Genomic DNA, 57671 nt, shown 5'->3' on the forward strand with positions numbered 1-57671 from the left:
TCTCGTCGAACGACTGGCCGAAGACGTCGTGCAGCACGAGAGCGATGCGTTCGGCAGGGCTCAGCGTCTCCAGCAGGACGAGCAGAGCGGTGCTGATGCGGTCGCCTCGTTCCACCAGGTCGGCAGGGTCGAGGTCGGCGGACACAGGCTCGTCCCGCTCCGTCTCGAAGCGTCTCGCCAAGAATGTCTGGTCGGTCATGTCACATCTCCTCGTTCATGATCGTCGGAATGTCGACGAGGGAACACCCTCGAATGTGACAGGGAAGGCGACCACTCATGAATGCTCCACTTCTGGTGACGGGCGGCACAGGCACCATCGGCAGCCGCGTCGTGCCGCTGCTGCGCGCGGCGGGCCGCGACCTCCGCATCCTCTCCCGGCACCCACTCCAGGACGAACCAGGCATCCAGCATGTCGAAGGGAATACCGTGACCGGCGCCGGACTCGCCGCAGCGCTCGACGGGGTCGAGGTCGTGCTGCACCTGGCAGGAGGGGCGAAAGGGGACGACGTCGCCGCGCGGGCCATCTCCGCGGCGGCGCGGACCGCCGGGGTGCGCCACCTCGTGCTGATCTCGGTGGTCGGTGCGGACCGGATGCCGATCGGGTACTTCCGCGCCAAGGCGGAGGCCGAGCGGGTCATCGCGGACTCTGGTGTGCCGTGGACCGTGCTGCGCGCCGCTCAGCTCCACGATTTCGTGCTCCCGATCGTGGCGGGGATGGCGAAGCTGCCGCTGCTGCCGACACCGGGCGGCCTGCGGTTCGAGCCCGTGCACGGCGACGAAGTCGCTGCCAGACTCGCCGAACTCGCGCTCGGCGACCCCGCGGGGCGCGTCGCCGACATCGCGGGGCCGGAGGTGCTCGGCATCCGGGAGCTCGCGGCCGCGTACGCAGAGGCGAACGGACGGCGACGGCGCCCGGGCCTGCCCGTGCGCATCCCAGGAGGCGTCGGCCGCGCGTACCGCGCAGGCGAGAACCTGGCGGCGGATGGCGCGCTGCGGGGCGAGCGGACGTGGGAGGGGTTCCTGCGACAGCAGCTCGCGGCGAACCGGTCGCCGGTGCGATCATGAGCGCATGGCCGGATACGTCGCCCTGCTGCGTGGGATCAACGTGGGAGGGGCGAACCTGATCGGGATGGACGCGCTCGCGGAGGACTTCCGCGCAGCGGGGTACGAGAGCGTGCGCACCCACAGCCAGAGCGGCAACGTGCTGTTCACCGCGGAGCCGCAGACCGCACCCGACCTCGAGGCCGCGCTGGAGTCGATGCTGCGACACCGGCTGGATGCGCCGCTCACCGTGATCGCCCGGTCGAGGGACGAGCTGGCGGCGACGGTCGCAGCAGCCCCTGCCGACCACGGCTCCGACGAGTTCCGCAGCGAGGTGTTCTTCCTGAAGCACCCACTGGCCGCCGACGAGGTGATGGCGCAGCTCCCCGAGCTGCGCGACGGCGTCGACCGCATGGCTCCGGGGCCAGGCGCGCTCTACTTCTCGCGCACCAAGGCGCTCGCGACGAAGACCCGCATCCAGCGCCTGATGGCGATGCCGGTCTTCAAGCGGATGACCGTGCGCACCTGGCGCACCACCACCCGTCTCCTGGAACTCCTCGACGCCTAGCCCAGCCGGAAGGTGGAGCGGGGGATGTCGTCGACGAGGCGGTGCGCGATGGCGAACGCGTCCTCCTCCGCGAGCTGGTGGGTGACGACGAGGGAGGAGAGGAACGACGCATCCACCCGGCGGGACATGTCGTGCCTGGCCGGGATGGAGCAGAACGCCCTGGTGTCGTCGATGAAGCCGCTGGTCTTCGTGAAACCGGCGCTGTCCGTGATCGCCTGGCGGTAGCGCAGGATCGCGGCTGGGGTGTCGATGAACCACCACGGCGCACCCGCGTACACGCTCGGGTAGAAGCCGGCGAGCGGCGCGATCTCGCGCGAGAACGTCGTCTCGTCCACCGTGAACAGCACGATCCTGAACGTCGAGCTCGTGCCGAAGTCGCGCAGGATGGGCGTGAGCGGCACAGTGAAACCGCCCACCGCCGGAAGGTCGTGGCCGGTGTCCGGCCCGAACGCGTCGAACGTCGGACGGTGGTGGTTGCGGATGACCCCGGGGTGCAGCTGCATCACCAGGCCGTCGTCCGCCGCCATCTCTGCCAGCCGGTAGAGCATGTTGCGCCGGTAGGCGACGGCCTCCGCCGCGGTCAGGCTGCCGTCGATGGCGGCCAGGTGGATGCGCGACGCCTCCGCCTCGGAGAGCGGATCGCTTCCCGCGTCGATCACACCAGTGTCCGTCGCGGTGCCTCCCGCGGCGATGAACGCCTGGCGGCGCGCGCGCAGGGCGGAGAGGAGGCCGGGGTAGGTGGAGGTGTCGATGTCGGCGCGGGCGGCCAGCGCGTCCAGCTTGCCCCGCCAGGTGGGCTCGTCCGGGTGCATGTACCTGTCGGCGCGGAAGGTGGGGACGACGCGGCCGGTGAAGGTCGGGTCGTCGCGGAGGCGCTGGTGGGCGGACAGGTCGTCCGCCGGGTCGTCCGTGGTCGCGAGCACCGAGATGCGGAACCGGTCGAACAGCGCGCGCGGACGGAACTCCGGGCGGGTCAGCGTCTCGGCGAGCTGGTCGTAGAGGGCGTCCGCGCTCGCGGCGGACGGCTGCTCGGTGAGCCCGAACACCTCGCTGAACTCCGATTCGAACCAGAAGCGCACCGGGGTGCCGAGGAAGACGTCCCAGTTCTCGCACAGGCGACGCCAGATCTCCCTGCCGGAGGCGGTCGGTGCCGCGCCGTCGCGGGAGAGGCCCAGCTCGTCCAAGGGGACGCCGACCGCGTGCAGCATCCGCGTCACGTAGTGGTCCGGCGTGATGAGGAGCGCCGACGGGTCTCCGAACGGCTCGTCGTCGGCGAGCATCGCGGCAGGCACGTGGCCGTGCGGCGACACGATCGGAGCGTCTGCGACCGCCGCGTGCAGGCGCCTGGCCAGGTCGCGCTCCGCCGGGTCGGCGGGGAACAGGCGGTCTGGATGCGGGGCGAGCGTGGTCATCGGCGTCCTTTCAGTTCCGCGCGGGCCCGGTGGAGGACCGCACGGTGAGGTGGGTGGGGAGGGTGGCGCCCTGGCGCATCCCGAGCGTGCTCTGGTCGTCGAGCCTGGCGAGCAGCATCGACACGGCCGTGCGCCCCGCCTGCTCGATCGGAGCGGTGAGGGTGGTGAGCGGCGGGTTGCAGAAGTCGGCGCCGAAGATGTCGTCGCAGCCGACGATGCTCACGTCGCCCGGCACATCGACGCCGCGCTCGCGGAAGCGGGCGAGCATCCCGATGGCCAGGAGGTCGTTGAAGGCGATGCAGGCGGTGACGCCCGCGTGCAGCACGGCGTCCGCAGCAGCGGCGCCAGCGTACTGACGGGGCGAGAACGGGCCGAGTCTGGTGGCCGTGACGCCGTAGCGCTCCGCCGCCCGCACCATCGCCCGCCAGCGGCCCTCGTTCGACCACGACGTCTCCGGGCCGGAGGCGTAGCAGAGCTGGGTGTGGCCGAGGGAGACGAGGTGGCCGACGGCCTGCTCGATGCCGCTCGGGGTGTCGATGAAGATGTGCGGGACGCCGCGGGTCTGCCGGTTGATGGCGACCAGCGGGATCTCCTGAGCCAGCGTGGTCAGCCGTCGGTCGGTGAGTCGGGAAGCGGCGAGGATGGCGCCGTCGAAGGAGCGCCGGAGCTTGTGCAGCATCCCGTCCTCCAGCTCGTCGGACTCCTCGGTGTCGACCAGGATCTGGGTGTAGCCGGCGGCCTTCAGCTGCTGCTGGGTGCCGCGGATGATGCCGAAGTAGAACGGGTTGGTCACGTCGGAGACGAGCACGGCGATGGCGCGCGTCTTTCCGCTGGTGAGCGCCCTGGCCTGCGAGTTGGGAACGTAGTTGAGTTCGCGGGCTGCCTGCTCGATGCGCTCGCGGGTGATGGCGTTCACCCGGCCGGGATTCGAGAGGGCGCGCGAGACCGTCGAGGTGGCGACGCCGCTGGCCGCCGCCACGTCTGCGAGGGTGGCTGGGCGATCCGACCCCGCTCCGGCGAGAGGTTGCATGACGACATCTCAGCACACGATGGCAAATTATGGCAATCGGTTGCACCATCCTTGCCGCGCTGCTTAGAGTCCTCAGCAACCATCCTCCATGCACCAGCTGAGGGTGCTGACACTCACGTCCCTGTCTCAAAGGAGAGTCACGAATGAGATCTCGCATCGCGCTCGGCGCGGTCGCCGGCCTGGCCGTCATCGGCCTGGCATTGAGCGGCTGCTCCTCGTCGGGGAGCACCGGCTCCTCCACCTCCGGGAAGGTCGACGGCAAGGGCAAGACCCTCGACGTCATGATCGCGGCCAACTCGCTCTACCCCACCGAACAGCAGCAGTGGTTCAAGGATGTGTCCGCCCAGTTCCAGAAGGAGACGGGCGCGACGGTCAAGTTCGAGACCTTCGCATCCGCCAACGACGAGCTGACCAAGATCCAAACCTCGGTGCTCAGCGGCCAGGGTCCGGACATCTACGACCTCGGCACCACCTTCACCCCCACCGCGTACTCCACCGGAGCGTTCGTGAAGCTCACGGACGACGACTGGAAGAAGGTCGGCGGCCGTGACAGGTTCGTACCCGCGACGCTCGGCATCTCCGGGCCGGACGAGAAGAACGAGGTGGGCATCCCCTTCCTCAGCCGTCCGTTCGTGATGGCGTACAACAAGGACCTGCTGAAGGCCGCAGGCATCGACAAGCCGGCCGACACCTGGGATGGGCTCGCCGACCAGGCGAAGAAGCTCACCTCCGGAGACGTGCACGGAATGGCCGTCGCGTACGCGGACAGCTTCGACCCCTGGAAGTTCGTCTGGGCGATGGCGATGCAGCAGGGCAACACCATCCTGGATCTGAAGAGCAAGAAGGCCACGATCGACGACGACGCCGTGAAGAAGGCGTATGAGACGTACTTCGGCTGGCTCACCGACGACAAGGTGGTCGACCCCGCCGCGATCGGCTGGAAGAACGCCAACGCCGTCGCCGCCTTCGCGGACGGCAAGGCAGCGTTCCTGCCGATGGTGTCCTCGTCGTCGCAGGTCTCGCTCGACAAGTCCAGCGTGGCAGGCAAGTACGGCTACGCCGTGATGCCGACCATCCCGCCGGGGGAGACCAAGCTCCCGAGCGACGGCAAGGCCGCCGCGACGATCATCTCCGGCGACAACATGGTCGTGGCGAAGTACTCCAAGAACCAGGACCTCGCCTTCGCCCTCGTCAAGATGCTCACCAGCACCGACAACCAGGTGAAGTACACCAAGACGTTCGGCGACCTGCCGACCAACGCCGATGCCGCCAAGCAGATCGAGAGCGGCAACGAGCTCATCGCTCCGATCCTCGACGCGGGCACGAAGGCGTACGGCACCCCGTTCAGCGGCGCGTGGGGTGACACGCAGCTCGCCCTGGTGAACGTGGTGGTGCAGTCCATCCCGTCGCTGTCGAACGGGTCGGTGTCGTCCTCCGATCTCGAGGCCAAGCTCAAGACGGCGCAGGACACCGCGCAGAGCTCGCTGAACAAGGCCAAGTAGCCGGAACCGATCATGTCCAACCCCACCCTGGCCGCGCCGGAAGGCGCGACCGGCCACGAGAGCGGCTCSCCCGCGGGGAACACCCCCGCGGGCGGCCGCCCCGGCCGGAACGAGCAGCACGCCACGCCGCGTCGCAAGCGGAAGTACGAGCGCAACCGGCCGCTCTGGATGCTGCTGCCCGGCGGCATCCTCATGCTGGTCATCATCGTGGTGCCGCTCGTCGTCGCGGCGATCATGTCGACGCTCGACCTCGACCAGTACACGCTGCAGAGCTGGCTGCAGGCCCCGTTCATCGGCCTGCAGAACTACGTCGAGGCGATCGTCTCGTCGTCGCTGCTGCGCTCCATCGGGATCAGCGTCTCCTTCGCGCTGATCGCGGCGGTCGTCACGATGCCGATCGGCCTCGCCGCCGCCCTCGCCACGCAGAACAAGTTCCGCGGGCGGGCACTCGTGCGCTCGCTGTTCCTCATCCCGTACGTGCTCCCCGCGTTCGTGGTCGGCACGCTCTGGCGCACCATGCTGCAGCCGGGCGGTGTCGTCGACTCGACGCTCGGCGCGATGGGCATCCACACCGGGCTGTTCCTCAACGGCCCGCTCAGCTACTGGTCGCTCATCGTCGTGCAGATCTGGACGTCGTGGCCGTTCTTCTACCTGCTCGTCCTCGCCGGTCTGCAGTCCGTCGACCACGAGGTGCACGAGGCAGCCGCCATCGACGGCGCCACCTGGTGGATCAAGCTGCGCTCGGTGATCCTGCCGTACCTGCGCGGCCCGATCCTGCTGGCGCTGATCATCGCGTTCCTGCACAACATCAACGCGTTCACGCTGCCGTTCGTGCTGTTCGGGGTGCCTGCTCCGCAGGACGTGGACGTGCTGCCGGTGCTCACCTACGTCACGAGCTTCCAGAGCTTCCGCTTCGGGCTGAGCGCCGCGATGGCGATCTGCTCGCTGGTGCTCATCGCCATCCCGCTGTTCATCTACTTGCGGGCCGTGAAACTCGACTCAGGAGAGGAGGAGCAGCGATGACCGCCGTCAAGCCGTCCTCGGCCGACATCACCCGGCTGCTGCCCCGGCCGCTGCTCGTCGCGGTCATCGTGGTGCTGCTGGTGATCGTGCTCGGGCCCGTGCTCTACATGCTGTTCGCGTCGATCAACTCGGACGTCGCCGTCGCCGGCGGCGCGTTCTTCCCGACAGAGCTGCACCTCGACAACTACCTCAAGGTGTGGACGACGGTCGACCTCGGCACCGGGCTGATGAACAGCGTGATCGTCTGCGTGGCCGTCGCCATCGTCTGCGCGTTCCTCGCTGTCGCGACGGCGTACGTGCTGGTCCGCTACGACTTCCGCGGTCGCCTGTCCTTCCTCCGCGGGCTGCTCGGCCTGCAGTCGATCCCCGGCACGCTCATGCTGCTTCCGGTGTTCGTGCTGTTCTCGTCGACCGCGAGCCTGCTCGGGGTGCAGATCATCGGGACGCGCTGGGCGGTGTTCATCACCTACCTCACGTTCGCGCTCCCGTTCTCGACCTGGGTGATGGTCACCTACCTGCGCGGCCTGCCCAAGGCGCTCGAGGAGGCGGCGCGCATCGACGGTGCGTCGTCGTGGCGCATCCTGACCCGCATCGTGGTGCCGCTCAGCTGGCCGGGCATCGTCGTCTCCGGCATCTTCGCGTTCCTGCTCGGCTGGAACGACGTGCTGTTCGCATCCGTGCTGACCAACCCCGAGACCCGCACCGCCGCCGTGGCGCTGCAGGTGTTCGGGGCGACGCAAGAGGGTGGCGCGATCCCGCTCTACGGGCAGATGATGGCGGCGTCCCTCATCTGCGCCGTGCCCGTGGTCGCTCTGTACCTCGTGTTCCAGCGCTACCTCGTCGGTGGCCTGACCTCTGGAGGAGTGAAGTGAGCCAGAACGCTCAAGAATCGGTGAGCTGGGCCCTGTCGGGCTTCGGCGACGAGATCGACCAGGACCCTGTGGTCCAGGTCGCGGTGCTGCAGGCCCTCGGTGCGAACCACATCGAGGTGCGCAGCGCCTGGGGCGTGAACATCGTCGACCTCGACGACGAACAGCTCGCCCGGCTGGCCGGGATCCTCACCGAGCGGGGGATGGGCGTCTCGGCCATCGCATCGCCGATCGGCAAAGTGGATGTGTCCCTCCCCGTCGAGCACGAGGTCGAGCGTCTCGGCCGCGCCATCGCGGCGGCGCAACGCCTCGGCACCCGCTACATCCGGCTGTTCTCCTTCTATCGCGGAGACGACGTCGCGGTCGAGAGCATCCGCGACGACGTGATGCTCCGGATGCGCGCCCTCGCGGACGCGGCGGAGGCCGCGGACGTCGTGCTGCTGCACGAGAACGAGAAGGACATCTACGGAGACACCCCGGAGCGCTGCCTCGACATCGTCGAGACGGTCGGCTCTCCGAATCTCCGGCTCGCCTGGGACAGCGCCAACTTCGTGCAGGTCGGCGTCGCCTTCCCGTTCGACGACGGCTATGCCGCCCTCCGCCCGCACCTGGAATACCTGCAGGTGAAGGACGCCGTCGCCGCCACCGGCGACGTCACCCCGGCCGGGGAGGGGGACGGGCAGCTGCTCGCCACCCTCACCGCGCTCCGCGACGACGGATACACCGGCTTCGCCTCCCTGGAACCCCACCTCGCAGACGTGAACAACATGGGCGGCTTCTCCGGGCCGGAGGCGTTCGGCCGCGCAGGCCGCGCGCTCCGCCGCCTCACCGACCAGATTGGAGTGCAGCTCGTATGAGCTCTCGCCTGAACGTGGCCATCGTCGGCTGCGGCATCATCGGCCTCAACCACGCCAGGGCCATCGCCCGGCACCCCGACCTCGCGATCACCGCCCTGGTGGATGCGGTCCCCGCCGCCGCCAGCGCCCTCGCCGACCAGATCGTGTCCGAGTTCGGCGGGGAGCGCCCCGCGGAGTTCGAGACCCTCCCAGCCGCGGTCGCCGCCGCGGCTGTCGACATCGTCGTCATCTGCACGCCGAGCGGACTGCACGTGCAGCTCGCGGAGGAGGCGCTCGCCGCTGGCAAGCACGTGGTGATCGAGAAACCGCTCGACGTCTCGATGGCGCGAGCCAGGCGCATCCTGGAGCTGTCCACGCAGGCGGAGGGCCGCGGTCTCGTCGTCTCCGTGATCAGTCAGCACCGGTTCGACCCCGCCTCCGTCGTCGTCGCCGACGCAGCCCACAGCGGCGCGTTCGGCCGGGTGACCAGCGGGATCGCCTCCGTCGCCTGGTGGCGCAGCCAGGACTACTACGACTCCGGCCAGTGGAGAGGCACCTGGGAGCTGGACGGCGGTGGCGCCGTGATGAACCAGGGCGTGCACACGGTCGACCTGCTCGTCTGGTTCCTCGGCCGGCCCGTCGAGGTCGTCGCGCAGACGGCGCTGCTCGCGCACGAGCGCGTCGAGGTGGAGGACATCGCGGTCGCGACCGTGCGGTTCGAGTCCGGCGCGCTGGCCGTGGTGCACGCCACGACCGCCGCGTACCCGGGAGGGTCGGTGCGCATCCACGTGCACGGCGACCGCGGCTCGGCGATCATCGAGGACGACCAGCTCGAATACTTCGGCACAGCGGATCCAGCGGCGTTCGACGCGAGTGGCGCCAGCGTCGTGAACCGCGCGGCCGAGCTCGTCGAGGCGGGGGAGGTGCGCGGGGGAGAGCGTGGAGCGGACCGCTTCATCGTCGGCCACCTGCGCCAGTACGAGGACGTGGTGGATGCGATCCAGCAGCACCGCGCACCCGGGGTGACGGTCGAGGACGCGTTCGTGTCCCTCGCCGTCGTCCGCGCCATCTACCTGTCGGCCACTCTCGGCCGACCGATCGCGTTCGACGAGGTGCTCTCCGGAGCCCTCGACGACATCACCGTCACGACAGGAGCCTGACCGATGAAGTTCTCGGTGTTCACCGCATCCACCCCCGACTGGACCCCAGCGGAGGCGGCTCAGACGCTCGCCGCCCAGGGCTGGGACGGCATCGAGTGGCGCGTCATCGACCAGGACGACGCCACCCCGCCCGGCTTCTGGGCAGGCAACCGTGCCACCTGGCCGCTGACAGGGATCGAAGAGTCCGTGCCGGAGATCGCACGGCTGACCGCCGAGTCCGGCCTGGAGTTCTCCGGCATCGGCGGCTACGCCCGCTGCGACGACCACGAGAACGTCGACAGGATGCTCGCAGCGACCGCGGCTCTCGGCGCACGGCAGGTGCGCGTCACCGTGCCGCGCACCGACTCAGGCGACGATTACCGCGAGCTGTTCGCGTCCGCCCGCCGCGACATCGAGCGGGCAGCGGCCCGCGCCGGCGAGCTCGGCGTGAAGGCGCTGATCGAGCTGCACCACGAGACCATCACGCCGTCGGCGTCCGCCGCGTTCCGGATGGTCGACGGCATCGACCCGCAGACGGTCGGCGTGATCCACGACCTCGGGAACCTGGTGATCGAAGGGCAGGAGGCGACCCTCGCCGCGTTCCAGCTGCTCGGCCCGTATTTGGCACACGTGCACGTGAAGAACGTCGCCTGGCTGCCCGGCGAGCCGGAGGCGGACGGCACGGTGCGCTGGCATCACGAGTGGGCTCCACTGCGCACGGGCGCCGGGGACGTGGAGGCGTACTTCGAGGCGCTGCACGCCTTCGGCTACGACGGCTGGGTCACGGCGGAGGACTTCTCCACCGAGCTCCCGCTCGCCGAGCGCACGCGCGACAACCTGGCGTACCTGCGCGAGGTCGATGCCAGCACGCGTTCGCTGGCCGCGGCCCGCGCATGACGACGCCGCCGCGCTCCGAGCGTCACCCCGTCCGCATCGTGCACCTCGGCCTCGGCGCGTTCCACCGTGCCCACCAGGCCTGGTACACCCAGCGGGCGAACGAGCGCGGCGACCGTGCGGGCGAGGCTGGCTGGGGGATCGCGGCGTTCACGGGGCGGAGCCCGGAGGCCGCGCGCGTGCTCGCAGCACAGGATGCGGTGTACACGCTGATCGAGCGCGGCCCCGACACCGACGCGGCGATCATCGTGGATGCGCTGAGTACCGTGGCAGACGGAGGCGACACCGCGCGCTGGCGTGCGGCCGTCGCCGACCCTGCCGTCGCGGTGCTGACGCTCACCGTCACGGAGGCAGGCTACCGGCCGTCAGCGGCTGCGCTCGACGCGGACCGGGCGTCGCTCGCCACGGGGGATGGCGCATCCACCGCCCCCGGCCGGCTGGTGGACGGGCTGCGCGCTCGCCGCGCCGCTGGGGTCGGCGCCATCGCCGTGGTGAGCTGCGACAACCTGCCGGACAACGGCAGGGTGGCGCGGGACGCGGTGCTCGGCCTCGCGCAAGACGTCGACGCCGAGCTGGCCGAGTGGATCGAGAGCTCGGTCTCGTTCGTGTCGTCGATGGTCGACAGGATCACCCCGGCCACCACCGCTGCCGACCGCGCGACGGCAGCGCGCCTGACCGGCTACGACGATGCCGCTCCCGTGGTCACGGAGCCGTTCAGCGAGTGGGTGCTGAGCGGCGCCTTCCCCGCCGGCCGGCCCGCCTGGGAGACGGTCGGCGCGCAGTTCGTCGACGACATCGAGCCGTACGAGCGCCGCAAGCTCTGGCTGCTCAACGCCGGTCACTCGCTGCTCGCATACCGCGGGCTGCTGCGCGGATACGCCACCATCGCGGAGGCGATGGGCGACGACGCGATCGTGGCCGACCTCGAAGCGCTCTGGGCGGAGGCACGAACAGAGCTCCCGTTCGACGCAGACACCGTGGACGCGGCCATCGCCGCCCTCCGCGACCGCTTCGGCAACGCGCGCATCGAGCACCGGCTGGCGCAGATCGCGACCGATGGCTCGCAGAAGCTCGGGCCGCGCATCCTCGACCCGCTTCGGTCGCGGCTGGCGGCAGGGCGCGCGCCAGGCGACGCTCAGGCAGGGGTGCTCGCCGCCTGGGCACTGCACCTGCTCGGCGACGACGTGCGCGACCCTGCCGCTGCGCCGCTCGCCGAGCGGCTTCGCGCACACCCGGACGACGACGCGGCGCTCGCCACCGCCGTCGTCACCGAGCTGGCTCCCGACCTTGCGGGAGACGCGTCGCTCACCGACCTCATCCAGAGCCGGATCGCGCACCTGCGCACCGGCGTCACCACCGAACCACCGCTACCGACAGGAGCACACTGACATGCGCATCACCTCCGCCGAGGTTCTCGTCTCGAGCCCCGGCCGCAACTTCGTGACACTGAGGATCACCACCGACGACGGGTTCACCGGCCTCGGCGACGCCACCCTCAACGGCCGCGAGCTCGCGGTCGCCGCCTACCTGAGCGAGCACGTCGTGCCGCTGCTGATCGGCAGGGACGCGCACCAGATCGAGGACACCTGGCAGTACCTCTACCGCGGCGCTTACTGGCGTCGCGGCCCGGTGACGATGGCGTCGATCGCCGCGGTCGACACCGCGCTCTGGGACATCAAGGCGAAGGCGGCTGGGCTTCCGCTGTACCAGCTGCTCGGCGGTCGCAGCAGGGAGGGCCTGCTGGTCTACGGTCACGCATCCGGCGCTGAGCTGCCCGAGCTGTTCGACTCGATCAACGAGCACCTGGAGGAGGGCTACCGCGCTGTCCGCGTGCAGACGGGCATCCCAGGGTTGCCGTCGGTGTACGGCGTCGCGTCGAGCAAGAACGCGGCGGCCGGCGCCGGATCCGGCTCGGACGCACGCTACGACTACGAGCCCGCTCGGCGCAGCGCCGTGCCCGTGGAGGAGTCGTGGGACACCCGCGCGTACCTGCGGCACGCGCCGACGGTGTTCGAGGCCGTCCGCAACGAGTTCGGCCCTGAGCTGCCGCTGCTGCACGACGCGCACCACCGGCTCACGCCCATCCAGGCTGCCAAGCTCGGCAAGTCGCTCGAGCCGTACGACCTGTTCTGGCTCGAAGACGTGACGCCGGCGGAGAACCAGGCGGTGCTGCGGCGGGTGCGCGAGCACACCACGACGCCGCTCGCCATCGGAGAGGTGTTCAACACGATCTGGGACTACCGCGAACTGTTCGAGGAGCAGCTCATCGACTACGTTCGCTCGCCCATCACGCACGCGGGCGGCGTCACCGGGCTGCGCCGGATCTTCGATTACGCTTCGGTGTACCAGATCAAGTCAGGGGTCCACGGCCCCACCGACGTCTCGCCGGTCGGCCTGGCCGCCGCCATCCACCTCGGCATCGCCATCCCGAACTTCGGCATCCAGGAGTACATGAAGCACAGTCCGACCACCCACGAGGTCTTCCGCACCACGTACAGCTTCGAGAACGGGATGCTGAAACCGTCCGACGCGCCAGGCATCGGCGTCGACTACGACGACGTGATCGCGCAGTCGTTCCCGTACGAGGCGGCGTACCTGCCGGTGAACCGTCTGCTCGACGGTTCCATGCACGACTGGTGACCGGCGAGGGCGCGGCGCCGATCCGGGTCGTCGTGATGGGGGTGTCCGGGTCTGGCAAGAGCACGATCGGTGCCCTCATCGCGCACGAGCTGGGGGTGCCGTTCGTAGACGGGGACGCCCTGCATCCGATCGAGAACGTGCGGAAGATGGCAGGGGGCACCCCGCTGGACGACGCCGACCGCGCGCCGTGGCTTCGCGCCGTCGGCCGCGCGCTGGCCGAGGCGGACGGCGGACTGGTGATCGCGTGCTCCGCCCTCAAGCGTGCGTACCGCGACCTGATCGCGAGCGAGGCGCCCGGCGCGGTGTTCATCCATCTCGCCGGGTCGCGCGCCGTGCTCGCGGCCCGCATGGAGGGCCGCACCGACCACTTCATGCCGGCCGCGCTCCTCGACTCGCAGCTCGCGACGCTCGAACCACTCGCCGCCGACGAGCGCGGCGCGACGATCGACATCGACGCTCCCGTCGACGACGTGCTCGCGCGCGCCGTGCTCGCCGCGCGCGAGCGCTAGATCGGCAGGTTGAAGAGGCGCTTGGCGTTGCCGGAGAGCACCAGCTCGCGGTCGGCGTCGCTGAGCTCGAGCTCGTTCTGGACGAACTCGACGCCCTGGTTCATCCAGGAGCGGAAGACGGGGAACGACGAGCCGAACAGGTAGTGGTCTGCCCCGCTGACCTCGATGGCCGCCTCGACCTGCGTCTTGCCCCAGGAGTGCGGGTGGGTGAGGTCGAAGAAGATGTTCTCGTCCAGGTACTGCTTGATCTTCTCGCCGCCTGTCGGGTCGAGGCGGGCCATCGCCTCGGCCTTGTTGGGGGCGTGCGGGGTGAGCAGCGCTGCGTTCGCGAACCAGTTGCCGCCGAGCATCGTGTGGATGAAGCGCAGGTTGGGGTACTTGTCGAACATCCCGCTGAACAGCTCCCGGCCGACGGCGGTTGCCTGGTCGACGATGCGGCCGTACTCACGGCGGAGGTTGGTGTAGTCGATGACCGACTTCCACTCGACGGGAAGCGGGGTGTGGTGCACGATGACCGGGATGTCGAGGTCGTTGAGCACCGTGAGGTACGGGTCGAACGCCTCGTCGTCGAGGTAGAGCTGTCCGTAGTGGCAGGCGAGCTGCACGCCCACGACGCCGAGCTCCTTGATGCAGCGCTCCAGCTCGTAGATGTTCTCCTTGCCGCCCCACGGCGGAACGCAGGCGGTGGCGAACAGGCGCCCGTTCGACTTCTTCACGATCTCGGCGGCGTTGTCGTTGACCGCCTTGCAGGTCTCCAGGCCGAGCCATTCCTGCCACACCGGGACGCGCATGATGCCGTAGTCGACGCCAGCCTCATCCATCGCTGCGAGTTTGGCCTCCGCCGAGTAGTCGCCCTCGACGTAGTTGAGGTTCTGGTATCCCTTCGGCTTCTCCAGGATCAGCTGCTTCTGGCCGCTCTCCATCGTGATGACCCGGGCGATCTCGCCGAAGCCGCGCGGCGCTGAATCGAGGAAGCCGTTGAGGATCTTCTCGTTCGTGAAGAGGTCCTCCGGCAGATGGTGGATGTTGATGTCGACGACCGTCATGGCCTGAACTCCTTTGTTTCGTACACCGTTGTGACGTCAGCATACGTGATCCTGACAGGATCGTGCTGGAAATCGTGTGCGATCCTGTGTACGATCACACTGCGCCTCACGGTCGAGCGACGTCGCCGACCACCGCGCGGAAAGGCAGTGCAGTGAGCGAGCTCATCGAGCGGGACGTCGAGTACACGGCGGGTGGCGTTGCCATGACCGGGTACTTCTGCGTACCGGAGACGGCCGGCCGGCTCCCCGGCGTCGTCCTCCTACACGACGCCTTCGGCCTCGACCAGGCGTTCCGCGCCACGGCACGCCGGCACGCCCACTCCGGAAGGGCGGTCTTCGCGGCCGACCTCTGGGGCGGACGCCGCAGCCCGAGCACCGGCGACGAGATCGGGCAGCTGATCGGCTCGATGGTGTCCGATCGCGACACCTGGATGGCCAGAGTCCACGCGGCGCACGAAGCCGCATCCGGTCAGCCGGAACTCGACTGGGACGCCGTCGCGACCGTCGGATACTGCTTCGGCGGTTCGTCGGCCCTCGAATACCTCCGCACCGGAGGGCGCACGCGCGGCGTCGCGAGCATCCACGCCGGGCTCGACCTGCTCATCCCAGGATGGGAGTCGTCCGACCGGGATGCGCGCGTGCTCGTCTGCACCGGCGCCGACGACCCGATGGCCACCCCTGCCCAGTGGCAGGCGCTCAAGGCGGCGCTCACCGGACGCGGCATCCACTGGGAGCTCGACCTCTACAGCGGTGCCAAGCACGCTTTCACCGACCCACGGGCCGACAGCCTCGGGATGCCGGGGGCCGCGTACGACGCGCGAGCCGCTGCCAGAGCGCTGGGGTCCACCGACCGATTCCTCGACGAACTCCTCGCACAGTAAGGGACACGAATGCTCGACATCGCCATCATCGGGGCAGGGCCAGCCGGGCTGCTCACGGCGCTCCGCCTGCACAAGGCGGGCTACAGCCCGACGATCTACGAATCGGTTCCAGAGCTGAAACCGCTCGGCGTCGGCGTGGACATCAAGGTTTACGGGACCAAAGAGATCGAGGAGATCGGCCTGCTCGACGAATTTCGCGCCATCTCGGTGGATGCGGAGGACTCGATCTTCTTCAACGCCCACGGCCAGGAGATCTACGCCGAGAAGTGCGGTGTGCACATGGGCTACCTGAACGAGCAGCGATTCGTGCATCGCGGGAGGCTGCAGATGCTCTTCCACAGCACGGTCGTCGAACGGCTCGGCGCCGGGGCGGTGAAGTCCGACACCCGCGTCACCGGATACCGCCAGGACGGCGACCTGGTCACCCTCGACGTCGTGCACAGCGACGGAACCACCGGCCAGGTCGGTCATGACGCCGTGATCGCCGCAGACGGGATCAACTCCGCCGTGCGCAAGCAGATGCATCCGGAGAGCTCGACCCCGCACTACTCGGGCATCACGATGTGGCGCGGCGTCACCGTGCACCCGCCGTTCCTCAACGGCCGAACCATCCTGCATATCGGTGACCCGCGGGTCTCCTCGATGATCGTCTACCCGATCCAGGACGACGTGGACGGCCAGGGCAACCAGCTCATCAACTGGGTGGTCGAGTACGAGCGCGACGAGACGGCGGAGGACTGGAACCAGAAGGGCACGGTCGACCAGATCCTCCCGCTCTACGACACGGTCAAGCTGCCGTTCCTCGACGTGCAGCAGCTGATGCGGGATGCGCGCGAGGTCTACCTCTTCCCCCTGATCAGGCACGACCCGCTCGACAACTGGGTGGACGGCAGGGTCGTCCTGCTCGGCGATGCAGCGCACGCGATGTATCCGCGCGGCGGCAACGGCATCTCCCAGGCCCTGGTGGATGCGCATGTCATCACGGACCAGCTGCTCGCGCATCCGGACGACCCGCACGCGGCGTTCGTGGCGTACGACGCGATCCGCCGCGAGCCGGTGAACCGCATCGTCATGAACATGCGCGGCGAGGGATACGAGGTGATCCGCCGGATGGTCGCGGAGCGCACGGACGGTCAGCCGTTCGAGGACATCGAGGAGGTGCTCCCGCTGGCGGAGGCCGACGAGATCTTCAGCAAGTACCACGCGCTCGTCGGCGCGCCCCGGCCGGGCCGCGAGGCCGGCGAGGCGACCGGCTACCGCACCTGGGCCGCACCGAAGGCGACGGCATGATGGGCGCGGTCGAGGAGGTAGACCAGGCGACCAGGGATGCGATCCTCGCCGTCGAGGACACCCGTCGGCGCGCGCTCGTCGACGGTGATCTGGATGCGCTCGACGCGATCTTCGACGACGCGCTGATCCACATCCACGCACCGGGGCTGGTGCACACGAAGGCCATGCTGCTTGAGCACGTCGGAACGCGCCGCGCCTACCTGGCGGTGGAGCGCGGAGACCTGAGCATCCGGCGGATCGGCGACGTCGCGATCGTGGTCGGGCCGATCACCAACCACCTGAGGAACCCGGACGGGTCGAGCAGGCTCCAGACCGGAACGGTCACCCAGGTGCTCCGCCTGGCCGGCGACGGCGCGTGGCGGTTCGTGAACTTCCAGCTCACGCCGACCGGCGAGGAGATCTGGGGCGCGCTCCCGTCCGAGCGTGCGGCGGCTGCGGGGGATGACGCAGCATGAGACTGGCTCGCTACTGTGCAGGAACAGAGGATCGCGTCCGGCTCGGCCGCGTAGACGGCGACACCGTGACCGACCTGTCCGGCGTTCGGGGGATCGGATCGTCACTGAAGGCGATCCTCCCCACACTGCAGGAGCTGGAACCCGCGATCCTCGCGGCGGAGGGCGACACCCACGCGCTCGCGGAGGTGACCCTCCTCCCGCCGGTCGACGACCCGCAGAAGTTCCTCGGCATCGGCATGAACTACCGGGAGCACGCGGCGGAGGCGGCGCTCGCCGGCATCCCGACGCCCACCAGTCAGCTCTGGTTCAACAAGCAGGTGTCGTGCATCGTCGGCCCGTTCGACGATGTGGTGAAGCCGGACGTGTCCGACCAGCTCGACTACGAGGTGGAGCTCGGCGTCGTGATCGGCCGGCGCTGCAAGAACGTTGCCGTCGAGGATGCGCGCTCGGTGATCGCCGGGTACGTCGTACTCAACGACGTCTCGGTGCGCGACTGGCTGCAGAAGCGCTCGCCGACGTTCACGCTCGGCAAGTCGTTCGACACGCACGGTCCCATCGGGCCGTGGCTGACCACCGACGACGAGATCGCCGACCCGCTCGCCCTCCGGATGACGCTGACCGTCAACGGCGAGGTCCGTCAAGACCACGTCACCGACGACATGATCTACGACATCTACGAGCAGATCGCGTATCTGACGCAGGTGATGACGCTCCTGCCAGGCGACATCCTCGCGACAGGGACGCCGCAGGGGATCGGCGCGCCGACGGGGAACTTCCTCCGGGTCGGCGACGTCGTCGCTGCCGGCATCGACGGCCTCGGCGGGATCGAGAACCGGATCGTGGCGGAGGTGCGTTGAGGATGTCGATCACGCTGAAAATCGCATACGATGTCACACACGATCAGGTTGCAGGCGCATCCCGATCGGCCACGCCCGCAATGACGCGAACCAGGGAGCACGACCGATGACCACACATGAGAGCGCGACCGCCGCGATTTCCCGGGTGACCCCCGACCGTCAGCGCCTCGGTTTCGGCTGGTGGTCGTCACGCTACGCCGTCATCGTCGTGTGGCTGGCGCTGATCATCCTGTTCAGTCTGCTTGAACCGAACACGTTCTTCACAGCCGGTGCGTTCCGGGTGATCTTCGGCGGCCAGCTCGAACTCGTCTTCCTCTCCGCCGGGCTGCTGTGCACCATCATCGTCGGAGAGTTCGTCGACATGTCCGTCGCGTCGAACTTCGGCCTGTCCGCAGTACTCGTCTCGGTGCTCAACGTCACGTACCACTGGGATGTCTGGGTGTCCGCCGTCGTCGCCGTCGCGGTCGCCGCGCTGGTCGGCCTGATCAACGGGCTGCTCGTGGTGCGCGTCGGCGTCAACACGATCGTGGTGACCCTCGGGATGAGCACGGTGCTGCTCGGGCTCGCGATGTGGGTGACGAACCTGCAGCCGATCAGCGGACTCCCGCAGAGCTTCGCGCAGCTCGCCCTGTTCAACTTCGGCATCAAGGGCGGCCTGCCGATCGGCTTCTTCATCGGCCTCGTCCTGATGCTCGGCTTCGCGTACATCCTGCAGTTCACGCCGCTCGGCAGGAACATGCGGTTCGTCGGCGAGAACCGCGAGGTCAGCCGCCTCGCCGGAGTGAGGGTCAACCGCATCCGGCTCGGCGCGTTCATCGCCGCCGGCGTGATCGCCGGTCTCGGCGGAGTGCTCGCCGCTGCCAAGACGGGCGGGTTCGACTCGTCGGTCTCCCAGACCTACCTGCTGCCGATGTTCGCCGCCGTGTTCCTCGGCACCGCGATCCTTCAGCCAGGGCGGTTCAACCCGATCGGCACCCTCATCGCCGTCTATTTCCTCGCGACCGGCGTGCTCGGCCTGCAGCTCCTCGGCGCCACATCGTGGGTCGCCAACGTCTTCTACGGCGCGGTCCTCGTCACGGCCGTGACCCTCTCGACCATCCTCAACCGGCGCGCGAGATAGCCGTGCCGGCCCGAGGACGCACCACCCCATCCGCATTGCCAATGTTGTCAAGAAGGAGCTAGAAACCATGACCACCACAGCACACAGGGCGCGCCGCAGTCTGATGCTCGCCAGCGGCATCGCGGTCGCGGCGCTCGCGCTCGCCGGCTGCTCCGCCGACGATGCGGCCGCGCCGAGCTCCAGCTCCGCCGCGGGAAGCTCCGACCTCGCCAAGGCCGTCGCGGCGGCGGAGGCGCTCCCCACGTCGTACCCGATCCCGGCCGACCCCATCTCCGGCGTCAGCGCTCTCAAGGGCAAGACGGTCTACTACATCCCGATCACCCAGCAGGCGCCGCAGTTCACGGTAACCGGCACCGCGCTCAAGAAGGCGCTCGGCACGGTCGGCATCACCGTGCAGACCTGCGACGGCAAGGGTACGCCGACCGACATCGGCGCCTGCATCGGCCAGGCGCAGGGTGCGGGAGCCGCCGGCATCATCCTCGACGCCATCCCGTACGAGCTCGCCGCGAACGGCCTTGACGCCGCCCGCGCGGCCGGCATCCCGGTGATCGTGTCCGACCAGGGTCCGACCGACGACAAATACCCGGCGGATGCGACCCTCGCCTACCTGCCGGCCCCGGCCCCCGCGACCGACACCGCCCTGCTGCAGTGGATCGCCAAGGACTCGGGAGGCAAGGCCAACATCCTGATCAACCAGGACGCGGACGGCCCGTGGCCCGCGGCGTACATGAAGACGGCGCTCGCCCAGCTGAAGAAGGACTGCCCGGACTGCAAGACGACGATCAACCAGGTGTCGTCGGCCAACTTCGCGCAGGTGGCGCCGTCGACCTCGGCCGCGCTGCTCGCCGACCCGTCGATCGACTACGTGTTCACCGACTTCGCGCAGTTCCTGCAGCCGACCCAGGGCGGCATCCAGTCCGCGGGCGTCGCCGACACCGTGAAGGTCGTCTCCGGCGCAGCGGTGCTCGGAACCTACCAGGCGGTCAAGGCGGGTCAGCTCGCCGCCGCGGCCGGCCAGGCGGCGTCGTTCCAGGGCTGGCAGGCTGGTGACATCATCCTGCGCCTGATCACGAAGACCAAGGTCGGGGACTACGCGATCCCGACCAGGCTCTTCTCGCCGACCAACATCGACAGCGTCACCCTCACCGCCGCGGCGGAGGCGTCGGGCGAGTGGTTCGGCCCGACGACGTTCCCTGCCGACTTCAAGAAGCTGTGGAGCGCCGAGTGACGGACGAGCACTCGACGGTGGCGCGGGCGGCGACGTCCGCGCCATCCGTCGCGCCGCGGCTGTCCGTCGAATCGCTCTCGAAGACGTTCGGCAGCAACCGCGGCCTCAAAGACGTCGCGTTCGACGTGCGGCCGGGGGAGATCCACGCCCTGGTCGGCCAGAACGGGTCCGGCAAGTCCACGGTCGCGAAGATCCTCTCCGGGCTGTACACCCCCGACCCAGGCAGCAGGGTCTCGATCGACGGAGCACCGTTCCCCCTCCCCGTGCAGCCCGCGCACGCGCTCGCCAGCGGGATGGCGGTCGTGCACCAGAGCCTCGGCCTCGTCGACTCGTTCACCGTTCTCGAGAATCTCCGCGTCGGCCGGTTCGCGGCGTCGAAGGTGTTCCGTCGCATCGACTGGAAGCACGAGAGAGCGGAGGCCGAGGCGGTCTTCGCCCGCATCGGCCGGACGGTGCCGCTCGACGTGCCCGTCGGGTCGCTCCGCGAGGAGGACCGCGCCACCGTCGCGATCGCCAGAGCGCTGCAGGACGCGACGCCCGGCCGCGGGCTCATCATTTTCGACGAGTCGACGCGCGCACTCGGGCGTCGCTCGCTCGAGCACTTCTTCCGCATCCTGCACGACATCGTCGCGACGGGAACGTCCGTCCTCCTGATCACCCACAGGCTGGAGGAAGTGGTCGATGCGGCCGACAGGGTCACGGTGCTCCGCGACGGCGCGACCGTGGTCAGCGGCAAGGACGTCGCCGGCATGACGGAGACGGAACTGACCGCGCTCATCCTGGGCCGAGGGCTGGAGGGGCTCGGCACCAAAACGCCCGTCCACCCGGCGCCCGGCGCTCCGTCCGTACGGATCACCGGGGTGACGGGCCTCGGCGTCTCCGACGTCGCATTCGATGTGCGCCAGGGCGAGATCGTCGGACTCACGGGACTCGCCGGGTCCGGCTACGACGACATCCCGTACCTGCTGAGCGGCGTCAGCCGCGCGTCGGCCGGTTCCCTCGCCCTGCCGTCGAAGATCGTCAACATCGCCGGTCTCACACCCCCGACCGCGATCGAGTCCGGCATCGCGCTGGTGCCGGAGGGCAGGGAGCACGCCGGGATCGCCGCTGGCATGTCGATCGAGGAGAACATCGGCTTCCCGCAGACCGCCCGCGCGAAGCGGTCTCTGCTGCCGATCAGGGCGAAGGGCCAGCGCGCGCTCGCCGCCGACTGGATCGAGCGACTCGACGTCCGCCCTCCCCGGCCGTCCGCGCACGTCGGCACGCTGTCCGGCGGCAACCAGCAGAAGGTGTTCATCGCGAAATGGCTCGCGACCGACCCCACCCTGCTCCTGCTGCACGAGCCGACCCAGGCGGTGGATGTGGGCGCCAGGCACACGATCGCGACCGCCGTGAGGGATGCGGCGGCGTCCGGCCGGTACGTCGTCGTCGCTGGATCGGACGAGAACGAGCTCGCCCTCATCTGCGACCGCGTGCTGGTCTTCGACGACGGCGTGATCGCGCGCGAGCTCACCGGCGCGTTCACCCCGGACGACATCGTGGCGGCGATCTACACGAACGGGTCGCGGGGCCGCCTCCGCGACCGCGAGGCGGCGACGGAGTGACCGTGCACGACGAGGACATCGACGGCTTCTTCTCCACCGCCCGCGTCAGCGGTCGAGACGAGGCGGTCGTCCTCGGAGACGAGGACTACCGGGACTTCCTGATCGGGCACGACGACCCGGAGCTCGCCGACTGGCGGCAGATGACGTACGAGAAGTTCGCGGCGACCAGGCAGCAGAACGAGTTCCTCGCCGCTCTCCTCGCCGACTGGGACGAGCTCTACGCCGAGCCGTTCGTCGGCGTCACCTCGGACGGTGTCGTGCGCGACGGCCTGTACGACCTCCGGAGGGGCGGCGAGACCGACCCGGAGCTGGTCGCCGCGGCGGACCAGGCGCTCGCGGCGCTCTCCGCCGACCAGCAGCGCCGGGTCCGCTATCCCGTGGATGCGCCGGACTGGCGCGGCTGGAGCAACCCGGAATTCGTGTTCCACCGCAACGGGCTGCGGCTGGAGGACATCGCGGACGACCAGGCGGAGGCGATCCTCGCCCTCATCGCCGCATCCCTCAGCGCTGACGGCTACGCGCGGGTGCGCGAGGCGATGGCGCTCAACGGCTTCCTCGGCGAGCTGACCGACCTGCCCGGCATCATGAACGAGCGCAGCTACTGGTTCGCGTTCTTCGGCGCCCCGTCGCCGAGCGAGCCGTGGGGCTGGCAGCTGTCCGGGCATCACGTCTGCCTCAACTTCGTGACGGTGGGAGGGCGAGACGTGATCGCGCCGGTGTTCATCGGCGGCGAGCCGGCGCTCACGGACGCACGGCCCCCGCTCTTCGACGAGCGCGAGCGGCTCGCGATCCGGCTGGCGTCCTCGCTCACGGCGGAGCAGCGTGCGGAGGCGGTTGTCTACGCCTCGGTGCTCGACCCCGCCATGCCGGAGGGACGCGTGCACCCGGCCGACGAGCGGCACGTGGGCGGAGCCTTCCGCGACAACCGCGTGGTGCCGTACGAGGGCATCCAGGCGTCGCGGCTGTCACCGGACCAGCTCGGGATGCTCAGGGCGATCGTCGCCGACTTCCTCCTGCTGCTCCGCGAGCCGCAACGCGACCTCACGCTCGCCGAGTTCGACGGGCACCTCGACGAGACGTGGCTCTCCTGGTACGGCGCGACCGACGGTTCGCAGCCGGTGTACTTCCGCATCCAGAGCCCGGTGGTCCTGGCGGAGCTGGACAATCACGCCGGTGTCTGGCTGGCCAACCGCCTCCCGGCGCGGTTCCACGTGCACACCACGCTGCGGATGCCGAACGGCAACGACTACGGCAAAGCGTTCATCGCGTCCTGGTCGGCCGACGGGGCCGCTCAGGACGAGCGCTGAGCGCCGAGCGACTCGTCGTAGTTGGAGATGGCCTCGAGCGTCTTCACGTCGTGATCGCGCGCCGTCGCCTCGATCACGTCGGGGTCCGCACCGGCCTCGATGAGGTCGAGGATGCCGTCGTGCTCGTCGATGGACTCCAGGGCGCGTCCTGGCGCGTACCAGTACGCGGAGCGGCGGATGAGGTCCATGCGCACCCACTCGGCCATCACGAGCTCGTTGAGCCTGGGGTCGTCGCACTTGGAGCAGACCAGCTCGTGGAACTGCCGGTTCAGGATGCCGAACTGGATGGTGTCCAGGTTCTGCAGGGCTTCGCGCATCCTGACGTTCATCTGACGCGCCTGCGCGATGTCCTCCGCGCTGAGGTTGGGTGCGGAGAGGGCGGTGGCGAGGCCTTCGAGGCGCGCGAGCAGCCGCATCGTACGGTGCCAGGAGTTGGTGTCGAACGTCTTGACGGTGGCGCCGGCGTTCTGGACGATGTCCACCCAGCCCTCGGCTTCGAGCCGCCGCAGCGCCTCGCGCCACGGCACGGAGCTGATCTCGTGCTCACGGGCGAGCTGGTCGATGACGAGGCGGTATCCGGCACCGTATGTGCCGTCCATGATGCGCGCCTTCAAGATGTCGTAGGCCTGCACCGCTCTGCTCGACGCCACTGTCCGCCCTTCCCGTATCTCCCGATAATATCAGAAATCCTATGCGATCCGGCTGTTCGGCGCACCGAATCGCAGTCGCTCAGACGCCGCGCACGAGCTTGGTGAGCTCGGTCATCGCCCCGCTCGCCGCTTCGAGCGCGGCCCTCTCCCGTGTGCCGAGCTGCGCGATGGCCTCGGCGACGGCGCCGGCCCAGTCCGCGGCGATGGCCTCGTGCTCTGCACGCCCGAAGGCGGTCGGGACGATCCGGACGGTGCGCTTGTCCGTCTCGTCGGCAGCGCGCTCGACCAGCCCCTTGCCGACGAGCACCCGGATGGCGGCGCTCGCGTTCGGCTGACGGAGGCCGAGGTCTGCCGAGAGCTCCCCGACCGTCGAGCCTGGCGCATCCACCACCTGTTTGAGCAGCGCGACCTCCGTGGTCGGCAGCGGGCCGACGCCCGCGCGGTCGGGGGAGCGTTTGTGGATCGTCCACGCGAGCTCGCGCAGGATCACTGGAAGACGCGCGCTCACGTTGTCTGGCATGGCACCATTCTCACCCAGTGGCCGCACCGACGCTCAGAGCGGCTGCGCCATCACGTCCAGAACGTGCCTGGTCGCGGCCACGTTGTCGAAGCCGGGGAGGCGCCCCATCTCCCACTCCGCGATGTTGAGCGAGGTCTCGACGACGAGCCTGCATCGCTCCAGCCGCCGGTCGGTGTACTCGGCGAAGGCGCTCTCCAGATCGTCGTGCCGTGCGAGCGCGTCGGCGAGCACGACGCCGTCCTCGATGGCCTGGGCTGCTCCCTGCCCGAGGTGCGGGGTGATCGTGTGCACGGCGTCGCCCATCAGCACGACGCGGCCTCGGTGCCACGGCGTCGGAACGCCCATGGTCTCCTCCGGGCGGAGGACGATGTCGGCGTCGTCGGTCACGAACTCGTCGCGCACGCGCCCTGCGAGTCCGCCGAACGGGGCGAGGTACTCCCGCAGCCGGGCGGCCAGCTGGTCGCGCGGGATGCGTTCCTGAACCTCCATGTGGGCGTTGTAGAACATGTAGGCCAGGTCGGGGCCGATCGGCACGAAGCCCGCCATGTCGCCGGTGGGGGAGACCTGGAGGACGATCCTGTCGATCTCCGGAAGCCGGGGGATGTTGAGGCGGAAGGCGGATTGACCGATGTACCTGGTCTCGATGTCGTCTCCGAGCACGTGCGGTCGCACTCTGGAGCGGACGCCGTCGGCGCCGACCACGATGTCCGCCTCGATGACGTCGCCGGTGGCCGTCGTCACCCGCACCCGGTCGCCGAGATCCTCGAGGTTCTCGAACGCTGTCGAGTAGTGGATGACGACCCCCACCTCCCTCGCCCGCTCGGACAGGATGTCGTGGAGCTGCGGGCGGGTCACGCCGTTCATCGGCGGGAAGGTCGTGCCGTCGATCTGGATGCCCTGGATGTCGTGTAGGTGGTTGCCGTCGACGTCGATCATCTCGCCCCAGGCCTGCGCCGCGAAGCCGACGGCGACGCACGCGTCAGCGCATCCGATCGCGTCGAGCGCGCGCAGGGCGTTGCCGGGCTGGATGATGCCGACGCCGAAGATCGAGCTGTGCAGGTCGGCCGACTTCTCGACGACCTGCACGTGGTGGCCACGCTGCCGGAGGGCGATCGCGGCGGAGAGGCCGCCGATTCCGGCGCCGACGACGAGGATGTGGAGTTTGCCCATGATGGTCCTACTTCGCTGTAGTGGGGGCGTCCGTGGGTTCATGAACGCATATGAAGCAATATATATACACACATATAGAATGAGTCAAGTGTTCCGTGGAAATCGCGTGCGATCGTGTGTACGATCGCCAGCATGTCGCGCCGCACCGCCATCCACCTCGCCGGGTTCGCCCACACCAACCCCGTGCCGGTCGCCAGCCGCATCGGCCAGCACGTCTACTCCGGCGTGCTCACCGGCCGCGACCCGCAGACGAAGGAGTTCCCCGCCGACCTCGAAACGCAGGTCGCCAACGTGTTCGACCGCATCCGTGAGCTGATGGATGCGGTCGGCGGCAGCACGGACGACATCGTCAAGCTGACCTTCTGGCTGGCGGAGTACCGCGACAGGGACGCTATCAATCGCGCGTGGCTGGCGATGTTCCCCGATCCGGACGACAGCCCGGCCCGACAGGCGATGGCGGCACAGCTCGACAACGGCGCGCTGCTGCAGTGCGACCTCGTGGCGATCCTGCCGGAGGGTGGGTAGTCGCTACTCCGGGAGAGGCCTGGCCCATCCGCTGATCCGCTCCAGCAGCCGCCCCACCACAGGGTCGGCTGCGGCACCAGCGCGGGCGAGGACGAGTGCGCGCAGCGTTCCGGGGTCCGGCTCGATCCTGCGCACCACCACGTCGAAACGGGCCAGACTCGCGTGATCGGGGTCGGGCAGGATCGCGCGCGCCGCCCCCGCCTCGATGAGCGGGAGCGATGTCTGGATGGTCTCGACGGTCCGGATCGCGGACGGCACGACCCCGTGCCGCCGGAGCGCATCCTCGACCGCCTCGGGCAGGCTGGGCACCGCGGAGGTGCGACGCGGCAGCAGGAGGGTCCGGCCGTCGAACGCTTTCAGGGGGAGCGGGTCCGGCGCATCCACCTCTGTGGGCGGAAGGGCTGCGACGAGCGGGATGCTTCCCCAGTCGACCACGTCGAGCGTTCCGCGATAGCGGCTGACGAAACGTCGCGGATGCGCGACCATCACGGCGGCCAGATCCACGGTGCGCTGCTGCAGCATGTCGATCGCCGTCCACGGCGGAGGATCCACCAGCCGGATCTCCACCTCCGGTGCGTCTGCGATGTGCGCCTTCAGCAGTTGCGGCAACCGGTGCCACATCAGGGCAGGCACGGCGGCGAACGTCAGAGAGCCTGCGACGCCCGCGCCGAACCGGCCGAGCGCCGACGTCACCTCGTCCACCTCGCTCAGGATGCGCGACGACGCGTCGAGCAGGTAGCGCCCTGCGCTCGTCGGCTCGACCCCGCGCGGCGTCCGCACCAGGAGAGGAACGCCGACGTCGGCCTCGAGCTTGGCGATGGCGACGGACAGGGGAGGTTGCGACATCCTGAGCTGCACGGCAGCGGCCGTCAACGACCCTGCCTCGACGACGGCGGCGAAATACCGCAACTGGCGCAGCTCCATGCGTCGAGTGTATGCCTGAGCTCTGGCCATAGTCGTTCGCTATGGCGTGTAGAGCGCATCGGTAGTTCCCCGGCGCGCATCCCACTGTCAGTCTGGAACCGCAGCCCGACCGAGCAGGAGACGACGATGTTGCCCACCGCGAACCCCACCCCTCCCTTCGCCATCACGCGCGCCAGCCACGTCGCGCTCGCCGTGACAGACCTGGAGAAGAGCCGCGACTTCTACCGCGACACGATCGGCCTCGTCGTCACGGAGGAGACCGACGACGCCATCCACCTGCGCGGGCTGGAGGAAGCCGCCCACCACAGCCTCACCCTGGAGCGCGCCGACGAGGCGAAGGCGCTCGCGATCGGCCTCAGAGTGCGCACGGACGCCGACATCGTGGCGGCCGAGAACCACTTCAGGGCGAACGGCATCGAGTACGCCCGTGTCGAGAAGGACCACCAGGGCCCGACCATCCGGTTCCGCGACGCGGTCGGCACCCACATCGAGCTCACGTCGTCCATGGACGTCGTCGAACGCAAGATGCAGAACTTCGACGAGTTCCGCGCCGGTTTCCCCCAGCGCCTCGACCACTACCAGGTCGTCACCCACGACGTGCAGAAAGCGACCGACTTCTGGACGGGGCTCGGGATGCGCATGTCCGAATACACCGCCACGGACGGCACGGACGAGCTCTGGGGCACCTGGATGGAGGTCAAAGGCAACACCCACGACCTCGTGTTCACCAACGGTCGCGGCCCGCGCCTGCACCACTTCGCGTTCACCGTGCCGGACGCCACCTCCCTCCTCAACGCTGCCGACGTCGCGGGCGCCCGCGGCTTCGGCGAGGAGATCGACCGCGGCCCTGGCCGCCACGGCATCAGCAACGCGCTGTTCCTCTACCTGCGCGACCCCGACCAGCACCGCATCGAACTGTTCACCACGCACTACCAGTTCATCGACCTGGAGACGCCGCCGCTGCGCTGGGAGGTCAGCAACCCGCGCCGCGCCCAGCTCTGGGGGATGCCGGCGTCTCGTCGCTGGTTCTTCGAGGCGAGCGAGTTCCCAGGGGAGCAGGTGCACGAGCCGCTGCTGCAGGCGACGCCGGCGACCCTCGAGGACTACCTGAGCATCCACTGACGCGATTGAGGCTCGTGCGGAACGCGCGCTCCGCGCCCGCCGGACCGCGTGTTTCGCACGACTCGTGGGCGCATCCATAGGTCGCGGCGGTAGCATACGAGCCGGGCGGCCGGTCGAGCCGCAGAAGCGGAGCCGCACGCATGAGCAACACCAACGCACCCGTCCCGGCCGGGTGGTACCCGGACCCGAGTGGCGCACAGCAACTGCGCTGGTGGGACGGAGCCCAGTGGACGGCGCACTACGCGCCGCTGGCGGGGGCAGCGCAGCAGCAGGTTCCGGTGCAGCCGGCGCAGCAGCCGGTGCAGCAGCCCGCGTACACACAGGGATACGGGCAGCAGCCCGCATACGGCCAGACATACGCGCCGGCGCGCCCGCGGCTGGCCGACGGCGCGCGCATCTACAACGCCTACATCTGGCTGGTGGTCGCTCTCCCGTTCCTGAGCGTCGTGCTGCTGCCGTTCTACCAGCCGCACTTCGACTTCGTCACCAGCTCCGACGGCAGCGTCGTCTACAACGGCAGCCCGCTCGCGATGTTCGGCCCGATGTACTTCGTCATCGTCGGCGTCGGCTTCCTGACGTACGCCCTCAGCGTGATGTTCGCCTGGCTCGACTACCGCGAACTGGAGCGCGTCGGCGTCGTCCGCCCGTTCCACTGGGCCTGGACGTTCCTCAGCGGCCTCGTCTACGTGATCGGCCGCAGCGTCATCGTGCGCCGCGTCGCCCCCGGTCGCGGCCTCGTCCCGATCTGGGTCACGATCGGCCTCTACGTCCTGTCCATCGTCATCTCGTTCGCGTGGGGCATCTCCCTGGTCTCCTCGATGATGCACAGCATCCCGAACATGCAGAACCTCGGCGCCTGACCCCGGATGCACCTCCCGCACCCTGGGAAGCCGGTGTCCGACCCAGCCTGAATCGTCCGTTATGATGGCTGTCGTGCGTCCGTCATGCGGGCGCTCAGGAGACGTCGCATAGTTCGGCCTAGTGCACCACCCTGCTAAGGTGGAGTGCCCTTTACAGGGCACCGTGGGTTCAAATCCCACCGTCTCCGCACTGTACTTCTCGCCCGAGTTCAGGGAGCCCGTTCCACGCGATCGGTCCCGAACGCGAAGCGCGGCGACCACTCCCTTCGGAGATTCCCCCTGACGGCATACGCGTTCGGGCTGTCCGATGCAAGCAACATGACGTTTGTTAATCACCGCGTCGTATTGTGACGGCCTTCGATGGCGGCCGGGTTCCAGCGATCTTAACGTCGGCGATGCATCCACATCCGCGTCTCCGCCCTGCATCGACTCGAAGGAACCCCATGAATCGTCTCCTCAGGAGTGTGGCCGTCGTCTCCGTCGCCTCCCTCACCGCCGTCGGCCTCGCCGCGTGCGCCAGCGGCTCCGCCGCATCGTCCGACAGCTCGTCCGGCGCGAGCCCTGTCTACTTCGGCGTCTCCTCCGCCACGACCGGCCAGTACGCGCAGTACGGCGAGCAGTTCAAAGAGGCGTTCGACCTTGCGGTCGAGGAGGTCAACGCCGACGGGGGCATCAACGGCCACCCGGTCGCGCTGAAGTACGAGGACTCGCAGTCCGACCCGAAGCAGTCCGTCGCCGTTGCGCAGAAGTTCGTGGGCGACGACAGCATCAGTCTCGTCTTCGGCGACTACTCGTCTGCCGCATCCATCCCGGCGTCGCCGATCTACACCGCGGGCAAGCTGGTGCAGTACGGCTTCAACAACTCCAACCCGGACTTCACGGCCAAGGGCACGCAGTACCAGTGGTCGACGTCCATCACCACGAGCGCCACGTACACCTGGACCGCCGACTACATCAAGAAGCAGGGCATCGACTCCGTCGGAGTGTCCTACCTCAACACCGCCGACTGGGGCATCCCCGCATTCAACGCGTTCAAGGCGGAGGCCAAGAAGGTCGGGCTGAAGATCACGGACGCCGAGGGCGTGCTCGACACCTCCGACGACTACCGCCCGTCGCTGACGAAGGCCGTCGCCGACAAGCCGGACGCCTTCGTCCACATCGGCTATGGGCCCGACGCCGCGAAGATCGTGACGCAGCTGCGCGCGATCGGCTATGACGGCACCTTCTACGGCGGCCAGGACGAGGAGTCGTTCGACGGCACCAAGGATGCGGAAGGCGCCATCAACGGCGCTGAGTTCCTCGCATCCAACCCGGCCAAGGAAGTCCAGGACTTCGTGAAGGCGTTCAAGAAGAAGTACCCGAAGGAGACCGAGGTCACCGGATTCGAGGCAGGAGCATACGACGCCCTTCACGTCGCGGTCGAAGCGGCGAAGATCGGCGGCACCAGCCGGGAGGGCATCCTCGCGGGGTTCAAGAAGGTCAAGGACGTACCGAGCGTCGTCTACGGGAAGATCACCTTCGACCAGTCGACCCGCAGGGTCGCGTCGCCGCAGCTGACCCCGAGCATCCTGAAGGACGGCAGCTGGGTCGCGTACAACGGCTGATCCGTTGACGCTTCCACCGAACGCACCATGCTCGACACTCTGATCGCCGGCCTGCTCCGAGGGAACGTCTACGCCCTCGGAGCGGTCGGCATCTCCCTCGTCTTCGGCGTCATGAACGTCGTCAACTTCGCCCAGTTCTCGTTCTTCGGGCTCGGCGCGATGCTGTCCTGGTTCTTCATCGTGAAGATCGGGCTCCCGTTCTGGCTCGCGCTGATCGTCGTGCTCGTCATCTGCGGCGCGCTCGGACTGCTCATCAACGTGACCGTCGTCCGCCCGCTAGCGAAGTACCTGCCGCTGGCGGCCATGCTCTCCACGTACGCCATCTCGCTGATCCTCGACAACGCCTCCCAGATGGCGTTCAGCGCGCAGTTCCGCGTCTTCCCCGACGTTCTGCCGACCTCGAACCTGCAGCTCGGCAACATGCGGTTCGGCACCTCGGACGTCGTCATGCTGGGGACGACGGCGGTCATCATGGTCGTGATGACCCTGTTCCTGAAGTACGGCAAGGTCGGCCGGGCCATCCGCGCCACGGCGCAGGACCAGGAGGCGGCCCTGCAGATGGGAATCCCCGTCGGCCAGGTGCAGCACGTGTCGTTCGTGATCGCGTCTGCGCTCGGCGGTCTCGCCGGTGTCTTCATCGCCCTCTACGTCGGAATCGCGAACCCGAACTCCGGCCTGGATGTCGGACTCACCGCCTTCGTCGCGGCCACCCTCGGTGGGCTTGGTTCGCTCGTTGGGGCGGTGATCGGCGGCTTCGTACTGGGCATCCTGGAGGCGTTCGGCATCCACTTCTTCGGCGACACCGCGCGCGAGATCATCGTGTTCGTCATCCTGATCGTGGTGCTCATCGTGCGGCCGGGCGGCCTGCTCGGCAAGGTGCCGCTCGTCTCGAGCGAGCCGTTGACGGGCACCTTCCTCGGCAAGGGGCGCCCCATCCGCATCCCGCGCTGGGTGTGGCTCGCCGCATTCATCGTCGGCGGCGTGCTCATCCCGCTCGTCGCGAACGATTACGTGCTGACCACAGGAACCCAGGTCCTGATCTACGCGATCATCGCCGCGGGATTCACCGTGACCGCGGGGCAGGCGGGCGTGCTGGCGCTCGGCCAGGCCGGCCCGATCGCGATCGGCGCGTATACCTCTGCGCTGCTCTCCCTCTACCTGCACTTCCCGTTCTGGGTCGCGCTGCCGGTCGCCGGGATCGTCGCCGCCGTCGTCGCCTCGATCCTCGCCTCGCCGATCTGGGGCGTGAAAGGCCACTACATCTCGATCGCGACGCTGGGTCTCGGCATCGCCATCGTCGCGGTGATCCAACTGGTGCTGCCGCAGGGCCTGTACAACATCCCCGTGCCCGAATGGTTCGGGACGCCGCTGAACACCCCGCAGGCGTACTACCTGATCGACTTCGGCGTGCTGGTGCTGACGCTGCTGGTGATGTGGCGAATCAGAGGATCGCACCTGGGGAAAGTGATCTCGTCCGTCGGCTCGGACGAGGTCGCAGCGCTCGCCTCCGGCGTCCGGGGCCGCAACTACAAGGCGCTCTCCTTCGCCGTCTCCGGCTTCTTCGCCGGCGTCGGCGGCTCCCTGCTCGCGCACCAGTACACCTACATCGACCCGACGATCTTCACCATGCTGATGTCGCTCCTCGTGGTGACCATCGTGATCCTCGGCGGCATCAACCTGCCGTACGGGGCGGTGATCGGCGCCATCGTGCTGATCGGGGCGATGGAGCTGCTGCGGTTCACGCCGGAGCTGCGCATCATCGTCTACGGGCTGGTCCTCATCCTCGCAGTGCGGTTCCGGCCGGGAGGGATCCTGGTGAAGAACGCATGAGCGAACCACTGCTGGACGTGCACGACCTCGAACGGCACTTCGACGGCGTCAAGGCCGTCGACGGTGTCTCCTTCTCCGTCGCACACGGGGAGGTCGTCTCCATCATCGGCCCCAACGGTTCCGGCAAGACCACGACGCTCAACCTGGTGACCGGCACCTTCCGGCCGAACAGCGGGACGATCGCTCTGGAGGGGGAGCGGATCGAGCGCGCAGACAGCGCACGGATCGCCGAGCACGGCATCGCCCGCACCTTCCAGAACGGGCGCGTCTTCGCGACCCTCTCCGTGGCGGACAACATCGAGGTCGGATTGCACACGACCCTCCGCGCGAACCGCCCGTTCCGCCGCCTGTCGAACGTGTTCCTGCTGCGCTGGATCCCGCTGCTCGCCGAGCTGTACATCGCGATCGTCGGCACGCCGGCCTCGCGCAGGGAGCAGGCGGAGATCGCGGAGGTCGTCGAATCCGAGATCGACCGGTTCGAGGCACGGCTCGGGCCCCGCCGCGACGACCCGGCGTACTCACTCAGCTACGCCAACCGGCGGCGCACCGAGATCGCCCGCGCGCTGGCCCTCTCACCCAAGCTGCTCGTGCTCGACGAGCCGACGGCCGGGATGAACCAGTCGGAGACAGCCGAGGTGCTCGAGCAACTCCTGGAGCTCAAGACGACGGGGCAGGCCATCCTGTTGGTGGAGCACAAGCTCGACCTCGTGATGGCGGTCTCGGACCGGGTGATCGTGATGGACGGCGGTCGGATCATCGCCGAAGGCCGACCTGACGAGGTCAGGACGAATCCCGCGGTGATCGAGGCGTACCTCGGCCGCCGTCGCGGACTGGGAGGGGTGGACCTCAAGTGACCGAGCTGCTCGCGCTGGACGACGTCAACGTCTACTACGGCCCGTTCCACGCGCTGCGAGGCAATTCGCTGACGGTGGGGGAGGGAGAGATCGTCTCGCTTCTCGGCGGCAACGCCAGCGGCAAGTCGACCACGATGAAGACCATCCTCGGGCTGGTCAGGCCGAAGACCGGCACCGTCCGGTTCGCCGGAGAGGACGTCACCAACGCACCCACGCGCCGCCGCGTCGCCGCCGGCATCGCGTCCGTGCCGGAGGCCAGGCGGGTCTTCCCCGAGATGACCGTCGACGAGAACCTGATCGCCGGCGCATACACGCGGCGCGACAAGGCGGGCGTCGCCGACGACCTCGACCGGATGCGCACCCACTTCCCCCGGCTCGCGGAGCGCCGCCGCCAGCAGGCAGGGACGCTGTCGGGAGGAGAGCAGCAGATGCTCGCATTCGCCCGAGCGCTGATGAGCCGACCACGCCTGGTGTGCATGGACGAACCGACGATGGGACTGTCGCCGAAGCTCGTCGACCAGGTGCTGGACGAGATCGTCCGCATCAACCGGGAATTGGGCGTGGCCGTGCTGTTCGTCGAGCAGCAGGCGGAGCTTGCGCTCTCCATCGCCTCCCGCGGCTACGTGCTCGCGACGGGCGCGATCGTGCTCGAAGGCACCGCGCAGGAACTCCTCGACGACCCTCAGATCCAAGAGGCGTACCTCGGAAAGGCGGGACAGTGACCGGCACCCCTCAGCAACCGCGGCGAGCCAAGCGGCTCGGGTTCTTCACCCGGCTGCTCGACGACGGGAGCGCCATCGACCGCTACCGCAACGCGCTCGACCAGTTCGCCCGCGCGGAGGAGGTCGGGCTCGACTCGGTCTGGGTCGCTCAGCATCATTTCCACGAGAACGAGGGAGGACTTCCGTCGCCGTTCGTGCTTCTCGCGCAGGCGGCGGCGCGTACGTCCCGCATCCACCTGGGCACGGGGATCGTGACGCTTCCGCTGGAGGAGCCGCTGCGCGTCGCCGAGGATGCCGCCGTGCTGCAGTTGCTCTCCGGGGGCCGCCTCGAACTCGGGATCGGCTCGGGAGGGACGCCATCGTCGTTCCCGCCGTTCGGCCACGAGTCCGCCGACCGCGCGGCGATCTACGACCGTCATCGCGAGACCCTGGTGGCGGCCCTGCGTGGAGACACCCTGACGTCGGATGACGGCGCCCTGTATCCCGCTGCCCCCGACCTGCTCGGGTCGGTGTGGGAGGCGACCTTCTCTGCGGCGGGAGCGGAACGCATCGGCCGCAGAGGCAACGGCCTGATGCTCTCCCGCACCCAACCACGGAAGAACTGGACGGACCCGACCTCCCCTGAGCTGCAGGAGGCCGTCGTCGACGCCTACCTGGCCGCCCTCCCCGACGGCGTCGAGCCGCGCATCCTCGCATCCCGGTCGGCGCTCGTCGTCGACACGGAGGAGGAGGCGGCCCGCTGGGTGCGTCGCGGAATCGACCGCGGCAGGACGTTCGTCGACGCCCAAGGTCTGGAGGTACCGGCCGGCGTCTCCGAGACCGAGCTGCTGGCCTGGCTCGATATCCACATCGGCACGCCGGAGCAGGTGCTGGCGACCTTGCGGACGGACACGATCCTGGCGCGCGCGACCGACGTCGCCTTCCAGCCGCATCCCATCGACCCGCCGCACGAGACGGTGCTCCGCTCCATCGAGCTCATCGCGGCGGAGGTCGCGCCCGAACTCCTCGACTGGGCGCCCGCCCTGCCCGTGCCCGCGAACCACTGAAAGGACTGTCCATGCCCACCGACGTCATCGATCAGCTCGTCGGCATCGCCCCAGGCGACGCCCTCGACACCCTGCGCGACCAGCGGCCGAACGCGCGCGCCAACGCGCAGGCCAGCTACGACGCACTCTTCCACTCCGACGAACGGGAGGAGGTCAGCCAGCGCGAGCGGCTCGCCGTCGCGTTCTGGACCGTCGCGCTCTCGCAGTCGCCGACCGCCTCGCACTATCGCGACCTTCTCGCTGCCGAGGATGCCGGGCTCCTCGCCGCTCTGCAGGCCGCTCTGCCCGGGGCCGTCACGGAGGGACCGTACGGCGAATACCCGGCAGGACCGCTGACCGTCGAGAACGTCGCCGGCCTCATCTGGGCCCCCGACGCCACCCTGACCGCGGAAGCCGGCGCACGTCTCGCCGCCGCACTCTCCCACACGCACCTCCTCGTCTACCGCCCGCGTGACTCGTCGGCCGACGCCCTGCAGGCGCTGCTCGACGCAGGCTGGTCCACCACCGGCATCGTCACCCTGTCTCAGCTCGTCGCATTCCTCAGCTTCCAGCTCCGCGTCGTCGCGGGGCTCACCGTCCTGAAAGGAGAGCTCGCATGAGCGACACTGTCATCCAGCACGACTTCGTAGCACCCAACGCCTTCACCCAGGCCGAACTCGGCTGGGAGGCGTGGCTGGAGCCGTTGCCTCTCGACGAGCTGACCGACCGCCACTACGAGGGCCTGGTCGACAAGGGGCGCGCGAACAGTCCGTACTTCCGACTCCTCGTCCGCGACCCTGACATCCTCGGCGCCCGCACGCGAACCGACAACGACATCTTCTACAACGAGAAGGGCGGCCTCACCCGCGCACTCCGCGAACTCTCGGCCGCCAGTGCATCCCGGACGAACGGATGCATCTTCTGCGCGTCGGTCCACTCCCGCTTCGCCACGCACAAGTCCAAACGACCGGACGACGTGCAGCGTCTGCTCGACGAGGGCCCGGCCGGGCAGCAGGACGACCCGCAGTGGCGCGCCGTCATCGACGCCTCCGTCGCCCTCACCGTGATCCCCAGCGCGTTCGGCGCGGAGAACGTGCGGCAGCTGAGGGAGTCCGGGCTCGACGACCTGGCGATCATCGACGCAATCAACGGCGCGGCATTCTTCAACTGGGCGAACCGGCTGATGCTGTCTCTTGGGGAGCCGACGCCGGCGGCGAGCTGAATCTCGGACCGATGGACGGGCGAACCGTCGGCGGTGACGCGCGGCTGCGCGATCAGAGGGCTTTGTTCTCCGCCTGCCGTCTGGCCTCATCACGGAGCGTGGCGCGGCCTTCTCGGTAGAGACGGATCCCCTGACCGAGGCTGACACCCGCCCCGACGAAGACGGCCGTGGTCAAGAATCGGACGAAGTCATCCCAGGCACCCGCATCCCATCTGGCGAAGTGGAGGGCGATGCCGACGGGCAGGATGACCACTCCGAGCCAGAGCAGCAGCTTCCCGTTCCGCAGTTCCTGACGGCCGATACCGACAAGCGGCGTCTGCTCGAGCTCGGATGCGGCGACAGATGCGTCGAACGCGTGGCGGCCCTGCCGGTTGTCCGTCATCGTCAGCCGTGCCGTCGCGCTTCGGACAACTCGGGTACTCGGCGGTGACGTCGCGTCTTCTGATCCACGGCGGGGAGTGTACCCCTGCAGTGAGCGACCCTCAGGTTTTAGGAGCCTGCTGAACGCGTGGATAGAGCAATACGCTGGTGACGCGAGACTGCTCTGGCTCACGTTCGCTGACTGTTGGGAGCGCTGGTGGCTTCGAAAGACGGTATCGATGGGGTGTCGACATCCCATGTGATCAAACCGCTGACGCCCGAGACCTTCTCGGCGTGGCTGGCGCTCGCCCAGAAGCACAATGGCGTCTGGGGCGGATGCTACTGCTCGTGGTTCCACGGCGACACCGAGCAGACGGTGAAGAGCGCGTACGACGGGCCGACGTTCAAGCGGCGTCTCGTGGAGGAGGGGGTCGCGCACGCCGCGCTTGTCTTCGACGGCGACGACGCGATCGCGTGGTGCGAGTACGGAAGCCCGGCCGAACTGCCGCACATCTACCACCGCAAGGAGTACGACGCCGGCGAGACCTCGCCGGCGCCGTGGCGGATCACCTGCTTCTTCGTCGACCGCGACCACCGGCGGTCCGGGGTGGCACGGGAGGCCCTGGATGGCGCGCTCGACCTGATCGCGCTGGCGGGCGGTGGTGAGGTCGTCTCCTTCCCCAACGAACTCGTACCGGGCAAGAGGACGTCGTCCTCGTTCCTCCACAACGGCACCCGCGCCATGTTCGAGAAGGCCGGATTCACGTTCGAGCGACACATTGGCAAGAGCAAGACCGTGATGCGCAGGACAATCCTTCCGGATCTCGGATAGTACCGCCACGCGACCGTAGGATTGTCCAGGTGATGCGTGGGAACGCATATTCTCCGCAGTCGTCGACTCCCATAGGGTCCTGGTTATGTCCGATCTGCAGGCTTCGTTCCCCCTTCCGCCCGTTCCAGATTCTCAGCGTGCCCTCGCGGTCGCAGCGTGGGGTGAACCCGTCGAACTCCGCACGTACGAGCCGGGTGAACCCGGTCGTCTGCCGGCCTTTCTGGAGTCCCGCGTGTACCAGGGGTCTTCCGGCCGGGTGTACCCCCTGCCGTTCATCGAGTCCGTCAGCCACGACGCGACGATGCGCACCTGGCAGGCTGTCCACCTGGAGAACGAGTACCTCCGCCTGGTGATCCTTCCGGAGCTCGGCGGGCGCGTCCACATCGCCGTGGACAAGACGACGGGGCAGGACTTCTTCTACCGCAATGACGTCATCAAGCCGGCACTGGTCGGACTCGCCGGGCCCTGGATCTCCGGCGGCATCGAGTTCAACTGGCCGCAGCACCACAGGCCAGCGACCTTCCTGCCGATGGACTGGACGATCGAACGGGAGGACGACGGCTCCGTCACCGTCTGGTGCTCCGACCACGACCCGTTCGCGCGGATGAAGGGGATGCACGGCATCCGGCTGCGCCCGGGGAGTGCGGTGCTCGAAGCGCGGGTTCGGCTGTTCAACCGGACGGACACCACCCAGACCTTCCTCTGGTGGGCGAACGTGGCGGTGCGCGTGCACGACGAGTATCAGTCGTTCTTCCCGTCCGACGTCCACGTGGTGGCCGATCACGCCAAGCGCGCAGCGACCGCGTTTCCCGCGGCCGACCGCCCGTACTACGGGATCGACTACGCGGCCCGCGCCGACCCGTCCGATCCGGCGTTCGTCGCCGACGACGCCGACCGGCTCGACTGGTACCGCAACATCCCGGTGCCGACGTCGTACATGTGCGTCGCGAGCGAGGACGACTTCTTCGGAGGCTATGACCACTCGACAGCACTCGGCTTCGCCCACGTCGCCGACCACCACATCGCGCCGGGCAAGAAGCAGTGGACCTGGGGCAACGCACCCTTCGGCTGGGCCTGGGATGCGAACCTCAGCGACGACCGCAGCGCATACGTCGAGCTGATGGCCGGGGTGTACACCGACAACCAGCCCGACTTCACCTACCTGGCTCCTGGCGAGACCAAGACGTTCAGCCAGTTCTGGTTCCCCTATCACGACATCGGTCCGCTGAGTCAGGCGTCCACCGACCTCGCCATCAGCATCGCGGAGGACGACAGCGATCAGGTCGTCACGGACGGCCGCGGGCGCATCGTGACCGTGGGGCTCGCCGCGACACGCGTCTACGACGAGCTCGACCTCCGGCTGCTCGACGCGGACGGTGCCGTGGTGTGGGAGCAGCGCTGCGCCGTCGCGCCAGGGCGGCCCGTCGTCGCGCGCGTGACCGTAGCGTCAGCGGGAGACCTGGATGTGGTCGCCGTGGAAGACGGCGTCGAACTGCTTCGCGCGACGACCCGGTTCCGTGACGCCGCCGCAGACGGGTTCGAGGTCGCCACCGAGCCACCCGCCCCGGCGGACATCGAGTCTGTTGACGAGCTGTACCTCACCGGCGTGCACCTGGCCCAGTACCGGCACGCAACCCGGTCCCCGGAGCCGTACTGGCGGGAAGCGCTACGGCGCGACCCCGGCGACTCCCGCACGCACATCGCCCTGGCTTCCGCCGACCTCAGCTCGGGCCGGATGGCCTCTGCCGAGGAGCACCTGCGCGAAGCGCTCCGCCGGCAGACCCGACGCAATCCGAACCCCGCCGACGGCGAGGCATCGTACCTCCTCGGCGTGGTGCTGCAGGAGACCGGCCGCGACACCGAAGCGGACGACGCGTTCGCGAAGGCGGCCTGGTCGCACGCGTGGCGCGCGGCGTCCTCGCTCGCACGCGCGCGCATCGCCGCTCGAGCCGGGCGCTGGGTGGACGCGCTCGAACAGGCCGAGCTCGCCGCGCACTTCGATGCCGATCAGCTCCAGGCGGCGGCCGTGCGTGTGATCGCGCTGCGGAAGCTGGGCCGTGACGCCGATGCGCTCCAGGTCCTGGATGCTGCCCGTGCGCTCGACGGACTGGACGCGTGGCTGAACGATCTCGCGGAGGCGCACGCGTCCGGGGATGCCGGCACCCTCCGAGACGTCGCGGGAGAGTATCGCTCCCTCGGCCTGACGGTGGAGGCGTTGCGCGTGCTCGACGCGGCCGCTCAGGTCGCCGTCGAGCGCCCCATCCCCGGTGCCGGCGACCCGCTCGCTCTCATTCACTATGCGCGCGCGGAGCTCCTCGAGGAGCTCGGCCGTGCTTCGGAGGCAGCGATCGCGCTCCAGGCGGCGCGCGCCGTGTCCGTCGACCGGTGCTTCGCCGGCGGCCGTGACGATGCGCGCCTGCTGGAACGACGCATCCGTCGCACAGGGGACGGTCGCGCACACGCCCTCCTCGGGCACTGGCTCTACTTCCACCGACGCTACGACGAGGCGATCGAGCACCTGACGCGAGCCGTCGAGGAGCAGCCGGACGACGCGGTGTCTCTGCGCGGTCTCGGCCTCGCCGCGTACAACGTCCAGGGCCGCCCCGACGAGGCCGTGCGCTGGTACCGGAGCGCAGTGGCGGCCGCTCCAGGCGACGCGAAGCTCCGGTATGAAGCGGACCAGCTGGCTCGCCGGATCGGGGCATCACCGGAGCAGCGCCTGGCGCAGCTCGTCGACGCAGGCGACCTCATCGCCGAACGCGACGACCTCGCTCTGGCCTACGCCGAACTGCTCGTGCTCGTCGGCCGCCACCACGATGCGGTCGCGCTGCTCTCCTCGCGCCGGTTCAGCCCGTGGGAGGGAGGCGAGGGGGAGGCGATCCGCGTGTGGACGCTGGCCAAGCGCGCGGTGGCAGCCGAAGCCGTCGACCGCGGCGACGCAGAGTCGGCGGTCGCCGCCCTGGCGAACGCTGTGGATGTGCCGGATTCGCTCGGAGAGGCGCCGCATCCCCTGGCGAATCGTTCAGAGCTGCTGCTGGCGTACGGCGATGCGAATCAGGCCGCCGGACACACTGAGGCGGCGGAGGCATCCTGGCAGGCGGCGGCCAGCAGCGCAGGCGACTTCACCACCATGGCCGCCGTGTCGCACTCCCCGATGACCTTCTTCTCCGTCCTCGCGGCACGACGACTCGACGACCGCTCTCGGGCGGAAAAGCTCACGGCGGAGTTTGCGAACTACGTGGAGGTCGCGCGCCGGGAGAAGCCGGCGATCGACTACTTCGCCACCTCGTTGCCGACGATGCTGATCTTCCAGGAGGACGTCGAGAAGACCCATCGCGACCTCATCGCAGTGATGGACGCCGAACTCGCCCTCCTCGCCGGGGACACAGAGCGCGCCACGGAGATCCTCGCTGCGCTCGCAGAACACGATCCTGCCGCCTCGCTCGTCCGCGAGCTGCTGGAGCAATCGCAGCGTCTGTACGTCGCGTAGCCGCGGTGGGTACCGCGATTAGCCCTTGTGCTGCTCGCGGTACTCGCGTGCGGTCATGCCGTGCACCTTTCTGAACTGTCTGGCGAAGTAGAACGAGTCCGGGTATCCCACCTCGGCAGCGATCGCGGCGACGGTGGCGGAGGTGGTGTCCAGCAGCTCGCGCGCCCGCGACATCCGCAACATCGTCTGGTACTGGAGCACGGGATAGCCGACGTGCCGTTTGAACAGGGCGCTGAAGTGCGACGTGCTCAGGGAAGCCATCGCTGCCAGCTCGGGAATGACGACGCGGTCGGCGAGGTGCGCTCGCAGGTACTCCGTGGCGTGCTCGATCACGTCTCCGGCCTCATCGGAGCGTGAACGCTCGGCAGCCAGGAGGGTGAGCGCGTGCCAGGCGGCCCCTGCTGCCGCATTGAGGCTCGTGGTGGTGCTGTCCCGCTCCATGCGAGCCAGCACCTCCGACATCAGGGACACCACCGGATAGAGATCTCTGGGGCGGCGGACGGGGTTCTCCGCGGTCATCCCTGCCGCCGCCAAGTACGCCTCGACGTCAGGCCCGGCTGCGTGGAACCACCACAGTGTCCACGGAGTCTCCGTATCGGAGCCGTACGCGTGCGGCTGGCGAGGAGGGAGGACGATGACCTGGCCCTTCTGCACGGGGAATCGTCCAGCTTCCGTCTCGCACCAGCCTGAGCCTTCGACGCAGGCGATGACGACAGCCTGCGCGATCGGGGTGGTTCGGCGGCGACCGTGCGAGGTCGCCTGCGGAAAATACCCGCTGTCCGTCACGACAAGTCGAGTGGTTCCCGGCTGTTGCAGAAACTCGCGAACGCGCGGCCGGGGGAGCACCAGCATCCGCTGGCCAGGGAATCCGTCGGGGATAAGCACGGGATGATTGTGTGCCAATGTCAGTGAATTGTCCAGATACACCAACGGTTTCTGCTACGGCGCCCGGTGATACCGACATAGCGTTTATGTCGTTCGGACATAGGATCTTCCTTCGTCCGGCCCCTCGCGATCACACCACGAAATGGAGTCGAAGATGACCCGTAAGACCACCCGATGGCTCACGGCGCTCGGCAGCGCAGCAGCTGCGACAGCGTTGCTCGTTGGCTGCGTCTCCACATCGGGTGAGGCGCAGCAGACGAAGAGCGGCCCGGATGCGTCCGGCCCGCTGATCCTGCAGTCGCGCTTCACCGACGCGGAGAAGGGAGGACTGGACAAGCTGGTGAAGGACTTCAACGCCAAGGGCGAAGGTCAGGTCAAGGTGAACACCATCCCGACCACCACGTTCAACCAGCAGCTCCCCTCCTACCTCACCGCCAAGAACCCGCCGGACGTGTACACCTGGTACGCCGGTCAGGCGACCCGCGACTTCGCCGACCAGAACCTCCTGCTCGACCTGTCGAGCGTGTGGAAGAACCACGAGAACGACTTCCCCGAGGCCCTGAAGTCGCTGAGCCAGGACTCCTCCGGCAAGGACGTCTTCGTGCCGACCGGCTACTACTGGTGGGGCGTCTATTACTTCAAGAGCGACTTCCAGAAACTCGGGATCACTCCGCCGAAGACCTGGGATGAGTTCCTGGCCGCGTCGGAGAAGATCAAGAGCCAGGGCGTCACCCCGTTCACGGCCGGCCTCAGCGACAACGCGTGGCTCGCCTCTGCCTGGTTCGACTACCTCGACCTCCGGATCAACGGCGCGGACTTCCACCTCAAGCTGCTGGCAGGCAAGGAGAAATACGACAGCCCAGAGGTGCGCAAGGTGTTCGCCGCCTTCAAGCAGGTGCTGCCGTACTTCGATCCAGCGGTGCTCGGCACCACGCAGAACCAGGCGATGAGCGACTTCTCGCAGGGCAAGGTGTCGATGTATCTGCTCGGGGCGTGGGCGCAGCCATCGGTTCCCGCCGACAAGCAGGGCGACCTCGCGTTCTTCCAATTCCCGATCATCGACCCCAAGGTGCCGGTGGCGGAGGAAGGGCCGACGGACGGATTCATCGCCAGCGCGAAGACGGACAAGCCGAACCTCACCAAGAAGTTCCTCGACTACGTGGCGAGCGCGCAGGCGCAGTCCGACCTGGCGAAGAGCCAGCAGGGCACATACCTGCCGGCGAGCTCGAAGGCGACGCTGAGCCTGGATGCGCTGTCCAAGCAGGGCAAGGACATGCTGGAGTCGGCGAAGCAGATCACCCAGTTCTACAACCGGGACGCCGGTGACGCCCAGCAGACGCCGGCCGACACCGCGATGACGAGCTTCATCGCGCATCCGGAGAACCTGGATCAGATCCTCAAGGACTGGGATGCAGCATCCCAGAAGATCAGGGCCACTTCGTGACGACCATCACCTCGGTTCGCGGTCGGCGGCGGATCTCCATTCCGCCGCCGATCGTGTTCGCGCTCGTCCTCATCCCGTTCCTGATCGAGGCCGTCGGCGTCTTCTGGCCCGCCTTCCAGGGCATCAGCCTCTCGTTCCTCCACTGGAACGGCATCGGCCCCGCCACCCCGGTCGGCGCGCAGAATTACGTCGATCTGTTCTCAGACCCGATCTTCCTCACAGCGCTCAAGAACACCGCGATCTGGATCGTGCTGTTCGGCGGCATCTCGTTCGTCGCCGGGCTCGGCGTCGCCATGCTCTTCCAGTCGGAGCGCCGAGGGGTGGGCATCTACCGCACCGCGCTGTTCCTCCCGATCGTGTTCTCGCTGGTCGTCACCGCGCTGATCTGGGGCGCCTTCTTCCAGCCGAACGGCGTGCTCAACAACATCCTCGACGCCGTCGGGCTGCACAGTTGGACGCACGTCTGGCTGGGCGACTCGAGCACCGCTCTCTACGCGGTGATCGTCGCTGCGCTGTGGCGTGAGATCGGTTACGTCATGGTGCTCTTCATCGCCGGCCTCAAAGCGCTCGACCCCGCGGTCCAGGAGGCCGCCAAGGTCGACGGCGCCACGGCCTGGCAGCGCTTCTGGAACGTCACCATGCCGCAGCTGCGCAGCGTCAACCTCGTGGTGCTCTCCGTGCTGATCATCGACTCGCTCCGCTCCTTCGACATCGTCTGGGCGATGACCAGGGGCGGCCCATACCATTCGACCGAACTGCTCAGCACTTACATGTTCTCCACCGCGTTCGGTTCGCACGCTCTCGGATACGCGTCCGCCATCGCCGTGGTCATCTTCGTCCTCGCGATCGCCGTCATCGTGTCCTACCTCGTGCGCGCACTCTCCGAGGAGAAGGAGTCATGACGACGACCACGGCCCCGGCCAGAACCGCCACCTCCCACGCCCCGACGACGCTGCGCAGACGCAGCAGGCGCCGGACAGCAGCGACCGTCGGCTTCCACACCACGGGGATTCTGATCTCGCTCGCCTGGTTCGCCCCCATCCTGGTGGTGCTTATCACCTCGTTCCGCACGTTCGACGACATCTCCGCCAACGGCATCGCGAGCCTCCCGCGCACGTTCACCATCGACACGTACGTGCAGGCGTGGAACCAGGGCGGGCTGTTCCAGGCGCTGGTGAACAGCATGATCGTCACCATCCCGACCGTCATCCTGACCCTCCTGCTCTCTGCGGCAGCGGCGTTCGGGCTCAGCCGCTTCCGCATCTCGTTCCGGCGGACGATCCTGCTCCTGATGCTCGCGGGCAACCTGCTCCCGGTGCAGATGCTGCTGATCCCGGTGGCCCGCCTCACGCAACAGGTGAACGTCTATGACACGCTCGGGGCGTTGATCGCCGTGCAGGTCGCGTTCGGCATCGGCTTCTACACGTTCGTCCTGTACGGCTTCATGCGCACCATCCCGAACGAGCTGCAGGAGGCAGCCACGCTCGACGGCGCCGGCACGGTCAGGATCTTCCTCCAGGTGATCCTTCCGCTCACCCGGCCTGCCCTCGCAGCGCTCGGAGCCCTCTCCTTCACCTGGGTGTTCAACGACCTGCTCTGGTCGATCACACTGCTGCAGACCTCGGAGAAGCTGCCGATCACGGCGGCCGTGCTGTCCCTTCAGGGCCAGTACGTCTCGAGCTGGTCGGTCATCGCCGCAGCCACCGTGGTCGCCGCCATCCCGTCCACCATCGTCTTCCTGCTCTTCCAGCGCAGCTTCATCGGGGGCCTCGCCCTCGGATCGGTGAAATAGAACACATGCTCGTCGACACGGACCTCGTACATCTGCGCGCGGGAGGGACGAGCGTCGTCGTCCTCCTCGACGGCAACCGGCTTCCGCGCATCCTGCACTGGGGCGATGACCTCGGCGAGCTCGATGCCGGGGAACTTCGCACGATCGCGCAGGTCTCGCTCCCGGCCGTCGGCGACAGCGTGGTGACGTACCCGCAGCCGGTGCCCGTGCTCGCCCAGTTGCACGAGGGCTGGCTGGGGCGTCCCGGCCTCGTCGGGGATTCCGGTGGCCGCCGCTGGGCGCCGGTCTTCCGCACGGCGCGGAGCGAGCTCGTCACGACGGACGCGAGCGTCGCCCTGCACACGGAAGCGACAGATGACGCGTACGGCTTGGCGCTCACGATCGAACTCGACGTGCTGGCGGAGAGCGGGCTCGTCAGACAGCGAGCGCGACTGCGCAACCTGAATGCGGACGTGTTCCGGGTGGAGAGCCTCGAACTCGCACTGCCTGTGCCGGCAGAAGCCGACGAGGTGCTGGATCTGACCGGGCGCTGGTCGCTCGAGCGGGTGCCGCAACGGCGCGCATTCGATGTCGGCGAGTGGGTGCGCGCGTCGCGCGGCGGCAAGCCCGGGCTGGAGCACACGCTTCTGCTCGCGGCAGGCGAACGCGGCTTCGGCTTCCGCTCGGGACGGGTGTGGGCCACGCATCTCGGCTGGAGCGGAAATCAGACCCTCGCCGCAGAGCGCACCCCCGCGAACGTGCGGCGCCTGTCGGCCGTCGAGGGTCTCGCGGCCGCAGAGGTCGAGCTCGCCGAAGGCGACGAGTATGTGACGCCGTGGCAATACGGCGCGTGGGGCGACGGGCTGGATGAGCTCGCTGCGCGGTTCCACCGGCACCTGCGGGCGTCGAGCGCTCACCCGACAGGTCGCCGTCCCGTGCTGGTGAACACCTGGGAAGCCGTCTACTTCGACCACGACCCGGCGGCTCTCACCCGGCTCGCCGAGGAGGCCGCCGCCGTCGGGGCCGAACGCTTCGTGATCGACGACGGGTGGTTCACCGGCCGCCGCGACGACACCACCTCTCTCGGTGACTGGGATGTGGACATCGAGCGCTGGCCGGACGGCCTCGCCCCGATCGCCGAGCGCGTCCGGGAGCTCGGCATGGACTTCGGCCTCTGGTTCGAGCCGGAGATGATCAACCTCGACTCACGGCTCGCCGTCGAGCATCCCGAGTGGATCTTCGACGCCGGCCACGGTCCCGGCCTGCCGTCGCGGCAGCAGCACGTCCTCGACCTCGGGCACCCGGAGGCATACGCGTACCTGCTCGACCGGATGAGCACCCTCATCGCCGAGCTCGGCATCGCCTACGTGAAGTGGGACCACAATCGCTACCTGCTCGACGCCGGACACACCCCCTCCGGGAGGCCGGGGCTGCGCGAGCAGACCATCGCCGCCTATCGGCTGATGGACGAATTGCACCGCAGGCACCCCGGTCTCGAGATCGAGTCGTGCGCCAGCGGCGGGGGACGCATCGACCTCGGCGTCCTCGAACGAACCCAGCGTGTCTGGCCGAGCGACTGCAACGACCCGCATGAACGGCTGGAGATCCAGCGGTGGACGGGGCTCCTCGTCCCGCCCGAACTGCAGGGCACACACATCGGAGCGGAGGAGTCGCACACGACGCACCGCGTGCATCCGTTGTCGTACCGAGGAGAGAAGGCGATCTGGGGCAACCTCGGCGTCGAGATCGACCTGCTGACCGCCGACGACGAAACCAAGCGCGAGCTGGCGGACTGGATCGACTTCCACAAAGAACACCGGGAGCTGCTGCACTCGGGGGTCGTCGTCCACGCCGACCTCGCGGAGCCGGCCGCCCGGCTGGAGGGCGTGGTGAGCGCGTCTGCCGACGAGGGCCTGTACGCGTTCTCGATCGTCGAGCGGCCGAGCACCTGGCCCGTCGGCCGAGCGGGTCTGCCCGGTCTGGACGACGCGAAGACCTACGCCGTCCGCGCGGTTTTCCCCACCGGGGAACGGCCGGCCGGCGCGCAACCGCCGTGGCTCGCCGACGAGGTCGTTCTAAGCGGTCGCGTCCTGCGCCGCGTTGGCATCGAGATGCCGTCACTGGACCCCGATCGATCCCTGCTGCTGCATGTCCGTGCGGTCTGACCCTGTCCGCCTCTCCCGAACGTCAGACGGTCGGAGCATCGAAGCGACTGTTTCGCGGGTCGGAGCCGGCCTTCAAGCTCTGAGCGTCGACGGGCTCGACCTCGTCTCCGGCGGCCGCGAAGGACCTGTCGCGTATTCCGGAGCGGTTCTCGTCCCGTGGCCCAACCGCATCCGGCGCGCGACCTGGACGCTCGATGGCGCGACGCAGTCGCTCGACGTGACGGAGTCGACCGGCGGAAACGCCCTGCACGGCCTCGTCGCGACCACGCCGTTCGAGGTCATCGAGCACGACCAGGACGTCGTCGGCCTGGCGGCGTCCGTGGACAGTCCCGCCGGCTACCCGTTCGAGCTCGACGTCGAGGTTCGGTATCACCTGGTTCCGACGGGGATCCGATCCGAGATCACCGTCGTCAACCGGAGCGACAGGCCGGCTCCGGTCGCGGTGGGCGTGCATCCATACCTGCGGGTCGGGGATGCACCGTCGACGGACCTTCGGATTCAGGTCGCCGCGGAAACCACGCTGGTGCTCGGCGACGACAATCTGCCACGAGCTTCCGAGCCGGTCGCCGGCACGCCGTACGACCTGCGCACACCGACGGTGCTGGAGGACGCCCCCGGGCACGCCGCGTACACCGGGTTGCACTCGGAAGCGGGCCGAATCCGGATGCGACTGTGCGACGACCGCACCGGGGAGTCGGCGACTCTGTGGGCGGACGAGCGGTTCCGCTGGGCGCAGGTCTATGTCACGGATCGACCGCCAGGCCGCGGCCCAGGCGCGCTCGCAGTGGCCCTCGAGCCCATGACGGCCCCGCCTGATGCGTTCAACTCCGGCGTCGATGTCCACTGGATGCCCCCGGCCTCCCGCTGGACGCTCGAGTGGGGCATCGACCGTCGGCGCTTCCGTTCGTGACCGGTACGGGTCCCGGCGCCGCCGGAACCCGCACCCGTCACGAACGTCGCCCGCTCAGGCGCAGGTGATCAGCGGTGCCGCCCAGTCTGCGCGGTCGTTGTAGCCGCCGTCTCCCGCGTCTCCGACGTGCAGCACGAGCTCGCGCACACCCGTGAGGTCCGCGTCGAACGCTGCGGCGGTGCCCCTGGCGACCGTGCCGCTGTCCCAGACCGTCGTGCCGTCCGCGATCAGCGAGAAGGTCGCCGTTCCGCCGTCCGGGCCGACGTTGTCGACGACATCGTCGATGCCGGCGATCCCGGTCAGCCGAGTGCACGTGCCGCCCAGGTAGTAGCGGATGTCGGACGGACTGGCCACGCCGAGCCCGGTGGGGTACGTGCTCCCCGCGACCCGGATCGGGTTGCCGCCACCGACGCTCTGGTCGATGGCAGGCGTCATCCAGCCGCTCGTCGCCGACACCCAGGGCTGGTGCGACAACGGCTGGTTCGCGCCGGATGGCGGTGCGGGAGCGATCGTCACGGTCGATGCCGGCGATGTGACGGTCACCGGTCCACGGAGGCCGACGAACCGGACGGATGCGGTGACCGCCGACGCTCCGACGGGTGCGCTCGTCGGCACGGCGACAGTGAACGCCACATCGACAGAACGGCCGGGCTGGATGAGCGCCGGTTGCCGGCCCTTCGTCGTGCTCGTCCAGCCGTCCGGCGTTGCGAGCGTCGTCTTCGGAAGAGCGACGGGCGTGGTTCCGTCATTCCGGACCGTCACCCTCACGTCGAGTTTCGACCCAGCCGCGGCGAGCAGATTGACACTGGGACTCACGGCGGTGCCGTTCACGGCGGTGACCGCCGGCGCCCCCGCTGTCACGCGCGGACTGTCAGGGATGCCCGTGCTCTTGCTGACGACGAGGACGGACACGCCGTGGGCGGGCACCTGGGAGCGGATCGAATCCTTGGCTTCGCTCACCTGGTGGGTCCACGCATCCTTGACGGTCACGCGGGTGGCTTTCAGGCCGATCGTCGCCGGCGTCGTCGCGATCTCGGTCGCGGTGTCTCCGCGGTTGACGAGCGCGACGGCTGTCGCCCCGTTCGCGAGCGGCTTCGTCCAGGTCTCCGTCGTGCCGGCCGGCCCGACGCGGACCGCCTGCTTGCCGAGAGCATCCCGATCGATCGCGAGCAGGTCGGGGTTGGTGAGTGCGGCGATCGTCGCCTGGCTGAAGGTGCGCGGGTCGCTGCCGACCACCAGGGGGGCGGCCGACATCGACCACAGCGCCATCTGCGAGCGGAACTCCTCATCCGTCATCCCCAGTTGCGGCCCAAGGTAGTCCGGGTCGTTCCAGTGACCCGGCCCTGCGACCTCCGGGTGCCGTGCGTTGGCGTCGAAGTTGCGGAGCACGTCGGTGTATTTGATCGAGTTCACGAAGCCGACGTCGGTGTATGTGCGCCACGACTGGGCGATCGCCGGTGCGTAGCTCCAGGTGTTCGTCGACTGCTGCGACTCCGGGTAGTTGCCCCAGTCGGGCGACGTCACGGGGTTGCAGAGGTTGAAGATGATCGGCCGCCCGCTGCTGTTGTGCCGGAGGGCGTCCGCGAACTGCGTGTACACGGTCTTCGGGTCGAGGTTCGCAGCGATTCCGCAGAGGAAGTCGACCTTCACGGCGTCGAACCCCCACGTCGCGAACGTGTCGGCGTCGGTCTGGTAATGGCCGTAGCTGCCGAGCCCGCACGATCCGGGGATGTACGGGCCGGCGTCGGTGTAGATGCCGGCCTTGAGCCCCTTCGCGTGGATGGCGGCGGCGAGAGCGGCCATCCCGTCCGGGAAGCGTGCCGGGTCGCCCTGCAGCAACCCGTCGGCGCCGCGCGGGGTCGCCGCTTGCCATCCGCCGTCGAGCCAGACGATGTCGTACCCGGCTTTGGCGAGGCCGCTGGAGACCAGGTGGTCGGCGACGTCCAGCACCTGAGCTGCGGTGTAGTCGCCGCCCAGACCGAAGTACGTGTTCCAACCGGCGTACGGGGTCGCGGCGAGCGGGGCAGAAGGCGCGGCGGCGACCGCCGTGGGCGGCGAGGCCGGCTGAGGCGCAGCGGCCGCTGGCAAGGCCAACGCCGTCGACGCCGAGAGGCCGAGCAGCGCCGCGACGCCGAGCCCCAGTATGCGTTTCGTCAACATCAATACTCCTGACTTCTTTGTCGCCTGGCAGACCCAGGCACCTCATCAGACCGCAGGAGAGCGATGGCCGAAATGCAGGAGATCACGGAATATCTGGACAAGTCGACGATTGAGCGCACCGATCCGCAAGCCGGTCGGGTCGGTCGCGAGCGAAACGGACCGAGCCCATTCCGCCCCTCCTCACACCCGCGTCGGCGCCCCGAGCCCCGCGGCCGCCGCCGTCATGGCCGCCTCGGCGGACTCCACCGTGATCAGGCTGTTCCCCGCCACGATGTGCAACCCGTACGCATCCTCGAGGGCCACCAGGTTCATCGCCAGCGTCGCCACGTCGAGGCGGGGGGCGAATGCTCCGGATGCGGTCCCTCGCTCCAGGATGGTGGTGTACGTGGCGAGCTGGCGCAGGTACATCTTCTCGACCAGGTCGTCGTGCAGCTTCGACGTTCCCGCCAGCACGTCGAACTCGTAGAGGAGGCGCATCAGGGCGTCGTCCGGGCCGCTGGGGAGACCCTCGCGGATGGCGGCGGCGAGCTGGAGCTGGGGCTCTGCGATGGCGGCGACCACGGCGTCGCGGTGGTCGCAGAAGCGTTCGAGACCGGCGCGGTGGGCCTCGACCAGGAGGGCGTCGAGGTCTTCGTAGTAGTAGAGGATCGCGCCGCGGGTGAGGCCGGCCTTCTCGGCCACGTCCGCGAGCGAGAGGGAGCGGAGGCCGTGCTCGGAGACGGCGGTGAGCGCCGCCTCCACGAGGTCGGCGCGGCGTTCCTCCTGCCTGCGCGGTCTGGCCATTCCTTGACACTATCCGATCGGCGTGACACACTTTCGGAATTATTTGACACAAGCGTCAAAGAATAGATCCAGTTCACCGCCGAGAGGGATATCCGTGACCGACCTGCTCCTCACCAACGCGTCCGTCCGCACATTCGACGACGCCCGTCCCTGGGCAGAGGCCGTCGGGATCACCGGTGGGAGGATCAGCTACGTCGGCTCCGTGGACGACGCACCGGCCGCCGCCGAGACCCGCGACCTCGGCGGCGCGTCCGTCACGCCGGGCATCATCGACAGCCACAACCACCTGCTGCTCGGCTTCGATCAGGATGCGGTCAGCCTCGAAGGCGCGGACACGCTCGAGGAGGTGCGCCGCCGCATCCACGAGCTGGCGGAGCGCCGCCCCGACCTCGACTGGATCTGCGCCGAGAACGCCGTCTACTCGATCGTCTCCGGCCGCCGCCCGAACGCCGACGACCTCGCCGGACTCACCGACCGCCCGATCTTCGTCACCACCTACGACCAGCACTCGGTGTGGCTGGACGAGAAGGCCATGCGCATCCTCGGGATCGCGGACGGGGGCGACATCCCGTGGGGCCGCCCCGAGCGCCGCGCCGACGGCACGGCCACGGGGTGGGTGACCGACTTCTACACCAGCGCCATGACCACGGCAGGGCTCGCGGGGCTGCAGCGCGACATCCCGATGTACTCCCCGGAGCGCCGCTACCGCAAGCTCATCGGCAGCCTCGGGCTCGCGACCGCGAGCGGCATCACCACCGTGGTCGAGCCGCAGGTGCCGCTTGCCGAGATCGACCTCCTCCACCGCGCGCAGGCGGAGGGCCGGCTGAGCTCGCGCGTGATCGCCGCGCTGTTCCACCCCATCGACGCCGACGCCGCCTTCCGCCGGGACCTCCGGGATGCGGTCGACTCCGCCCCGCACAACGACCTCCTCCGCTTCGGCCCCGTCAAGCTCTACGCCGACGACGTGATCGAACCGCACACCGCGTGGATGCTCGACGACTACGCCGACCGGCCAGGTCACCGCGGCCATCCAAGCGCGCCGCTCGGCGAGCTGACCAGGATCGTCACCGAGCTCGACCGGCTCGGCTTCCAGACTCACACGCACGCCACAGGAGACGGCGGCATCCGGCTGGCCCTGGATGCGATCGAGCACGCCGGCAGAGCCAACGGCACGGTCGACCGGCGTCACGGCATCGTGCACGTCGAGTGCCTGCACCCGGACGACCTCCCGCGGTTCGCGGCCCTCGGCATCACCGCCGCCATGCAGCCGCGGCACTGCTCCCCGGACCTCGTCGCCGGCACCTGGATGGAGAACGTGGGCGAGCAGCGCTGGGACCGCGCGTGGCGCATCCGCTCCCTGATGGCCTCCGGGGCGCACGTCGCCCTCTCGAGCGACTGGCAGGTGGGGGAGATGGACCCGCTCGTCGGCTTCTACTCCGCGCTCACCCGCGCCGGTCTCGACGGGCGAGACGCGTGGACGCCCGACGAACGTCTCTCACTCGACGACACCATCCGCGGCTACACCCGCGAGGGTGCGTGGGCCTGGCACTCCGAGCAGGACCTCGGGGTGATCCGCGTCGGCGCGAAGGCCGACGTGGTCGCCTGGTCCGACGACCTCTACACGCACGAAGGCGACCCGTCCGGCCTGCTCGATCAGCGGGCGGACCTCACCATCGTGGGCGGTGCGGTCGTGCACGACGCGGCCGCCGCATCCGCTGTCCCGTCCGTCTACGGCGGGCTCGCGCACTGCTCGGCGACCCACGCCGAGACGGTCAGCACCCCCCACTGATCCGTCCCCCCCCTGATCCGTTCCTCCCACCGTCGCGAAGGAAACCCTCATGTCCCAGCTCGACCCGGCCATCGCACCGTCCCGCACCGCGGAAGCACCTCCAGCATCGGGGGCTCCCGGCCTCCGCAGAACCCTCAAGCTCCGGCACATCGTCTTCCTCGGGCTGGCGTACATGGCGCCCCTCGCGGTCTTCGACACGTTCGGGATCGTGGCGGACGTCACCCACGGGCACGTCCCACTCGCCTATCTCGTCGTGCTCGTCGCCGTCCTGATCACGGCGCTCAGCTACTCCAGGATGGTCAAGGTCTTCCCGTTCGCCGGCTCGGCATACACGTACACCAGGGAGGCGATCAACCCGCACATCGGCTTCCTGGTCGGCTGGGCGGCGACCCTCGACTATCTGCTGCTGCCGATGATCAACGCGCTGCTGTCGGCCATCTACATGTCAGCGGCGTTCCCCGGCATCCCGTCGTGGGTGTGGATCCTGTCCACCATCGTCATCTGCACGGTCCTGAACCTGATCGGGGTGCAGATCGCGGCGAAGGTGAACGTGATCCTGGTGGTGATCCAGGTGGTGGTCGCCGTGGTATTCGTCGCGCTGACGATCAAGAACATCGTGGATGGCGCGAACGGCGCCTCGTTCTCGATGACGCCCTTCTTCTCGCCGGGGCTCGACCTCCCGGCCGTCGCGTCGGGAGCGGCCATCCTCGCGCTGTCGTTCCTGGGCTTCGACGCGGTCAGCACCCTGGCGGAGGAGGCGGAGAAGCCGAAGAGGGACATCCCGAGGGCGATCCTCATCATCGTCGCCGTCGCCGGGGTCTTCTTCGTCTCGGTCACCTACGCGATGCAGGTGCTGTTCCCCGATGTGGCGAAGGTCGGCAACATCGTCGGAGCGTCGCCGGAGATCGCGAAGTACATCGGCGGCGCCGCCTTCCAGGCCGTCTTCATCGGCGGGTACATGGTCGCCGTGCTCGGCTGCGGCATCACCCAGCAGATGAGCGCAGCGCGCCTGCTCTACGCGATGGGGCGGGACGGCGCGCTCCCGAAGCGCTTCTTCGGCTCGCTGAACCGCGCGGGCGTTCCTGCGGCGAATGTGCTCCTCATCGCCGCGCTCGCCTGCTCCGCCGTCTTCCTCGACCTCGGCCGTGCGGCATCCCTCATCAACTTCGGCGCGTTCGTCGCCTTCATCTTCGTGAACCTGTCGGTGATCTTCACCTACCTCCGGTTCGTGAAGAAGCGCGGCTGGCGTGCTGCCATCGGGTACCTGGTTCTCCCAGGGCTCGGGGTGGCGATCAACGTCGCCCTCTGGTTCAGCCTGGAGCCGAGTGCGATGATCGTCGGCGGGGTCTGGGTGGCGATCGGTCTGGCCTACCTGCTCTGGCGCACCCGGTTCTTCCGGGTGAGCCCACCGCCGCTGCGCGGGCCGAGCGATCTCTAGCTCAGGCGGCGTATGCCGCCAGCGGGGCGAGGTCAGGTTGCGACGACGGGTCGGCGACCGCCGCGGCGCCGACCGCGCAGGCGGTGGTGAGCGCGTCGACAGGGCTGAACCCTTCGCGCAGCGCGAGCGTCAGAGCAGCGCAGAACGCGTCGCCTGCGCCGACCGTGTTGACGGGGGTCGTCGCGACGGCGGGCACAGAGGCGATCGTCTCGCCGCGCTCGAGCAGCGCAGCGCCTTTCGATCCGTACGTGACGGCGACGAGCGGCGCATCCCGCAGTTCGGGCATCAGCGCGTACTCGGTCTCGTTGACGATGAACAGGTCGACCCGGTCGAGCACGGCGCGGGGCAACGGCTGGGCAGGCGCGGCGTTCAGTGCCAGATAGCCGGGAACCGTCTCGGCCAGGCGCGTGATGAGTTCCATCGAGATCTCGAGCTGCGCGAGCACCGTCTCGTCGTCGGCGAACGCGACGCCGTCGATGGTGACCAGTGCGTTGGCGCCCTCGCACACCGCGATCTGGTTCTCGCCTGCGGCGTCCACCACGATGAGGGCGGTGCCGGTGGCTTCGCTCACGGAGGCGATGTGCGTGGTGTCGACCCCGGCGTCCGTGAGCGCTGTGCGCATCCACTGGCCGTCGGCGTCGTCGCCCACCGCTCCGACCATGCGCACCTCGGCGCCGAGGCGTGCGGCGGCCGCGGCCTGGTTGGCTCCCTTGCCGCCCGCGTCGCGCCGCAGCCGGCCGCCTCCGATGGTCTCGCCGGGCTCCGGCAGGCGGCTGGTGATGGCGGTGAGGTCGACGTTGACGCTGCCGACGACGGTGAGTTTCTGCACGCTGGTGGGTCTCTCTGCTGCGGGGGACGGCGGTGGAATGTCTGGGACGGCGTGGTCAGGCCTGCGAGGCCTGCACCACGGAGAGGTGGGCGACCCGCGACGACACGATGCACTTGGCGAGGTAGATGGGCGTCCCGTCGATCTCGGCGGTCTGCGTGAGGATGAGCACGGGGTCGTTGGCCCCGAGGGCGAGGAGCTTCGCGCGGGATGCCCCGGCGACGTTCACCGCGATCTGGCACACGCCGGAGCTGAACACCGGGCCAACGCGCTCGATCAGCTCGGCGAGGAGGGTCGCGGGAGCTGCGGCGGCCGCACCCAGATGTTCGGCGATCGCCGGGCTCACGTCGCTCAGGTAGCGGCCGGCCGGGAAGTGCTCCTGCACGATCGCGATGGGCTCGCCGTCGCGCTCGATCACGCTCTCGCGGAACCAGGTGTTGGCCGCGAGGTCGATGGCCAGCTTGTTGGACACGAAGTCGGTGGTCGGCTGCATCGCGAACTCGACGGGACGCACGACCACCCGGCCGTCGCCGTCCGACAGTGCATGCTCGAACGGCCGCAGCTCCTCCAGGCCGACCCTCGGGATGCTCGTGGCGACGAAGCGCCCCACCCCGCGGCGCGTGACGATCAGGCCGTCCTCCTCCAGGAGCATGAGCGCTTCGCGGACGACCGTGCGGCTGACTCCGAGGGATGCGCCGAGCTCCGTCTCCCGAGGAAGCGCGGACCCGAGGGGGAAGACGTGCCCGCGGATGCCCTCGGCGATTCGCGAGTACACGGCCACGCGCAACGGCTGACCGACCGTGGTGGTGAGATTCCGGTCCAGGAACTGGTCGACGGTCATGGTCATTTCGCAGGCTCCCTCGCTCGTCAGGTCTCCCATATTCAATCACGAAAATCTCCAGTGGTTCGCATGTCGCACCGGAGAGGTATAACATCGTACCCGCCGTGCTCCACACGGCCCTGTACCCCGAACAGTCAGACAAAGGAGTCGCCCCGTGAGTTCCCCCACGCTCGACAGCGCCGCCACGGCCGCCGCACATCCATCGGCCCCGCCGTTGCGCGGAGGAAAGGCCGTCGCGCTCGTCGCCACGCTCATCCTCGGTGTGCTGTCGTTCCAGCTCAACGCCAGCATGATCACCCCCGCACTGCCCGATATCGCCCGCGACCTGCACGAGAGCGTCGGCGCGGTGTCGCAGGTGTCGTCGCTGTTCTTCCTCGCCGGAGCGATCGGCGGTGTCGTGCTGTCGCGCTGGAGCGACTTCATCGGCCGCAAGCAGGCGCTCGTGCTCGTGCTCGTGGTGCTGGCGGCGGGAACGCTGCTCTGCATGTTCGCGCCGAGCCTTCCCGTGCTGCTGATCGGCCGCGCGCTGCAGGGGGCGTCGAGTGCGGCGTTCCAGCTCTCCTACGTGATCCTGAGCGAGCGGATGAGCGCCAAGGTCTTCGGCACGACGCTCGGCATCATCACCGCGGTGAACGGCGGAGTCGGCGGCGTCGACGGCTACTTCGGCGGTCTGCTCGCCGACACCTTCGGCTTCCGCTCGATCTTCGTGGTGATCTTCCTCGTCGGCCTGGTCGCCCTGGCCTGCGTGCTCCTCGTCGTTCCCAAGACCTCCAAGCCGGTGTCGCCAGGACGCATGGACTGGTGGGGCGCGGCCGTGCTCTCGATCGCGCTGGTCTGCGTCACGTTCTTCGTCTCGCAGGGCTCGTCGGCCGGCTGGGCCGCGCCGATCACGCTGCTCTACCTGGCGGGCACCATCGTCTCGCTTGTGGCGTTCTGGTTCGTCGAGAAGAAGCGCACCACCCCGCTGATCGCCGTCGAGCACCTGCGCTCCCGTCAGGTCTGGCCGGTGATCGCCACAACCATCCTGACCCTGTCCGGCGTGTTCGCGGTGATCAACTTCACCGTGGTGCTGCTCAGCCAGGATGCGAAGGTCGGCTTCGGTCTCGACGCCGCGACCTCCGCGCTGCTCTTCCTCGCGCCGCCCGCCCTGATCGGTGTGTTCGCCGCACCGCTCTCCGGCTGGCTGGCGGGCAGGCAGGGCTGGATCCGCATCCTGCGCATCGGCATGGTGCTCTGCATCCTGGCCCTCGTCGTGATCAGCCTGCTGCCGCAGAACCAGGGCGTCGTCCTGGCGATGATCGCGCTGCTCGGCCTCACATACAACGGCCTCGTGCTCACCACGATCAACGGACTCGGCGTGCTGCTCTCCCCGCCGGACGCCCCGGCCGCGCTGCCCGGCCTGAACGGCGCAGGGTTCGGCATCGGAGCGAGCCTCGGCATCGGCATCGTGGCGCCGTTCGTCGCCCAGGGCACACTCGCCGGTTACGGCATCGCGCTCTGGATCAGCGTGGGGATCACCGTCCTCGCGCTGATCGCCAGCCTGTTCATCGCGCCGCGCCGCGGGCAGACCATCTAGCCGCCCAGCCGTCGTCCTCGCACCACCCTCGCGGGGCGTCCGGTTCGGCCGGATGCCCCGCATCACCACCAGAAACACGGAGCACCACGCATGACCACCACCGACACCCGACGCCGTCCCGT

54 protein-coding genes and 1 tRNA gene (2 of these 55 cut by a window edge) are annotated in these 57671 nt (G+C 68.9%); 41 read left to right on the forward strand and 14 right to left on the reverse strand.

The genetic code is table 11. The features are described 5' to 3' along the window. Positions 1-199 carry the 5' end (the start) of a sigma factor-like helix-turn-helix DNA-binding protein gene (locus ASE16_RS00530; RefSeq protein WP_082581108.1) on the reverse strand. It extends 458 nt beyond the left edge of the window, so 199 of the gene's 657 nt are visible here — the first part of the coding sequence; it begins with the start codon at positions 197-199; the stop codon falls past the left edge of the window. Positions 200-276: 77 nt separating this feature from the next. On the opposite strand from ASE16_RS00530, the gene ASE16_RS00535 reads away from it, so the two are divergent. Both ASE16_RS00535 and ASE16_RS00540 read left to right on the forward strand, forming a co-directional pair. After that, on the forward strand, positions 277-1065 hold the full coding sequence (locus ASE16_RS00535) for an SDR family oxidoreductase (RefSeq protein ID WP_055889207.1): 789 nt from the start codon (positions 277-279) through the stop codon (positions 1063-1065). A 4-nt stretch (positions 1066-1069) separates the two neighbouring features. Further along, the gene (locus tag ASE16_RS00540) at positions 1070-1609 is read left to right on the forward strand and encodes a DUF1697 domain-containing protein (protein WP_055889210.1); all 540 of its coding nucleotides are present in this window, start codon (positions 1070-1072) and stop codon (positions 1607-1609) included. Here the strand turns inward: ASE16_RS00540 and uxaC are convergent. Together uxaC and ASE16_RS00550 are read right to left on the reverse strand one after the other, a co-directional pair. Continuing rightward, the gene (gene uxaC, locus ASE16_RS00545) at positions 1606-3021 is read right to left on the reverse strand and encodes a glucuronate isomerase (protein ID WP_055889214.1); all 1416 of its coding nucleotides are present in this window, start codon (positions 3019-3021) and stop codon (positions 1606-1608) included. The two genes, ASE16_RS00540 and uxaC, sit on opposite strands and share 4 nt — an antisense overlap. Before the next feature lie 10 nt (positions 3022-3031). After that, the gene (locus ASE16_RS00550; RefSeq protein WP_055889217.1) at positions 3032-4051 is read right to left on the reverse strand and encodes a LacI family DNA-binding transcriptional regulator; all 1020 of its coding nucleotides are present in this window, start codon (positions 4049-4051) and stop codon (positions 3032-3034) included. Between the two features lie 143 nt (positions 4052-4194). Between ASE16_RS00550 and ASE16_RS00555 the strand changes: the two genes are divergently transcribed. Genes ASE16_RS00555 through ASE16_RS00595 form a run of 9 tightly spaced genes read left to right on the forward strand, consistent with a single transcriptional unit; the run spans position 4195 to position 13463 of the window. After that, positions 4195-5553, forward strand: coding sequence for an ABC transporter substrate-binding protein (locus ASE16_RS00555; RefSeq protein WP_055889219.1), 1359 nt, complete (start codon positions 4195-4197; stop codon positions 5551-5553). A 12-nt stretch (positions 5554-5565) separates the two neighbouring features. Next, positions 5566-6576 carry a carbohydrate ABC transporter permease gene (locus tag ASE16_RS00560; protein ID WP_055889221.1) on the forward strand — a complete coding sequence of 337 codons (1011 nt, stop codon included), beginning with the start codon at positions 5566-5568 and terminating at the stop codon, positions 6574-6576. After that, complete coding sequence (locus ASE16_RS00565; protein WP_055889224.1) at positions 6573-7448, forward strand: carbohydrate ABC transporter permease; 876 nt, start codon at positions 6573-6575, stop codon at positions 7446-7448. The genes ASE16_RS00560 and ASE16_RS00565 overlap by 4 nt, the downstream gene beginning before the upstream one ends. A gap of 20 nt (positions 7449-7468) precedes the next feature. Then, positions 7469-8302 (forward strand): sugar phosphate isomerase/epimerase family protein, encoded by an 834-nt coding sequence (locus ASE16_RS00570; RefSeq protein WP_055891349.1) that lies wholly within the window; start codon positions 7469-7471, stop codon positions 8300-8302. Then, entirely contained in the window at positions 8299-9441 is a 1143-nt protein-coding gene (locus ASE16_RS00575; protein WP_055889227.1) for a Gfo/Idh/MocA family protein, read from the forward strand. The genes ASE16_RS00570 and ASE16_RS00575 overlap by 4 nt, the downstream gene beginning before the upstream one ends. Before the next feature lie 3 nt (positions 9442-9444). Beyond that, positions 9445-10317 (forward strand): sugar phosphate isomerase/epimerase family protein, encoded by an 873-nt coding sequence (locus tag ASE16_RS00580; RefSeq protein ID WP_055889229.1) that lies wholly within the window; start codon positions 9445-9447, stop codon positions 10315-10317. Next, positions 10314-11702: a mannitol dehydrogenase family protein gene (locus tag ASE16_RS00585; protein ID WP_055889232.1), complete on the forward strand. Its 1389-nt coding sequence runs from the start codon at positions 10314-10316 to the stop codon at positions 11700-11702. The genes ASE16_RS00580 and ASE16_RS00585 overlap by 4 nt, the downstream gene beginning before the upstream one ends. Before the next feature lies 1 nt (position 11703). After that, on the forward strand, positions 11704-12954 hold the full coding sequence (gene manD, locus ASE16_RS00590) for a D-mannonate dehydratase ManD (protein ID WP_055889234.1): 1251 nt from the start codon (positions 11704-11706) through the stop codon (positions 12952-12954). Further along, positions 12951-13463: a gluconokinase gene (locus ASE16_RS00595; protein WP_235500120.1), complete on the forward strand. Its 513-nt coding sequence runs from the start codon at positions 12951-12953 to the stop codon at positions 13461-13463. Before manD ends, ASE16_RS00595 begins: the two co-directional genes overlap by 4 nt. Here the strand turns inward: ASE16_RS00595 and ASE16_RS00600 are convergent. Then, positions 13460-14509 (reverse strand): amidohydrolase family protein, encoded by a 1050-nt coding sequence (locus ASE16_RS00600; protein ID WP_055889237.1) that lies wholly within the window; start codon positions 14507-14509, stop codon positions 13460-13462. The two genes, ASE16_RS00595 and ASE16_RS00600, sit on opposite strands and share 4 nt — an antisense overlap. Before the next feature lie 152 nt (positions 14510-14661). Here ASE16_RS00600 and ASE16_RS00605 point away from each other — a divergent pair, with 152 nt between their 5' ends. From ASE16_RS00605 to ASE16_RS00640, 8 genes are all read left to right on the forward strand, one after another. Then, on the forward strand, positions 14662-15390 hold the full coding sequence (locus tag ASE16_RS00605; RefSeq protein WP_055889240.1) for a dienelactone hydrolase family protein: 729 nt from the start codon (positions 14662-14664) through the stop codon (positions 15388-15390). Positions 15391-15399: 9 nt separating this feature from the next. Then, positions 15400-16680, forward strand: a complete 1281-nt coding sequence (locus ASE16_RS00610; protein ID WP_055889243.1) for an FAD-dependent monooxygenase — start codon at positions 15400-15402, stop codon at positions 16678-16680. Beyond that, positions 16677-17135 carry a nuclear transport factor 2 family protein gene (locus tag ASE16_RS00615; protein ID WP_235500135.1) on the forward strand — a complete coding sequence of 153 codons (459 nt, stop codon included), beginning with the start codon at positions 16677-16679 and terminating at the stop codon, positions 17133-17135. Before ASE16_RS00610 ends, ASE16_RS00615 begins: the two co-directional genes overlap by 4 nt. Further along, positions 17132-17992, forward strand: a complete 861-nt coding sequence (locus tag ASE16_RS00620; protein WP_055889249.1) for a fumarylacetoacetate hydrolase family protein — start codon at positions 17132-17134, stop codon at positions 17990-17992. Before ASE16_RS00615 ends, ASE16_RS00620 begins: the two co-directional genes overlap by 4 nt. A gap of 106 nt (positions 17993-18098) precedes the next feature. Further along, the gene (locus ASE16_RS00625) at positions 18099-19112 is read left to right on the forward strand and encodes an ABC transporter permease (protein ID WP_055889253.1); all 1014 of its coding nucleotides are present in this window, start codon (positions 18099-18101) and stop codon (positions 19110-19112) included. Positions 19113-19179: 67 nt separating this feature from the next. Next, a complete protein-coding gene (locus ASE16_RS00630) occupies positions 19180-20340 on the forward strand; it encodes a sugar ABC transporter substrate-binding protein (RefSeq protein WP_055889257.1) in 1161 nt (386 codons plus the stop codon). After that, positions 20337-21944 (forward strand): sugar ABC transporter ATP-binding protein, encoded by a 1608-nt coding sequence (locus tag ASE16_RS00635; RefSeq protein ID WP_200949517.1) that lies wholly within the window; start codon positions 20337-20339, stop codon positions 21942-21944. The genes ASE16_RS00630 and ASE16_RS00635 overlap by 4 nt, the downstream gene beginning before the upstream one ends. After that, positions 21941-23251: a DUF3500 domain-containing protein gene (locus tag ASE16_RS00640; protein ID WP_055889260.1), complete on the forward strand. Its 1311-nt coding sequence runs from the start codon at positions 21941-21943 to the stop codon at positions 23249-23251. The genes ASE16_RS00635 and ASE16_RS00640 overlap by 4 nt, the downstream gene beginning before the upstream one ends. Here the strand turns inward: ASE16_RS00640 and ASE16_RS00645 are convergent. The 3 genes from ASE16_RS00645 to ASE16_RS00655 form a co-directional block, all read right to left on the reverse strand. Further along, positions 23236-23901, reverse strand: coding sequence for a GntR family transcriptional regulator (locus tag ASE16_RS00645; protein ID WP_235500137.1), 666 nt, complete (start codon positions 23899-23901; stop codon positions 23236-23238). The two genes, ASE16_RS00640 and ASE16_RS00645, sit on opposite strands and share 16 nt — an antisense overlap. Positions 23902-23980: 79 nt before the next feature. Beyond that, on the reverse strand, positions 23981-24421 hold the full coding sequence (locus ASE16_RS00650) for a MarR family winged helix-turn-helix transcriptional regulator (RefSeq protein WP_055889264.1): 441 nt from the start codon (positions 24419-24421) through the stop codon (positions 23981-23983). 33 nt (positions 24422-24454) lie between these two features. After that, complete coding sequence (locus ASE16_RS00655) at positions 24455-25591, reverse strand: FAD-dependent oxidoreductase (RefSeq protein ID WP_055889269.1); 1137 nt, start codon at positions 25589-25591, stop codon at positions 24455-24457. Between the two features lie 132 nt (positions 25592-25723). Here ASE16_RS00655 and ASE16_RS00660 point away from each other — a divergent pair, with 132 nt between their 5' ends. Beyond that, positions 25724-26116: a RidA family protein gene (locus ASE16_RS00660; RefSeq protein ID WP_055889272.1), complete on the forward strand. Its 393-nt coding sequence runs from the start codon at positions 25724-25726 to the stop codon at positions 26114-26116. 3 nt (positions 26117-26119) lie between these two features. Here the strand turns inward: ASE16_RS00660 and ASE16_RS00665 are convergent, their stop codons facing one another. Further along, entirely contained in the window at positions 26120-27040 is a 921-nt protein-coding gene (locus ASE16_RS00665; RefSeq protein WP_055889276.1) for a LysR family transcriptional regulator, read from the reverse strand. Positions 27041-27166: 126 nt separating this feature from the next. On the opposite strand from ASE16_RS00665, the gene hpaD reads away from it, so the two are divergent. The 10 genes from hpaD to ASE16_RS00715 all read left to right on the forward strand — a co-directional run bounded on the left by hpaD (position 27167) and on the right by ASE16_RS00715 (position 36279). After that, positions 27167-28162 (forward strand): 3,4-dihydroxyphenylacetate 2,3-dioxygenase, encoded by a 996-nt coding sequence (hpaD, locus tag ASE16_RS00670; protein ID WP_055889279.1) that lies wholly within the window; start codon positions 27167-27169, stop codon positions 28160-28162. 140 nt (positions 28163-28302) lie between these two features. Continuing rightward, a complete protein-coding gene (locus tag ASE16_RS00675; RefSeq protein WP_055889283.1) occupies positions 28303-29022 on the forward strand; it encodes a DUF2510 domain-containing protein in 720 nt (239 codons plus the stop codon). A 97-nt stretch (positions 29023-29119) separates the two neighbouring features. Continuing rightward, positions 29120-29210, forward strand: a tRNA-Ser gene (locus tag ASE16_RS00680). Between the two features lie 255 nt (positions 29211-29465). Then, positions 29466-30626 carry an ABC transporter substrate-binding protein gene (locus ASE16_RS00685; protein WP_162255945.1) on the forward strand — a complete coding sequence of 387 codons (1161 nt, stop codon included), beginning with the start codon at positions 29466-29468 and terminating at the stop codon, positions 30624-30626. Positions 30627-30653: 27 nt separating this feature from the next. Further along, positions 30654-32456: an ABC transporter permease gene (locus ASE16_RS00690; RefSeq protein WP_055889291.1), complete on the forward strand. Its 1803-nt coding sequence runs from the start codon at positions 30654-30656 to the stop codon at positions 32454-32456. Continuing rightward, positions 32453-33310, forward strand: a complete 858-nt coding sequence (locus tag ASE16_RS00695; protein WP_055889296.1) for an ABC transporter ATP-binding protein — start codon at positions 32453-32455, stop codon at positions 33308-33310. Before ASE16_RS00690 ends, ASE16_RS00695 begins: the two co-directional genes overlap by 4 nt. Positions 33311-33315: 5 nt before the next feature. After that, the gene (locus ASE16_RS00700; RefSeq protein ID WP_200949555.1) at positions 33316-34032 is read left to right on the forward strand and encodes an ABC transporter ATP-binding protein; all 717 of its coding nucleotides are present in this window, start codon (positions 33316-33318) and stop codon (positions 34030-34032) included. Beyond that, a complete protein-coding gene (locus ASE16_RS00705; protein WP_055889310.1) occupies positions 34029-35078 on the forward strand; it encodes a putative FMN-dependent luciferase-like monooxygenase in 1050 nt (349 codons plus the stop codon). Before ASE16_RS00700 ends, ASE16_RS00705 begins: the two co-directional genes overlap by 4 nt. 11 nt (positions 35079-35089) lie before the next feature. After that, the gene (locus ASE16_RS00710) at positions 35090-35677 is read left to right on the forward strand and encodes a CMD domain protein (RefSeq protein WP_055889315.1); all 588 of its coding nucleotides are present in this window, start codon (positions 35090-35092) and stop codon (positions 35675-35677) included. Next, positions 35674-36279 carry an alkylhydroperoxidase domain protein gene (locus ASE16_RS00715; protein WP_055889320.1) on the forward strand — a complete coding sequence of 202 codons (606 nt, stop codon included), beginning with the start codon at positions 35674-35676 and terminating at the stop codon, positions 36277-36279. The genes ASE16_RS00710 and ASE16_RS00715 overlap by 4 nt, the downstream gene beginning before the upstream one ends. Before the next feature lie 52 nt (positions 36280-36331). Here ASE16_RS00715 and ASE16_RS00720 read toward each other — a convergent pair whose 3' ends face one another. After that, entirely contained in the window at positions 36332-36661 is a 330-nt protein-coding gene (locus ASE16_RS00720; protein ID WP_055889323.1) for a hypothetical protein, read from the reverse strand. Between the two features lie 222 nt (positions 36662-36883). On the opposite strand from ASE16_RS00720, the gene ASE16_RS00725 reads away from it, so the two are divergent. Together ASE16_RS00725 and ASE16_RS00730 are read left to right on the forward strand one after the other, a co-directional pair. Continuing rightward, positions 36884-37471 (forward strand): GNAT family N-acetyltransferase, encoded by a 588-nt coding sequence (locus tag ASE16_RS00725; protein WP_082581112.1) that lies wholly within the window; start codon positions 36884-36886, stop codon positions 37469-37471. A gap of 85 nt (positions 37472-37556) precedes the next feature. Next, positions 37557-40961 carry a DUF5107 domain-containing protein gene (locus tag ASE16_RS00730; protein ID WP_082581113.1) on the forward strand — a complete coding sequence of 1135 codons (3405 nt, stop codon included), beginning with the start codon at positions 37557-37559 and terminating at the stop codon, positions 40959-40961. Positions 40962-40979: 18 nt separating this feature from the next. Here ASE16_RS00730 and ASE16_RS00735 read toward each other — a convergent pair whose 3' ends face one another. After that, entirely contained in the window at positions 40980-41846 is an 867-nt protein-coding gene (locus ASE16_RS00735; RefSeq protein WP_235500139.1) for an AraC family transcriptional regulator, read from the reverse strand. Positions 41847-42000: 154 nt separating this feature from the next. Here ASE16_RS00735 and ASE16_RS00740 point away from each other — a divergent pair, with 154 nt between their 5' ends. From ASE16_RS00740 to ASE16_RS00760, 5 genes are read left to right on the forward strand one after another with little or no spacing between them, the layout of a single operon-like run. Further along, positions 42001-43290, forward strand: a complete 1290-nt coding sequence (locus tag ASE16_RS00740; RefSeq protein ID WP_162255946.1) for an ABC transporter substrate-binding protein — start codon at positions 42001-42003, stop codon at positions 43288-43290. Further along, positions 43287-44192 (forward strand): carbohydrate ABC transporter permease, encoded by a 906-nt coding sequence (locus tag ASE16_RS00745; protein WP_055889338.1) that lies wholly within the window; start codon positions 43287-43289, stop codon positions 44190-44192. The genes ASE16_RS00740 and ASE16_RS00745 overlap by 4 nt, the downstream gene beginning before the upstream one ends. Continuing rightward, on the forward strand, positions 44189-45082 hold the full coding sequence (locus ASE16_RS00750; protein ID WP_055889341.1) for a carbohydrate ABC transporter permease: 894 nt from the start codon (positions 44189-44191) through the stop codon (positions 45080-45082). Before ASE16_RS00745 ends, ASE16_RS00750 begins: the two co-directional genes overlap by 4 nt. Positions 45083-45087: 5 nt before the next feature. Continuing rightward, positions 45088-47226, forward strand: a complete 2139-nt coding sequence (locus ASE16_RS00755) for an alpha-galactosidase (RefSeq protein WP_055889344.1) — start codon at positions 45088-45090, stop codon at positions 47224-47226. After that, positions 47210-48136, forward strand: coding sequence for a hypothetical protein (locus ASE16_RS00760; protein WP_055889346.1), 927 nt, complete (start codon positions 47210-47212; stop codon positions 48134-48136). Before ASE16_RS00755 ends, ASE16_RS00760 begins: the two co-directional genes overlap by 17 nt. Before the next feature lie 54 nt (positions 48137-48190). Here the strand turns inward: ASE16_RS00760 and ASE16_RS00765 are convergent, their stop codons facing one another. Both ASE16_RS00765 and ASE16_RS00770 read right to left on the reverse strand, forming a co-directional pair. Beyond that, positions 48191-50296 carry an NPCBM/NEW2 domain-containing protein gene (locus tag ASE16_RS00765; protein ID WP_055889350.1) on the reverse strand — a complete coding sequence of 702 codons (2106 nt, stop codon included), beginning with the start codon at positions 50294-50296 and terminating at the stop codon, positions 48191-48193. A 180-nt stretch (positions 50297-50476) separates the two neighbouring features. After that, positions 50477-51079: a TetR/AcrR family transcriptional regulator gene (locus ASE16_RS00770; RefSeq protein WP_055889354.1), complete on the reverse strand. Its 603-nt coding sequence runs from the start codon at positions 51077-51079 to the stop codon at positions 50477-50479. Between the two features lie 94 nt (positions 51080-51173). Between ASE16_RS00770 and ASE16_RS00775 the strand changes: the two genes are divergently transcribed. Beyond that, entirely contained in the window at positions 51174-52868 is a 1695-nt protein-coding gene (locus tag ASE16_RS00775; RefSeq protein ID WP_055889357.1) for an amidohydrolase, read from the forward strand. A 49-nt stretch (positions 52869-52917) separates the two neighbouring features. After that, entirely contained in the window at positions 52918-54306 is a 1389-nt protein-coding gene (locus tag ASE16_RS00780; protein WP_055889362.1) for an APC family permease, read from the forward strand. A gap of 1 nt (position 54307) precedes the next feature. On the opposite strand, the gene ASE16_RS00785 is transcribed toward ASE16_RS00780, so the two are convergent. Further along, positions 54308-55135, reverse strand: coding sequence for a PfkB family carbohydrate kinase (locus ASE16_RS00785; RefSeq protein ID WP_055889364.1), 828 nt, complete (start codon positions 55133-55135; stop codon positions 54308-54310). Between the two features lie 55 nt (positions 55136-55190). Further along, positions 55191-55979: a GntR family transcriptional regulator gene (locus ASE16_RS00790; RefSeq protein ID WP_082581115.1), complete on the reverse strand. Its 789-nt coding sequence runs from the start codon at positions 55977-55979 to the stop codon at positions 55191-55193. Between the two features lie 148 nt (positions 55980-56127). Here ASE16_RS00790 and ASE16_RS00795 point away from each other — a divergent pair, with 148 nt between their 5' ends. Next, positions 56128-57549: an MFS transporter gene (locus tag ASE16_RS00795; protein WP_055889367.1), complete on the forward strand. Its 1422-nt coding sequence runs from the start codon at positions 56128-56130 to the stop codon at positions 57547-57549. Between the two features lie 90 nt (positions 57550-57639). After that, positions 57640-57671: the start of a nucleoside hydrolase gene (locus ASE16_RS00800; protein WP_055889370.1), read on the forward strand. 940 nt of this gene lie beyond the right edge of the window; 32 of the gene's 972 nt are visible here — the first part of the coding sequence; it begins with the start codon at positions 57640-57642; the stop codon falls past the right edge of the window.

It is taken from the genome of Leifsonia sp. Root227 (assembly GCF_001428745.1).
GTDB lineage: Bacteria > Actinomycetota > Actinomycetes > Actinomycetales > Microbacteriaceae > Leifsonia.

Bases quoted from the DNA above. Each gene is read 5' to 3' on its own strand.
- ASE16_RS00620 (WP_055889249.1), top strand. From the start codon at position 17,132: ATGAGACTGGCTCGCTACTGTGCAGGAACAGAGGATCGCGTCCGGCTC.
- ASE16_RS00710 (WP_055889315.1), top strand. From the start codon at position 35,090: ATGCCCACCGACGTCATCGATCAGCTCGTCGGCATCGCCCCAGGCGAC.
- ASE16_RS00550 (WP_055889217.1), bottom strand. From the start codon at position 4,051: ATGCAACCTCTCGCCGGAGCGGGGTCGGATCGCCCAGCCACCCTCGCA.
- ASE16_RS00695 (WP_055889296.1), top strand. From the start codon at position 32,453: ATGAGCGAACCACTGCTGGACGTGCACGACCTCGAACGGCACTTCGAC.
- ASE16_RS00540 (WP_055889210.1), top strand. From the start codon at position 1,070: ATGGCCGGATACGTCGCCCTGCTGCGTGGGATCAACGTGGGAGGGGCG.
- uxaC (WP_055889214.1), bottom strand. From the start codon at position 3,021: ATGACCACGCTCGCCCCGCATCCAGACCGCCTGTTCCCCGCCGACCCG.
- ASE16_RS00580 (WP_055889229.1), top strand. From the start codon at position 9,445: ATGAAGTTCTCGGTGTTCACCGCATCCACCCCCGACTGGACCCCAGCG.
- ASE16_RS00555 (WP_055889219.1), top strand. From the start codon at position 4,195: ATGAGATCTCGCATCGCGCTCGGCGCGGTCGCCGGCCTGGCCGTCATC.
- ASE16_RS00610 (WP_055889243.1), top strand. From the start codon at position 15,400: ATGCTCGACATCGCCATCATCGGGGCAGGGCCAGCCGGGCTGCTCACG.
- ASE16_RS00685 (WP_162255945.1), top strand. From the start codon at position 29,466: ATGAATCGTCTCCTCAGGAGTGTGGCCGTCGTCTCCGTCGCCTCCCTC.
- ASE16_RS00535 (WP_055889207.1), top strand. From the start codon at position 277: ATGAATGCTCCACTTCTGGTGACGGGCGGCACAGGCACCATCGGCAGC.
- ASE16_RS00660 (WP_055889272.1), top strand. From the start codon at position 25,724: ATGTCGCGCCGCACCGCCATCCACCTCGCCGGGTTCGCCCACACCAAC.
- ASE16_RS00575 (WP_055889227.1), top strand. From the start codon at position 8,299: ATGAGCTCTCGCCTGAACGTGGCCATCGTCGGCTGCGGCATCATCGGC.
- ASE16_RS00750 (WP_055889341.1), top strand. From the start codon at position 44,189: ATGACGACGACCACGGCCCCGGCCAGAACCGCCACCTCCCACGCCCCG.
- ASE16_RS00585 (WP_055889232.1), top strand. From the start codon at position 10,314: ATGACGACGCCGCCGCGCTCCGAGCGTCACCCCGTCCGCATCGTGCAC.
- ASE16_RS00655 (WP_055889269.1), bottom strand. From the start codon at position 25,591: ATGGGCAAACTCCACATCCTCGTCGTCGGCGCCGGAATCGGCGGCCTC.
- ASE16_RS00565 (WP_055889224.1), top strand. From the start codon at position 6,573: ATGACCGCCGTCAAGCCGTCCTCGGCCGACATCACCCGGCTGCTGCCC.
- ASE16_RS00600 (WP_055889237.1), bottom strand. From the start codon at position 14,509: ATGACGGTCGTCGACATCAACATCCACCATCTGCCGGAGGACCTCTTC.
- ASE16_RS00615 (WP_235500135.1), top strand. From the start codon at position 16,677: ATGATGGGCGCGGTCGAGGAGGTAGACCAGGCGACCAGGGATGCGATC.
- ASE16_RS00765 (WP_055889350.1), bottom strand. From the start codon at position 50,296: ATGTTGACGAAACGCATACTGGGGCTCGGCGTCGCGGCGCTGCTCGGC.
- ASE16_RS00715 (WP_055889320.1), top strand. From the start codon at position 35,674: ATGAGCGACACTGTCATCCAGCACGACTTCGTAGCACCCAACGCCTTC.
- ASE16_RS00740 (WP_162255946.1), top strand. From the start codon at position 42,001: ATGACCCGTAAGACCACCCGATGGCTCACGGCGCTCGGCAGCGCAGCA.
- ASE16_RS00730 (WP_082581113.1), top strand. From the start codon at position 37,557: ATGTCCGATCTGCAGGCTTCGTTCCCCCTTCCGCCCGTTCCAGATTCT.
- ASE16_RS00625 (WP_055889253.1), top strand. From the start codon at position 18,099: ATGACCACACATGAGAGCGCGACCGCCGCGATTTCCCGGGTGACCCCC.
- ASE16_RS00665 (WP_055889276.1), bottom strand. From the start codon at position 27,040: ATGGAGCTGCGCCAGTTGCGGTATTTCGCCGCCGTCGTCGAGGCAGGG.
- ASE16_RS00690 (WP_055889291.1), top strand. From the start codon at position 30,654: ATGCTCGACACTCTGATCGCCGGCCTGCTCCGAGGGAACGTCTACGCC.
- manD (WP_055889234.1), top strand. From the start codon at position 11,704: ATGCGCATCACCTCCGCCGAGGTTCTCGTCTCGAGCCCCGGCCGCAAC.
- ASE16_RS00650 (WP_055889264.1), bottom strand. From the start codon at position 24,421: ATGCCAGACAACGTGAGCGCGCGTCTTCCAGTGATCCTGCGCGAGCTC.
- hpaD (WP_055889279.1), top strand. From the start codon at position 27,167: ATGTTGCCCACCGCGAACCCCACCCCTCCCTTCGCCATCACGCGCGCC.
- ASE16_RS00760 (WP_055889346.1), top strand. From the start codon at position 47,210: ATGTCCGTGCGGTCTGACCCTGTCCGCCTCTCCCGAACGTCAGACGGT.
- ASE16_RS00755 (WP_055889344.1), top strand. From the start codon at position 45,088: ATGCTCGTCGACACGGACCTCGTACATCTGCGCGCGGGAGGGACGAGC.
- ASE16_RS00770 (WP_055889354.1), bottom strand. From the start codon at position 51,079: ATGGCCAGACCGCGCAGGCAGGAGGAACGCCGCGCCGACCTCGTGGAG.
- ASE16_RS00675 (WP_055889283.1), top strand. From the start codon at position 28,303: ATGAGCAACACCAACGCACCCGTCCCGGCCGGGTGGTACCCGGACCCG.
- ASE16_RS00780 (WP_055889362.1), top strand. From the start codon at position 52,918: ATGTCCCAGCTCGACCCGGCCATCGCACCGTCCCGCACCGCGGAAGCA.
- ASE16_RS00720 (WP_055889323.1), bottom strand. From the start codon at position 36,661: ATGACGGACAACCGGCAGGGCCGCCACGCGTTCGACGCATCTGTCGCC.
- ASE16_RS00630 (WP_055889257.1), top strand. From the start codon at position 19,180: ATGACCACCACAGCACACAGGGCGCGCCGCAGTCTGATGCTCGCCAGC.
- ASE16_RS00790 (WP_082581115.1), bottom strand. From the start codon at position 55,979: ATGACCATGACCGTCGACCAGTTCCTGGACCGGAATCTCACCACCACG.